Raw genomic sequence first — 57,671 nt, forward strand, 5'->3', positions numbered from 1 at the left:
ATGTAAGTTCTCATCATTGCTAAGCAAAGACTAAGAATAATGGTACCCGAGGCCAGACTTGAACTGGCACGCCTATTAAGCGAGGGATTTTAAATCCCTTGTGTCTACCGATTCCACCACTCGGGCAAAAGTGTCATTTAATTGTTAATTTAACAACTAAACAAAATTGTGGAGGCGCGACCCGGAGTCGAACCGAGGTCGACGGATTTGCAATCCGCAGCATAGCCATTCTGCCATCGCGCCGCAATTCATTTAATGAATTGGAGCGACATATCGGGTTCGAACCGATGACCTATACCTTGGCAAGGTATCGCTCTACCAACTGAGCTAATGTCGCTTTACAGAATCAATAACAAGGTGTTGTCGTTGACTTCGGAATGCATTTTTACTGTTTTAAGCAATTCTGTCAATGAAGTTTTATAGTTTTTTCGTTGTTTTTAGTGCGTTTGTCGCATAAATAAACGCATCGAATAAATATTAACTGAACTTGGTTAAAAGCTATTCAGTATGAAAAATCTTAATTTGAAAAGACTGGGCTATTTCAGCTGAGAATATTCAAAAACTGCAATGTGATAATGGTTTGCTAATAAAAAAGCACTTCAAAGAAGTGCTTTTAATAGGTGAATTGCGCTTAGGCATTAATTAGGTTCTGTTTATGCGCTCGGTAAAGACAAAGTCGTAATACCCAGCATTTTTTGCATAACGCCCACTACCTGACAGCTATAACCAAATTCATTGTCATACCAAACATACAAAATTGCACGTTTACCTTCTGCAATTGTTGCTTGAGAGTCAACAACGCCTGCATAACGCGAGCCCACTAAATCACTAGAAACAATCTCAGTAGATTCAGTAAAATCAATTTGATTACGCAGCTCTGAAGTTAATGCCACATCTTTGAGGTATTCATTTAATTCGTCACGGTTTGTTTCACCGTTTAAATTAACACTAATGATAGCCATTGACACATTAGGTGTAGGTACACGTATCGCATTGCCCGTTAGCTTACCTTCTAGCACAGGTAACGCTTTAGATACGGCTTTAGCAGCACCAGTTTCAGTAATAACCATGTTTAATGGCGCACTACGGCCACGGCGATCAGCACTGTGATAGTTATCAATCAAGTTTTGATCGTTCGTATAAGAGTGAATAGTTTCTACATGGCCATTTTCAATACCGTACTTATCATTAACCGCTTTTAGAACCGGTGTAATAGCATTAGTAGTACAACTAGCAGCAGAAACAATGATGTCTTCTGGTAAAATGTCATTTTCATTGACACCATAAACAACATTTTTAATGGCGCCTTTAGCTGGTGCCGTTAACAGAACCTTACTGGCACCTTTACTCTTAAGGTGCAAACCAAGGCCAGCTTCATCTTTCCAAATACCGGTATTATCAACAACCAATGCATCATTTATACCGTATTGGGTATAATCGACTTCATCAGGTGAATTAGCATAGATTATTTGAATGTAAGTACCATTGGCGATTAATGCGTTGTTCTCTTCATCAACTTCAACTGAGCCATTGAAAGAACCATGCACCGAATCACGACGTAATAAGCTGGCGCGTTTTTCCAAATCGCCTTTCTTGCCACCACGAAGTACAATAGCACGAAGACATAATTTGTTGCTTTGACCGGTTTTTTCGATCATCAGGCGTGCTAATAACCGCCCTATTCGACCAAAACCGTATAGCACGACATCTTTAGCGGCAACATCATCTCCAAAATTTATGCCCGCTTCTAAAGCGTGAGTCATATAAGATTGAATTTGTGATGCATCAGAGTGTTCACGCCAGTAATTAATGGCAAGCTTGCCAATATCGACTTTACAATGCTTAACTGACAACTTACTTAACGCTTCTACAAATGGGAAACTTTCGCGTAAACGTAACTTATCGCCAATGTGACGACGAACTAAGCGATGCGCTTTAATAATTTCTATTGTTGATGCGTTTAAAAGTGGTTTACCAAAAATTAAGACTTCAACGCCTTGATTACGGTATAATTTCCCAAGTAAAGGCTGCATAGCCTCAGCCATTTCGAAACGTTCTTGCCAACTTTGTAGGTGTTTATCAGCGCTCATTAAAAAGATCCTTTATCTCATATTTCGGCTTTGTCGCAGAAAGAATTGAGTAACAGAAAGAAAAGACCAATAATCAGATTATTGTAGGGTTATCCCTTATTAGTCGCCGTCATTGTAATGAAATTTGACGCATTTCACCAGTAAGAAATTTTTACTAAACCTGTAATTTTATTAGAAAAAATCACCATGCGGAGCCAGTTTTGAACAAAAGTTTAGTAATAATTACATCATTTTCTTTATTCGCTGCATTATTCGGCCTTTTCGGTTGTGATGTTGGTCGAAATAGTGCCGCCATATGTAAAAAAAATCCTGAACTTTGTGCCGATTTACACCAAGATAGTTGGTGTTTAGTAGAAAAAGGCGACTTAATTCGCAGTCGTTACCAATTAAAGCAGATAGAAACCCCTTCAGGAAAGTTACTCTATGAGCAACTCATCAAGCTTGAGTCTTATAGTAAATGCATCGAACTTGCTGCCGGGGTTAAACATGTTATTAATACTCACCGTACTGAAGATCGAGAACGTGCTTATGCTATTAGTACCCAAAACTTAGCCCAATTAAGAGAATCTACTCAAGATAACCCAGATCTTTATTTGGCTTACTACCGCTGGACCACTTTTAATGATGGTGATTCACGAGATGCTGTCATCGCCGCAGAACAATCTGGTGAAGTTAATGAAGTTTTCATGTTGTCCCACATTGCCAGTTATTATTTAAAAATAAATACCAGCCAATCAAAAGCACTGTATTTATCACTTTTAGCTAACTCAAACGCAGAAACTTTGGATCCAGACTGGCTTTTAGGTTTAGCGAGCATTTATCGACGTGAACAAAATTCACAAAATGAATACTTGTTTACCAAAGTCAATTTGTTGATGAGTGATTATGTGGCTTCTGAGCAGAGGCTTTTAGCCTTAATTGGCAATAATAAAACCTTGGCAGCCCAATTAGACCTCGATGCGCAAATGTTAGTTAATCAACTTTCCTTAGGTCAATTCGATATCAGCCAATTTAAAACGCGAATTGATTAAAAAACTAGCGCGTTATTAACTACAATGAACACATTATATTTTTCACTTATTTGTTGACGACTTACAAAAAAACACAAAAAGTGTGTGATATATTGAATTCTGTAAATAAAATACAGACATTTGACGCTTAAATTGCCATTTTTCGGCTTTTTTACTTGACGAAAATCGTTAATTTGGTAATTTTACTACCACATGATTTACGAAACAGATTTTATAATCACTTGAGGGATATGCAATGACTATCCGTGTAGCAATTAACGGCTATGGCCGTATCGGTAGAAATGTTTTACGTGCGCTTTATGAAAGCGAAAAGGATTACCCAATTGAAATCGTTGCACTCAACGATTTAGGTGATGCTTCAATTAATGCTCACCTTACCAAGTATGATTCAGTTCATGGTCGTTTTAATGCTAAAGTTGATCATGATGATGAAGCTATCTACGTTAATGGCGATAAAATCCTAACTTTCCAAGAACGTGACCCTTCTAAATTGCCTTGGGCAGAGTTGAATGTTGATGTTGTGTATGAATGTACTGGTATTTTCACTTCTAAAGAAGCGGTACAGCCACATTTAACAGCGGGCGCGAAGAAAGTTATTATTTCAGCACCAGGTAAAAATGTTGACGCTACAGTTGTTTATGGCGTAAACAATGACGTACTAACTGCTGACATGACTGTGATTTCAAATGCTTCATGTACAACCAACTGTTTAGCGCCTTTTGCGAAACCGTTGAATGACTCTGTTGGTATTGAATCAGGTTTAATGACTACTATTCATGCTTACACCAATGATCAACGCTTATCAGATGTTTACCACACTGATTTACGTCGTGCTCGTGCAGCAGCAATGTCTATGATCCCAACTCAAACTGGGGCAGCTGCTGCTGTAGGTTTAGTGGTTCCTGAGCTTCAAGGTAAGTTTGACGGTTTAGCTGTACGTGTACCGACAGTCAACGTATCTCTTGTAGATCTCACTTTCCAAGCGTCTCGTGACACCACAGTTGAAGAAATTAACCAGATAGTGGCAGATGCAGCAAAAACTTCACCATTGAATGAAGCGCTTGCTATTAATGTTGAACCTTTAGTCTCTATCGACTTCAACCATAATGCATTTTCTTCTAACTTTGACGCGACTCAAACACGTGTTAATGGTCGACTTGTCAAAGTAATGGCTTGGTATGATAACGAATGGGGTTTCAGTAACCGCATGTTAGATAATACTGTTGCATTAATGACAGCTAAATAATTCATAGCAGTCATTTGACTAATATGAAAAAGCCCTGCAATTGCAGGGCTTTTTATTGTCTGTCATTTAGCTTAGTAATACTAAGCTAAATCTTACAAACTTAATTAGGCGTTGCCTTTTACTTTCATATTAAGGGTTTGAGCAAAATTTAGCATTCTATTAAGTGGCACTAACGCATCATCACGTAAAGCGTCATCAACAAACACTTCATGGGTTGTTTTATCGACACTACTGAGCGATGCTTCAATCGCTTGAAGACCATTCATAGCCATCCAAGGACAATGGGCACAGCTTTTACAAGTGGCGCCATTACCGCCTGTTGGCGCTTCAATAAGTGTCTTACCCGGTGCAGCTTGTTGCATTTTATAAAAAATGCCGCGATCGGTTGCTACAATGAATTGCTGATTGTCCATAGTTTGTGCAGCTTTAATTAACTGACTAGTTGAACCTACAGCATCAGCTAACGCTACCACATTTGCTGGTGATTCTGGGTGAACTAGCACAGCAGCATCTGGATATTGTATTTTTAATTCACGTAAGGCTTTTGCTTTAAATTCGTCATGAACAATACAATCACCTTGCCACATCAGCATATCGGCGCCAGTTTCTTTAGCGATATAACTGCCTAAATGTCTATCTGGGCCCCAGATGATTTTCTTACCTTCACTATCTAAGTGTTCAACGATTTCAAGGGCGATACTTGATGTAACAACCCAATCTGCACGCGCTTTAACAGCGGCAGAGGTGTTAGCGTAGACCACAACGGTATGATCTGGATGAGCATCGCAAAATGCCGAAAATTGCTCAATAGGACAACCAATATCAAGTGAACAGGTGGCATCTAAAGTAGGCATTAGAATGGTTTTTTCAGGGCTAAGAATTTTAGCCGTTTCGCCCATAAATTTAACGCCAGCAACAATTAACGTTTTAGCAGGATGATCACGACCAAAGCGTGCCATTTCTAAAGAATCAGATACGCATCCACCTGTCTCTTCTGCTAAGGCTTGAATTTCAGGATCAGTATAGTAATGTGCAACAAGAACCGCATTTTGTTCTTTTAAAAGCTGTTTAATTTTTTGTTTATAATCAGCCTTTTCGGCTTCATTTAATACAGCGGGTTTTGCGGGAAAAGGATATTCGATTGAAGCGATATTCGGTGCCGAAGTGATCATTTTGATTCCGAGAAGTTACAACGTTTGAGTATTATACAAAATCGGCCCATAAAATTAAAGGACGCTTTCGCGTCCTTTCGTGTAACTGGGTAACCTATTTTTAAGGTGAAGGAATTAGCGCATGGCTAATAACATCTCTTGAGGTTGTTCCAGATAGAGCTTCCATAAATTACAAAAACGGGCAATGGTGCCACCATCAATTACGCGATGATCGCCAGACCAACTAACTTGCATTATTTTACGCGCTTCAACTTCACCGTTTTCATTAAAGCGCGGTAGAGTTTGCAGTTTACCTAACGCTACAATGGCTACTTCAGGTTTATTGATGATTGGCGTTGCCACTGTGCCACCGAGTGCACCAATATTAGAAATAGAAATCGTGCCACCTTTAAGATCTGCAGGTGAAACGCGGCCACTACGAGCAGCAGTGGTTAAACGAGTAATTTCAGCAGCAACTTCTAGAATAGATTTGTTTTGCACGTCTTTTACATTAGGTACTAACAAACCAACTTTTGAATCAACAGCCATACCTATGTTATGAGAAGCTTTATACGTCAGCTCAGTACACTCGGAATTGACCTGGCTATTCAGCACAGGGAATTCATTGATGGCTAACGACATTGCTTTCATGAAAAATGGCATCATTGTTAGCTTAACTTCATCAGTAGAGTAGCGTTGCTTCATTTCGGCGCGCAAGGCAACTAGATCTGTTAAGTCAAACTCTTCACAATAGGTAAAATGCGGAATGGTCGAAACAGACTCCACCATCATTTTCGCCATAACCGCTTTAACACCTTTGATAGGTTCGACTTTATCAGTAGCGCTTGACACGGTTGTCGCTGGCGTAACTGCTGGGGCTTGGTTATTGACCACAGGAGTAGAAACTGTCGTAGACTTAGGCGTCGCTGCAGTTAAGTGGCTTTCAATATCTTCTTTATAGACACGGCCACTTTTGCCTGATCCTTTCACATCAGCAATATTGATATCTAAGCTGCGGGCTAAACGTCGCACTGCAGGACTGGCTAATGCTTTGCCTTGTATAACAGGCTCAGGTGAAACATCTAAAGCCACTTGGGTTGCTGGAGCATCATCTACAAGGGTATTTGCTACTAAGGTAGATTCAACTTCGATGGCAAATAGAGGTTCATGTACTTTTGCAAGCTGGCCTTTTCGATAATGAAGTTTAACAATAGTGCCATTTTTTATTGCTGGAATTTGAACCAAAGCTTTGTCTGTCATCACATCAGCAATAGGTTGATCTTCAACCACGCTATCGCCTTCTTCGACTAACCACTCAACCAGTTCACACTCTACAATACCTTCACCAATATCTGGCAATAAAAACTCTTCAATCGCTTTACCTGTAACAGGGGCTTGTGGCGTATTTTGAATCGAGGCATTGCTAGGTGTATGGCTTGAATCATTTTTTACTTCCGCCGCTGTCGAAATGACAAAAGGTTCGGCAGCAGTTGCATCCATATCCACGGCATAAAGTGGTGCATGTACTTTAGCAATATCGCCTTTGGCATAATACAGCTTAGTAATTACGCCACCATGTGGTGCAGGAATTTGCACTAAAGCTTTATCGGTCATGACATCAGCGATGGGTTGATCTTCAACGACTAAGTCGCCTTCTTTAACCATCCAATCGACAAGCTCACATTCAACAACACCTTCACCAATATCCGGCAAAATAAAATCTTTAATCATATCTTGCTCCTAGAAATTAACTGATGCTTTAATGGCTTCGAATGATTTAAGCTCATCTGGCATGTATTCTTTTTCAAGAATAAGCGGGTATGGAGTATCTAAACCACATACTCGGCTAATGGGTGATTCAAGGCTTAAGAAACATTCCTGCTGAATTGTTGCTGCAATTTCACCAGCAAAGCCACCTGTTAACGGCGCTTCATGGTTTATTAATAACCGACCCGTTTTCTTAACTGAAGCAGCAACGGTTTCTATGTCCCAAGGTGCCAGAGTGCGCAAATCGATAATTTCAGATGAAATACCCTCTTTTTCAGCCATAAGCGCTGCTTTTTCAAGGATCTCCATTTGCGCGCCCCAACCTAGTAAAGTGATATCAGTTCCTGATTTAACCACTTCTGCTTTACCTAGCTCGATTTCATAATCGCCAGCGGGCACTTCGCCAACTGAAGCACGATAAAGACGCTTAGGCTCAAAGAAAATAATTGGATTAGGGTCACGTATAGAAGCAAGTAACAGCCCTTTTGCTTGCTCTGGGTTACGTGGAATGACAACTTTTAAACCAGGCGTTTGGGTAAAGTACGCTTCTGGAGATTGCGAGTGATAATGGCCGCCTGCAATACCGCCACCATAAGGGGTTCTAAAAGTCAGTCCGCCAACATCAAATTGATTACCACTGCGATATCTGAATTTTGCTGATTCATTAACGATTTGGTCAAATGCAGGGAAGATATAATCAGCGAATTGGATCTCTGCCACAGCAGTCATGCCATTTGAGGCTAAGCCATTAGCAAAGCCAGCAATACCCTGCTCGGTTAACGGTGTATTGAAACAACGATCACGGCCGAATTTTTCTTGTAGTCCAGATGTCGCTCGAAAAACACCACCAAAGTGTCCAACATCTTCACCAAATACCACCATTCTTTCATCCGCGGTCATCGCAATTGATAACGCATCATTAATGGCGTGTAACATGTTCATTTCAGCCACGATTAAATTCTCCCTGCACTTTTAGGATACGACTTAGGATATTTTTTAATATGTTGTTTTAAATCAGCTAATTGTTTCTCTAAAGCAGGTGTTGGTTTATCTAATACATCTGTGATTAACAAGTCGATATGCGGTAAAGCCACTTTTTCTGCCACTTTAACGGCATTAAGTACTTCTTCTCGGTATTGTTCATAAGCTGCAGCATCATCTTTTTCGTTTAACCAATCTTTATTGATCATCCAAAGTTTAAAGCGCTTAACAGGATCATGTTGCTCCCACTTAGCTTCTTCTTCTTTTGAACGATAACCCGATGGGTCATCTGAAGATGAATGTGCACCTAAACGGTACGTCATCGCTTCGATGAGTACTGGCGCATTATGTTCTAACGCATGAGCTCGAGCTTGTTGAGTTGCTGCGAGTACCGCAAGCATATCGTTACCATCAACACGAATAGTGTGCATACCATAACCAACACCACGACTGGCAATGCCATTACCTGCAAATTGCTCTTCAGTTGGCGTTGAAATCGCGTAACCATTGTTACGACAGAAAAAGATCGTTGGTGACTTTAAAACTGCAGCCATATTTAGGCCTGCGTGAAAGTCACCTTCTGATGCTGCACCTTCGCCAAAATAACAAATAGCAACGTTACGTTTGCCTTGTAATTTAAAAGCATGTGCAACACCGGTAGCTTGTGGTATTTGAGTCGCTAGTGGTGATGAAATTGTCTGGTAATTTAATTCTTTACTACCGTAATGAATTGGCATCTGTCTGCCTTTACCTAAATCTTTTTCATTACTGAACATTTGATTCATAAATTGTTCAGTGGTAAAACCACGATATCTAAGTGATGCATGCTCTCGGTATTGCGCCAATATGACATCACCGTCATCAAGTGCAGCAGTACTGCCAATGATAGAGGCTTCTTCGCCAGTACAAGTCATATAAAAACTAATACGACCTTGCCTTTGAGCACTTAACATACGTTCATCTAATACTCGGGTAAAAACACAAGTATCATGTATACGTTCAGCCAAGGCTTTATCAATAACGGGCATGACGGCATTTTCGTAAGTTGTGCCATCAGATTGTAGAATTTTTAAAATAGGAATGTGCAATGAAGCTTTGTCTAAGAAGCTGACACGATGCACTGTTTCATTAGTCAGTGTTGCGTTGCTCATATTGTGCTCTTGTTATTTGTAGCCTTAAAAATAAAGCGTAATTTATTATATGCGAACGAACATTACGTTAACGTAAACTTACTATCAACTAATGTTCATTCCACTTAGTGAATATCCTGTCATATATAATGTATATTTAGCTTTACAACTTATTGAATGTCTTCATTAGGTGCTGGCACTAAACATAATACTGTACGTTGGCCCACAGGTACATTTTCATTAGGAAAAACGATAGCTTCGTATGGATAAATGACCTTAATCTCAGTGTCACCTTCCGTTGCTAATACATGATTTTGCTTGAACCCAGAAAAATTTACCGTTGTCTTATCAAAGGTGAATTTGAAATCATCAAACTGCTTGTTAATGGAACGAGACACTTTATATAAGTGAAGTTTGTCTTTATCAAAAGGAGCTAGTTCAACTTGTTGTTGAGTTATCAACTGCAAAAGCATCTTTTTAGTATTGGCAAATTTTAACATATCATTCTCGCCAAAAGGCATCACTTTACCCAGTTCGACTGTAAATGCATCGGCTTTGAATTGTTCTGATGAATAATAGCTAAAAGTAGTGGTAGGTTCATGATGGAATAAAATGGTGTCAACATCACAACCCGCTAAAAACATAATTTGATCAGCACTAAAGCTACGTCCAGGCCTGTAAGGATAAATCGCAAATTTCTCATGTTTAGACGGCTTTATCGCGGTGTGTAAGTCGTAATGTATTCGTTGTGAGCTATTATTTTGAAGATAAAAATTAGCTACATATTCCTCTAATTTTTTTGTTCTAACTCTTTCTTTATTTGATAAACCTAAACCGGAAGAATGTGCCCCACTGAACAAACGATTCATATTCTCTTCTACAAAGCGTGTTTGGCTGAGTATGGAATCTGGATTGCCAATTATAAACAGGACTCTTTGTTTTGTAACGATTGTTTCTTTTAATAAATTATTTATGAGTTCGTTACAGATTTCAATAGGTGCTGTTTCGTTACCATGTATGGCACAAGATAAAACAATGTCTTTAGTCGACCCTTGAGCTGGATTAAAACAAATAATCCCGTTATCTAAAATCGTAACTGTTGTTTTATTTGACAATTCAAAGCGCTGTTCTGGCACCTTGTTATTAATGTTAGTTAACGTAAATGCTAAAAAATCTTTGTCATCCATTAATTGTTGAAACACGCTGACTCCTTGATGCGGCTTTAAATATTGAATGGTTTCAAACGGTAGTCGGATTCTATCACATTTAGGGGAAGCTAACGTTAAGTAACATTTAACAGAGTGTAAATCTTTGCTTGCATTATTTATTAGAATAAATATACTTTTAGCCATCTAGACTTCTTTACGGGTATCGTATGACTATAGCAACTTTTGGTGCAGGCTGTTTTTGGGGCGTTGAATATTTTTTTAAACAAATAAATGGTGTAGTTGCAGCACAATGCGGTTATATGGGGGGAAATGACAAATTTCAGACCTACGAGCAAGTGAAAGCGGGCGTAACGGGCCATGCAGAAGTGGTACAGGTTGAGTTTGACGAACATATCGTTAGCTATGAAGAGTTGTTGACCGTTTTTTGGCAAAACCACAATCCAACCACTCTAAATATGCAAGGTGGTGATATTGGCAGCCAATATCGAAGCACTATTTTTTTCCACAGCCAAGAACAAAAATTATTAGCAGAGCAATCTAAATTGTTGCTAATTCAAAGTGGTAAATGGGGATTACGACAAATTGTAACTGAAATTGTACCGGTTCAAACCTTTCATCCGGCGGAAGAATACCACCAAAACTATCTAGAAAAGAATGGCTTACCAAGTTGTCATATTAGTTATTAGCATGTAAAAGTCTAATGCGATAAGTCCTTGGTGTCTTTTGTGTACGGTATCGATTGCCTCAATCTATATCTTGGAGCAATCGCTACTTTACCCCACCCTGTAAATTCCCTACAATCCATGCAAATTGCTTAAAGCATGTAATGGAGAAATAAAAAAATGAGTCAAGCTCGTCATATTAACCTGTTAATTTTAGGTTCTGGCCCTGCTGGTTATACTGCTGCAGTTTACGCAGCACGTGCAAATTTGAAACCTGTCATGATCACTGGGATGCAACAAGGTGGTCAACTGACTACGACTACTGAAGTTGAAAACTGGCCAGGCGATGCTAATGGCTTAACCGGTCCAGCATTAATGGCAAGAATGCAAGAACATGCTGAAAAGTTTGATACTGAAATTATCTTTGATCATATTAATGAAGTTGATTTTAGCCAGCGCCCTTACCGATTAAAAGGAGACAATGGTGAGTTTACTTGTGACGCATTAATCATTGCAACTGGTGCATCTGCCAAATATTTAGGCCTTCCATCTGAAGAAGCATTTATGGGCCGTGGTGTATCAGCCTGTGCTACCTGTGATGGTTTCTTTTATCGTAACCAAAAAGTGGCTGTAGTTGGTGGTGGTAACACTGCTGTTGAAGAAGCGCTTTATTTAAGTAATATTGCTTCTGAGGTGCATTTAATCCACCGTCGTGATTCTTTCCGATCAGAAAAGATCCTGATCAACCGTCTGATGGATAAAGTTGCTAATGGCAATATCATCCTACACTTAGATCAAACTCTTGATGAAGTCGTCGGTGACAACATGGGTGTTACCGGTCTTAAAATGAAAAGCACTAAAGATGAGTCAATTTCAGATTTAGAGGTTGCTGGCGTTTTCATTGCGATTGGTCATAGCCCAAACACCGGTATTTTTGACGGTCAACTTGATATGAACTACGGTTACATTACCGTCAACAGTGGCCTTCAAGGTAACGCAACTCAGACAAGTGTTGAAGGCATTTATGCTTGTGGTGACGTAATGGATCAACATTATCGTCAAGCTATTACTTCAGCAGGATCAGGTTGTATGGCTGCGTTAGATGCCGAGCGTTACTTAGACGCACAAAAGTAGAATCGTCACTTTGTAATCTACTAGTTTACACATAGTGAGCTAGTAGCGACAAGCCATCCATTATTGTGATGGCTTTTTTATTGTTTGTATTTTATCGATGTGAATAACACAGGTGAAGGCTGTTGTTTATACAGTTGACCAGTTTTTGTTTAACACTATTACTGCACATTACTCATTTTTTTAATGGTTAACTTTCAAACTGTATATTACAACTTCAGTTTTGCCATTAACATCTGAATGAAACTGCTGACAGATAAATTCCATTCCTATTTTCTTCATAATTTTAATTGAACCTAAATTATCCTTATCCGCTATTGCTGTAAAACGTTCAATAATTGGTTGTTCCTCTACCAATAATTTAATCACTGCTTTGGCGCTTTCTGTCGCATAACCTTTCCCCCAAGCTGATTGTTTGAATCGCCAACCAATTTCAAGATTATTAAATTCAGGGGTCTCACTGAAAAAGCCCATGGGCCTAATCAATATCCAACCAACAAAGTTATCACGACGATCAACAGTATCTAGTTCTCGCTTTTCAAACACCTTCCAAAAGCCCCACCCTTTGGATGGCGTTAAGTAACTTGCCAAACGTGGTATAGAAATATGTTCTATATCAGATTTTGAGGTAGGTTTTCCGCCGTTTATATATTTCATCACATCGGGATTTTGGTCTAGAGCGTAAAGTAAATCGGCATCATCAAGCGTCATAATAGCAATTGATAATCTGTCTGTTGCTAACTGGGTTTTCATAACACCTACTTCCAATAAGTCAAACACAATGGCAAGATTCTAAATTTTAGATATAAAAAAAGGAACCCTAAGGTTCCTTTTTTAAAGAATAATAACTAATTACTTAGCTAAAGCTTCTTTTGCTTTTTCAACTAAAATTGTGAAAACAACTTTGTCGAATACAGCGATGTCAGCCAAAATTTTACGATCGATTTCGATCGAAGCTTTTTTAAGACCGTTAATGAAACGGCTATAAGAAAGACCATTTTGACGAGATGCCGCATTGATACGTGCAATCCAAAGTTGACGGAATTGACGTTTCTTTTGACGACGGTCACGGTAAGCATATTGACCAGCTTTAGTTACTGCTTGAACAGCAACACGGAAAGTACGAGAGCGAGCTCCGTAATAACCTTTGGCTAATTTAAGTACTTTCTTGTGACGAGCACGAGCGGTTACACCACGCTTAACTCTAGGCATTGTTCATATCTCCTTTAATTAAGCGTATGGTAGTTGACGTGCAATTGCTGGCACATCAGACTTAGCTACTAAACATTTAGCACGTAAGTGACGTTTACGCTTAGTGCTCTTCTTTGTCAAAATATGACGTAAGTGTGCCTGTTTGCGCTTGAAACCATTAGCGGTTTTTCTGAAGCGTTTTTGGACACCCTTATCTGTTTTCATTTTAGGCATTGCTAAAACTCCGCATTGGGACATTAATAAAACGTAAGGCGAGCAAAACCCTCAAAAAGGATTTTGCTACTTTTTAATTGGTTGCCCTACTATTTCTTTTTAGGTGCTAGGACCATAACTGCTTGTCGACCTTCCATTTTCGGGAAAGATTCAACAACAGCATATGTTTCCAAATCTGCTTTGATACGGTTCAAAAGATCCATACCTAAGCTTTGGTGTGCCATTTCGCGACCACGGAAACGCAGCGTAATTTTCGCTTTGTCCCCATCTTCTAGAAAACGAATCAGGTTGCGTAGTTTTACCTGATAGTCGTTTTCATCAGTGCCAGGACGGAATTTAATTTCCTTCAGCTGGACCTGTTTCTGCTTCTTCTTTTGTTCTTTTTGAGCTTTCGCTTTATCAAAAAGGAACTTACCGTAGTCCATAATGCGACAGACCGGAGGCTCAGCGTTAGGACTAATTTCAACCAGGTCTACACCTGCTTCATCAGCTAATTCTTGAGCCTGTGAAATACTTACGATTCCAACAGATTCGCCTTCGATATCCGATAGACGAACTTCTGGTACGCCAGTGATTTCTTCGTTAATACGATTAGGGGCTGGCTGTCGCCCTGCTGCTCTCTTGATCTTTATGACCTATTCCTCCAACAAAATTAGACTACGGCTCGAAATTTGTTTTTGTATCTTGGCAATAAAATCATTGATTTTAATCTTGCCTAAATCGATACCGTCACGTGTTCGTACCGCAACTTCCTTATTTTCTATCTCTTGATCACCAACGACCAATAAATAAGGTACACGCTTTAACGTATGTTCACGTATTTTAAAGCCTATTTTCTCATTCCTCAAGTCTTTAGATGCTCGAATGCCACTTTCTTTGAAAGTTTTAACAATTTCATCTACATAATCAGACTGTTTATCAGTAATGTTCATAACAATTACTTGCACTGGTGCAAGCCATGTCGGGAATTTACCTGCATACTCTTCAATTAGAATACCGAGGAAGCGCTCAAGTGAGCCTAAAATAGCTCTGTGAATCATAACCGGTGTTTGACGAGTGTTATCTTCAGCAACATAGGTAGCACCTAAACGTGAAGGTAACGCATAATCAAGTTGCACTGTACCACATTGCCACGCACGATCTAAGCAATCATGCAAAGTAAATTCGATTTTTGGGCCATAGAACGCACCTTCACCAGGTAAAATATCAAATTCGATATCATTAGCCTTAAGTGCTTTCTTTAATGCTTCTTCAGCACGATCCCACATATCGTCATCACCAATACGTTTTTCTGGACGAGTTGATAATTTAACGACGATATTTTCAAATCCAAACGTACCGTATGTGTCATACACCATTTGAATACATTCACTGACTTGTTCTTGAACTTGGTCATCGGTACAGAATACGTGTGCGTCATCTTGAGTAAAGCCACGAACGCGCATTAGGCCATGTAAAGAACCTGATGGTTCGTTACGATGACAACAACCAAACTCAGCCATTTTTAATGGCAAATCACGGTAAGACTTCAACCCTTGGTTAAAGATCTGTACGTGTCCCGGACAGTTCATAGGCTTAATCGCATATTCACGGTTTTCACTGTTCGTTGTGAACATCGCATCAGCGTATTTGTCCCAATGGCCAGAGCGTTCCCACAAGTTACGATCCATCATTAATGGACCTTTAACTTCTTGGTAAGTGTATTGCCCTAGTTTTTGACGAATAAACTTCTCAAGCTCTAAATATAAGCTCCAACCATCATTGTGCCAAAACACCATTCCTGGCGCTTCTTCTTGCATATGATAAAGGTCTAACTGTTTACCAATTTTACGGTGGTCACGTTTAGCCGCTTCTTCAAGACGGTTTAAATGTACTTTAAGAGCTTTTTTGTCTGCCCAAGCAGTACCGTAAACACGTTGTAGCATTTTATTGTCAGAGTTACCGCGCCAGTATGCACCAGCAACACTCATTAACTTAAAGTTTTGACAGAACTTCATGTTAGGTACATGAGGTCCACGACACATATCAATATATTCTTCGTGATGGTAAAGCGCTGGGGTTGCATCTTTGCTGATATTTTCATCTAAGATTGCAATTTTGTATTCTTCACCACGAGCTTCGAACGTATCACGGGCTTCTTGCCAAGAAACCACTTTCTTAATAACGCTATAATTTGTTTTAGCTAATGCTTGCATACGTTTTTCTAACGCATCGATATCTTCTTGAGTAAGCTTGTGATCTAAATCGATATCGTAGTAAAAGCCATTATCAATAACTGGACCGATTGCCATTTTAGTTTCAGGCCACATTTGCTTAATAGCATGACCTAATAAGTGCGCACAAGAATGGCGAAGGATTTCAACACCCTCTTCATTTTTAGCCGTAATGATTGAAAGTTCTGAATCTGTAGTAATTAAATCACAAGCATCAACGAGTTCACCGTTCACACGACCAGCAATACACGCTTTAGCTAAACCAGGACCGATGTCGGCAGCGACATCTAAAGTAGAAACAGAATCGGCAAACTCACGTTTGCTGCCATCAGGCAAAGTAATAATAGGCATTTCATTTCCTTATCCAGTGGTGACCCACACGTAGGGCCACTTGGTAATTAATATATAAAAGAAATGCCACCGAACATCAGACATTACAGGAGTCTGAGTCATAAGTGGCATGAATACGCATTGTATGTGAAAAGGCCTTTTGCAAGCAAGCTAACTCAGTCGCAAAATTGAATAAAACACCATCACAACAGCTTTTTACACTTCTTGGATGACTCGATTAACTTTTAATAGCCAATGCAGCTGCTACCTCAACTGACAACTTTGGCATTACGCGAGTTTTACTAATGTTTACTATACTTAATTCCAAGCTCAATCCTGCTTGCTGCTTGCTGCTTGCTGCTAAACGGTTAAAGGTTTTTTAGTTTTGCAAATGCTTTAATGTTAAATACTGGGGGAAGTTATGAATTTAGTCAGCCGAGTAATAAGTTGTCCACATTGCGGCCATAATCAACATGTTCATATTGATACTAGTTGTGGAGATCAAGAGTATTATGATGATTGTCGAGTGTGCTGCAATCCAATCCATATGCGATTGCAAGTAAACGATTCAAATAGAACCATTCAATTATTTATAGATTCTGATGATGAACAGTTCTATTAACAGTTGAACATGTAAAAACCTGCTTTAATAGGCTTAGAATGTGTCATCAATCTAAGCCTTTGTAGGCTATTTTAGCAATGATTTTTTAGCTAAAATTCTTTCTACTGTATCGACTATAACTTGAGTTTGACTATCGATTTCGATATTGATTTTGTCACCCAGTTTGCAGTCACTCAAATTAGTTAATTTGAGCGTTTCTGGGATCAAATGTAACTTGAACTGGTCTTGATCAATCTCTCCTACCGTTAAACTGCATCCATTGACGCCTATAAAACCTTTATAGAAGATATAATCCATCCATTTAGCCGGTACTGTTAATGTTAAATTGTAATGCTCATCGGTATGACTTATGTGGGTAATTGTTGCCATGGTATGAACATGACCTGACAAAATGTGGCCACCTATCTCTTTTCCGAAGGTCAAAGAACGTTCAATATTGATTTTGTCACCCGGTTCAATAAAATTTAAGTTTGTTAGCTGTAAGGTCTCTTCCATTACATCAAAATAAACTCTATTATTCACCAGCTTTGTGACCGTTAAACAAACACCGTTATTTGCCACACTCGCACCAGTTTCTAAACCATGCTGTAGCTCTCCTGGAATATTAACTTCAAATGTTTTTAAACCACTCTGTGCTTTAATTGTAATAACATCACACGTCGCTTGTACGATACCAGTAAACATATTTGTGCTCTTTAGTTGAAGGTTTTTAAATGAATAACACAGGCTTTCAGGCCAAAAAATTAATCCAACTGGCAATGCCAGTATTAATTGCTCAAGTTACCCAAACAATGATGGGATTTATCGATACTGTTATGGCCGGTAGAGTCAGCGCTGTCGATATGGCTGCAGTCGCGATTGGTACCAGCTTATGGTTACCTGCTTTATTGTTTGTGCAAGGGCTACTGTTGGCATTTACACCAGTGTTTGCCCATCATCACGGCGCTAATAATCCAAAAGCAATCCAACCCTTGATGTCGCAAGCATTCTATATTGCCATAATTGGCAGTGTTGGTGTGTTGTTGTTCCTCTCATTTGCTAAAACTATTTTTACCATGATGGCTTTAGAACCTGAATTAGCCGAGTTAAGTGCAGGCTATTTACATGGTTTTATGTGGGGTGTACCTGCATTTATTTTGTACCAAATACTACGGGGCTGCTCTGAAGGCATCTCTTATACATTACCGACGATGGTTATTGGCTTTGTCGGTCTTGCGGTTAATATCCCTGCCAACTATATCTTTATCTATGGTCATTTCGGGGTCCCTGCGATGGGCGGTGCTGGTTGTGGTATTGCAACTGCATTAGTGTTCTGGGCTATGTTATTTGCCATGATGGTATACATGCAACTTCACAAGAAATTTGCTGAGATAGCGCCATTTTCGACATTAAATAAGCCAAATTGGAAAACCATTTGGGAAATGATGAAGCATGGCACCCCTATTGCTATGGCTTTATTTTTTGAAGTCAGTCTATTTGCAGTTATAGCTTTATTGCTCGCCCCCCTTGGTGCTAACGTTGTTGCAGGCCATCAAATTGCCCTAAACTTCTCATCTATTGTATTTATGTTGCCATTATCAATCGGTATTGCCGTTTCGATTAGAGTGGGTTATTACCTAGGGCAAGATAAATCAGAAATATCAAAACTGGTGACAAAAATCGGGCTAATCATTGCATTCTCATTAGCAGTGGTAACGGCAATCATTACTGTATCGTTCAAAACTGAAATAGCCCTCCTTTACAATAATAACCCTGAAGTCGTTGCGCTAGCGGGTAGCTTAATGTTCCTTGCAGCTTTATACCAATTATCTGATTCTATCCAAGTTGTGGCTGCTGGCGCTCTTCGCGGTTATAAAGACACTAAGAGTGCCTTTTATATTACTTTAGTGTCTTACTGGGCCATTGGCATGACACTTGGCTATATACTTGCGCGTACAGATATCATTGTACCTGCGATGGGCGCACATGGCTTTTGGATAGGCTTAATCGCGGGCTTAACCAGTGCTGCAGTGTTATTTGCATTACGACTTATTTATATTCAAAAGAATGCTAATTTCAAAGCAGTATTGGAAGATAGAAGTTAATTTTAACTAGTCGTTATAAAATTTGAACGAGATGAGCATGCTGATAATGTTTAAAAAAAACACGCCTACGCTGCTATATGACTCAATTTGCACAGCAAATCGCCACTCGTTCATATTTTTGATTTTTTTGCTTGCATCAAAACGCGTATCCCGTAATATATCGCTCGTCCCAACGATGAAGTCTTTTATCAACGTTGAACGATACAACTGTAGCTCAGCTGGTTAGAGCACCACCTTGACATGGTGGGGGTCGGTGGTTCGAATCCACTCAGTTGTACCATTTTTTTTGAGATTGCTAAACACAATACAACCGTAGCTCAGTTGGTTAGAGCACTACCTTGACATGGTAGGGGTCGGTGGTTCGAATCCACTCGGTTGTACCAATTTCTATTCTAAATTCTTGTTTTATATCCCCAAGTTAAATGCCATAACATACCTAGTTTGTGCCTTGTTTAAATATTGTTGTGTCACCACTTTCTAATTTTATCTTCTAAATTCAAATAATGAAATCAAGTTAATATCTATATTGGCTAGTTTGTTTGATACAAAACCTCTAACTAAAACACTATAAATAAACTTGTGCCCACTTTGTGCCAGGATAATTCTTCACAGCTTTTATTTCTGAACAGAGAAGTGACCACCACCGAATCCTGTGCTAAAGAAAAACTAACAAGTAAGTTTCATGATAATTTAAAATAATCTTTTAATTCTTCAAGACGTACTGAACATGCACCCATCTAGATGCAGGGATTATTGAAAAATATCCTTTAAAAAGATCCTACAAATCAACTTTTCCTTTGCCACTACACAGAAATAAAAATGTCACTCTAATTGTAATATAGAGTGACATAATGGTGAGTCTTTTTAAGGGTGACACATTTGTTTGAAACGCTCTTTAGAACAGACTTAACGCCTACCCTGTTGAATATGTAAACTACCTAAATAGAGCTAATAAATTCTATTTCAAAAACAAATGCAAAGGTTACTCTTTATCATAACCATTAGGATTAGCTGATTGCCAGCGCCAGGTATCAACCATCATTTGATCTAAACTGCGCTTTGCTTGCCAATTCAATTGTTGATTAGCTTTTTGGGCATTGGCCCAAAATGCAGCTAAATCCCCTGCGCGTCTTGGACTAACTTCATAAGGGATAGGTTTTTCAACCGCCTTTTCAAACGCTGAAACAATATCAAATACCGATACGCCATTACCTGTACCTAAGTTAAATGCCTCAACCCCCGTAAAGCTGGTATTATTGTCTAACCAGTTCATCGCTGCAACATGCCCTTCAGCCAAATCCATTACATGCAGATAGTCACGTTCACAGGTACCATCTTTTGTTGGATAATCAGCGCCAAAAATACTCAGCTTGTCACGTTTGCCCACCATAACTTGAGCAACATAAGGCAGTAGATTGTTAGGAATACCTTTAGGCGACTCACCAATTTGGCCGCTTTCATGGGCTCCAATTGGATTAAAGTAACGCAATGAAACTCCTCTAAAATTGCTGTTAGATGCCGCAAAATCTGCCATCACCCGTTCGACCATTACTTTAGTTGCCCCATAAGGGCTTGAAGGTGTACCTAACTTCATGGTCTCAACATAAGGCACATCATTTTCTTCGCCATAAACGGTCGCAGATGAGCTAAAGATAAAGTTATGAACATTATGTTCGGCCATGGCTTCCAATAAACACACAGAGCCGTGAACATTATTTTGATAGTACTCAAGTGGAATTTGCGCTGATTCACCGACCGCTTTAAGGGCTGCAAAATGGATCACGGTTTGAATATCAAATTGCTCAAAAACTGCGGTTAAAGCCTGTTTGTCACGAATGTCACCTTCTATAAAAATTACCGATTTCCCAGTTAATGCCTCTACTCGCTTAATTGACTCAATATTTGAATTAAACAGGTTATCAAAAACAACGACATTACAATTGTTTTCTAGCAGTGATAACACTGTATGTGAGCCGATATAGCCAGCACCACCGGTAACTAATACGTTCATTACTGTTCCTTGTGTGAAAGATAAAAATGAGCATTTATAATCAGTGATTTTGAACCTTAGCACTCAAAATTACTATTAAAAATTAGCTTCATGAGCGTAAATCAGCACAATATGTTAATGAATGTGGTTTTATTACCTATTTTTTTCCTTACCAGCCTCACATTTAAACCCGGTGTATACATTTACAACCTTGCCAATACTTATGTGACAAGCTCGTTTAACGTTATGAATCACTATCAAAAAATGGGACTTTATATGCACAATTGTCGCTATAGGTAATAAGTAAACTGTCAGTCTCGAAACATTTGAAACATTAAATTACACATTGTTACCACTTACAGTTAACAGTTTTATTAACATCTCCATATAATGTCGATAACTCATTTGCACACAAGCGCGAAAGGTTTGTGTTATCTCTTCAAAAAGGATGTCCCGTGGCGACCACAATGCAAAAAGTATTTCCTTTCTTAATTATAGGTTCTGGCATTGCCATAACAGCGGCGTTAGTTGCCATGAAGCAACCACCCGAAGAAAAACCACCAGTAGACACGACCCCGCTTGTATCAGTACAAAGCATTGAATATAAGCCAATGACATTTACGGTTAGCTCTTATGGGGTTGTTAACCCTAAGTATCAAACTGAATTAGTGGCACAAGTGAATGGTGAAATCACCTACCTTGCAGAAGCCTTTGTAAAAGGAGGCTTCGTCAAAAAAGGCCAGATACTCGCCAAAATAGATCCAAGTGATTACGAATCAGCATTACTTGATGCACAAGCTGAACTGGCATCAGCTAAATCAAACCTAGTGCTAGAAAAAGCCACTGCAGCAGTAGCCGAACGTGAATGGGCTGAGATTACCGATAGTAAACCTAGCGATTTAAGTTTACGTAAACCTCAATTAGCCAAAGAAATCGCTAAGTTGAAAAGTGCTGAAGCCGGCTTACATCGTGCCCAACGTAATTTAGAACGTTCAGTGATTAAAGCACCTTATGATTCGTTAATCGCCAGTCGTAATATTGGCTTAGGCACTTATGTTGGCAATGGCGCATCAATTGGCACCTTGTATAACACTGAAATTGCTGAAGTACGTTTGCCACTTGCAGATAAAGAAATGCAATATCTAGACAGAAAAGGCGCTAATGCTGAAGTAAGTTTGGTGGGTAACTTCGCCGGTGAAAAACAGCAATGGCAAGGCACGATTGTCCGTAGCGAAGGTGTGATTGATAGTAAGAGTCGTATGACTTATTTAGTCGCTGAAATAAATGACCCTTATGCACTTAAAGGTAACCATAAAGAATTACGCTTTGGCACCTATGTCACAGCACATATTGGTGGCACACAAGCTGGCAGCGTTGCAATTATTCCCCGCCACCTGATTGTAAACGGTTTAGTTGCGGTCATGGATGCAGAAATGAAACTGCGTTATTTACCCGTTAATATTATTCGCCAAGACGGCAGTAACGTGATTATTTCAAGTGGTTTAGAAGATGGGATGAATATTATTACCTCGGCACTTGATTACCCTATTGAAGGCATGTCAGTAAAGTTACCTGAAGATAAGATTCTCCAGCAAGATGCTATTGAAGGTGACGACATTATTAAATCAGCAATCGCCATCAAAGATAAGGAATAATCATGGAAGACACCCATAAAGGTTTGATTGCTTGGTTTGCCCGCAACAGTGTGGCGGCAAACTTATTAATGATCATCATATTACTTGGTGGCTTACTGACAGCAAACACCATACGTAAGCAATTCTTCCCTGCAGTTGAAATTAACTGGATTGAGTTCAGCGCCGTTTATCCGGGCGCTGCGCCCCAAGAAGTTGAAGAAGGCATTACGGTCAAAATAGAGCAAGCCTTAGAAACGGTTCAGGGCTTGCAGCGGGTTATTACCTATTCTAATCGTAACCAAGCCTCTGGTTATTTCAGAATTGAAGACTCCTACGACCCACAAATTGTATTGGATGAAGTTAAATCAGAAATTGACTCAGTATCAACATTCCCAGCAGGCATGGAGTTTCCGAAAGTTGAGCGCATAAAAATACGCCAAGAAGTGATGTATTTAAGTTTATATGGCGACTTATCTCAACGACAACTCAAAGACTTAGGCGAAAAAATTCATCAAGAAATCATGCAACTGCCTAATGTAAATATTTCAGAATTCTATGGCGGACTTAATTACGAAATCAGTGTCGAAGTCAGTAAAGACAGACTCAGAGAATTTGGTCTTAGTTTTAACGATGTTGCAGAAGCTGTACGTGGTTATTCCCGTAATATGTCAGCGGGACAAATTAAAGCTGAAAATGGCTACATTAACTTACGAGTAGAAAACCAAGCGTATGTCGGATATGAGTTTGAAGATTTACCCTTATTAACCTTGGATGACGGTACTAACTTATTACTGGGAGACGTTGCGACGGTCAACGATGGCTTTGAAGAAGGCATTCAATATTCTAAATTCAATGGCCAAAATGCTGTCACCTTTTTTGTTGGCGCCGCTAAAAACCAAAGTATCACCGATGTTGCCGATACTTTAAAAAAATACGTTACTGACAAACAGGCTATTTTACCAGACGGTGTGACCTTAGAGCCTTGGGTTGATATGACCTACTACCTTGAAGGTCGTTTAGATTTAATGCTCGATAGCATGAAAACAGGCGCATTATTAGTCTTTATCATGCTGGCGTTATTTCTGCGAGTGCGGTTAGCGTTTTGGGTAATGATGGGCTTACCCGTGTGTTTCTTAGGTACGCTATTATTTATGCCAATGGGCTTTATTGATGTCACCATCAATGTCATCAGTTTATTCGCCTTCATACTGGTATTGGGTATTGTGGTCGATGATGCCATTGTGATGGGAGAAAGCGCCCATACTGAATGTGAAGAAAACGGTCAAAATATCGATAGTGTTATTCGCGGGGTTAAACGGGTCGCCATGCCGGCAACCTTTGGGGTATTAACCACCATTGCAGCGTTTTTACCGATCACCTTAGATGACGGCCCTTCATCAGCCTTTGGTCAAGCCATTGGGTTTGTGGTTATTTTGTGCTTAATCTTTTCATTAGTGGAATCAAAGTTAATTTTACCGTCACATTTAGCGCATATGAAAAAACCTAAAGTTGTGCAACCGGGTTCTAAAAATCCGTTAGATTGGTTAAGAAATATCGTTAACTTTATTCAAGGTAAAATTGAATCAAACCTAGCGAATTTTATTGCTAATGTTTACCGCCCTAGTCTAACTGCTGCAGTAAAATACCGTTATTCAGTTATTGCGACCTTTGTGATGTTAATTGTTATTTGCGCAGCCCTTTATATAAGCGGCTTAGTACGCTTTATTGGGCAACCTAAAATCCCCCATGATTTTCCTCGTATCACCTTGGAAATGAATGTCGATGCCGCAGAAACCGCAACCCTTAATGCCGCCCATGCCATTGAATCTGCTCTGCGTACTGTTGAGAAAGAGCTTGAATCTCAATATGGTCAAGGCATGATTGCAGAGTTACAAGTTGAGCTTCAAGGTCGTACAAAAGCAGAAGTGAGGACAAAACTGGTCGACCCGGAATTAAGACCCATTAATACCTTTGAAGTGGCTGAATTATGGCGCCAAGCGATGCCAAATATCCCAGGAGTTAAATCTTTCACCATCCAAGATAGTTTATTTGGTGGCGGCATGGATGATGGTGATATTAGTTTCCGACTAGAGGGTAACGATGAAGCGCAATTAATTGCTGCATCGAAGGAGTTAAAAGAAAAGTTAGGTACTTTAAAAGGGGTGAGTGACATTAATGACAGTCGTCAATCCTCTGCCAAAGAAGTGCAATTTGACTTAAAACCTTTAGCCCACAGTTTAGGCCTAACCCTGGCCAATATTGCTTCACAAGTCGGTAATAGCTTTTACGGACTTGAAGCACAGCGGATTATCCGTAACGGCGAAGAAATCAAGGTGATGCTACGCTACCCAGAAGAGCAACGTAACTCTATCGCCCTCGTTCAGGAGGTGTTGATTAAAACGCCTCAAGGTGCTGAATTACCCCTGTCTGAAGTCGCTAATATAAACGTAGTTCAAGGCGTGAGTAGTATTCGCCGTGAAAATGGTAACCGAACCATTAATGTATGGGCCTCGGTTGATGCTGAACAAGCTGAGCCATTTAAACTCGCCAAAGATATTCGTGATAATTTCATTCCGCAATTATTAGCGAAATACCCACGAGTAAAAAGTGAGGTTTCGGGCAGTATTCAGGAACAGCTTGACAGTGCCGATACCCAAATGCGTGACTTCATAATCTCGATGTTGGTGATTTACAGTTTATTAGCGATACCGCTTAAGTCATACGTACAACCCTTCATGATAATGTCGGTGATCCCATTCGGTGTGATTGGCTCAATGCTTGGCCATATCATTTTAGGGATTGATTTAAGCGCCCTTTCTGTTTTCGGTATCATTGCCGCCGCAGGTGTGGTGGTCAATGACTCACTAGTGATGGTGGATTATGTCAATAATTCCCGCAAGCAAGGCATTAAACTCAATGATGCGGTGATTAACGCTGGTTGCAGACGCTTTAGAGCAATTATGTTGACCTCTCTAACCACCTTTATTGGTCTAGTGCCAATCATGACTGAAACCAGTATGCAGGCACAAATGGTGATACCAATGGCCGTATCACTGGCGTTTGGGGTGTTGTTCGCAACAGTGGTAACACTGTGTTTAATCCCTTGTCTTTATATAGCAATTGAAGATACGCGGATTTTCTTGAGAGGTTCTTGGAGACATTATTTTCCATTAACAGCTGAAGAGCATAAAGCAGAGTTAGCCAGTCAAGCAGTAAAATAATCGGTTAAAAATGTGACCAACTTAAAAGCGAAACAGGATGTTTCGCTTTTTTATTGTTTTAATTTCAGTTAATTGCATTGATAATTAACTAAAATACTTGTTAACTAATCAGCCTGCAAAATATGACACATCATATGATTGTCATCAACACTAACTATGATGGCTAAATTAGATAATAAAAAGAGTTCAAAGTAATTTTTGTCTTCGACTAAATACAATAATAAAGGAAGCAATAATGCGTCAATGGTTAGCATCCAACAGCCTTGCAAGGTTAAAACAACTTAGTAGCAGTATTACTATCGCATTGGTTTTTTTAAGCCATAATATCATGGCAGATGAAACATCATCATTAGGGTCAAATCAGCCCCATAATGTCAATGATAAGCCCTATGTGTTACTGATCTCTATTGATGGTTATAGACATGATTACAATGAAGTTCATCAGCCTAAGTTTCTTAATAACTTTGCCAGCAATGCCGCAACAATAACGCAATTAACTCCGTCATTTCCAACAGTCACCTTCCCTAACCATTTGACACTGGTTACCGGTCTCTATCCCAGTAATCATGGCATTGTTGCTAATCGTTTCTACAACCCCACATTAGGGCGCCATTACGCTTTAAGCGACCATGATGCCGTCACCGATGGCCGTTTTTACACTGGCGTTCCACTTTGGTCTTTAGCTGCCCAGCAAGGAATGAAATCAGCTACGTATTTCTGGCCCGGCTCAGAAGCTGAAATAGCAGGTTTTAGACCCACTTATTGGAAACGATATGACGGTAGAGTCGCAAATGAAACCCGTGTCGAGCAAGTTATTGAATGGCTTAAATTACCTGAAACGCAGCGGCCGCAATTTGTGACATTATACTTTTCAGAAGTCGATAGCGCAGGTCATCATCACGGGCCGTTATCGCAGCAAACCCATGATGCTGTCAATTACATTGATAAGGTCATTGCTAGCTTAATTGAGCAAGTAAATGCGCTACCTTATGCGGTTAATATTATCATCACATCAGATCACGGTATGGCACAGGTTGCTGATTTTGAGCGTATCTACACAGACAAACTGTTTGCCGATGATGAGGCATTAAAATCTCGATTTAGTTTTATTAATGACGCCGCTTTTTCATTAGTGCGCGCCCATGGCAATAATAAAGACCAAGATTTAATTGCCCTTGAGAAACTAGTTGCTGCGACCGATGGCTTAGCATTTTATAGAAAGGAGTCGATACCTAAGCACCTTGAGTATGACTTTAATCCCGCCATTGGTGATGCGATTTTGGTCACCCATGATCATTACATTACCAGCAGTGATGCAAAACCTGGCGTTAAGGGTAAACATGGCTACTACGCTGAAGTGATGCCGGATATGAATGCCATTTTTTATGCCAACGGCCCGGCTTTTAACCATCAAGCAGAAATTGAGTTAGCTAAAAATATTCATGTTTACCCTTTAATTGCACACATACTTAATTTATCTATTAGTGAACCCATTGATGGCAAACTTGACGTGCTGTCTCCTTTATTAAAGCAATAAAAAAACGGGCAATATCTAATCGATATTGCCCGCTTCTTAAATACATTCTTTTAGCCCTGTTCTGCCAAAGTAATTTGATGATAAAGGGCGTCTTTCATTACTACACGCTGCTGCTTTAACTCATGGATGGATTCGTCTGCGATGGGCGAGTCTCGCATCTCAAGATCTCTAATTTGTTTATCTAACGCATCGTATTTTTTCATTATTTCAGCAAAATCGACATTGCTGCTAATAAGCGAAGTAATCGTATCTATGTGATCTGGAAATTCGTTTCTGAGGGAATGATTTTCACCTAGCATAAAAGCCTCTTATATCCTGTCTTCAATGAGTTAAACGTATCTATGTGTACTTACGCGGTAACGCTAGTCGTTCTCTTATTAAAATGTAGAGCAATTGATATAAAAAACAAGTTACGCCATTTAAATTAACGCTACATTTATCACAAAATAATACTTTGCCATAGAGTTGTAAGATCAAACCTCAATTCGATTATCAAGCCTTTAAGCTGCGTGCAACGTCCAGTCAAAAGTGAAAATGATTAACGAATCATAAATTGTCACACGCTAAGTGTTGGCTAATTGTTAATTTAACTTTACTATGACAATTAATTAGCCTTATCCGTAAATTTAATATGAAATTCAAGCCACTATTTAGTATTAGCTTACTAAGCTTAAGCACCTTTTTTAGTTTTAGCATTTTATTTACGAGTGCTATTGCTTATACCGCTGAGTTTAGTGGCAGCCAAACCTGTGTTGAATGCCACCAGCAACAATACAGCGATTGGCAAGGATCTCATCATGATATGTCTATGGGTCAGGCTACTGCAGATATCGTTCTAGCAAACTTTACCGATCAACAATTTGACTACCAAGGTGAAGTCTCACGCTTTTTTATGAAAGGAAGTGAGTACTGGGTCAATATTAAAGGGCCAGATGGCAAATTTAACGACTATAAAATTAGCTATACCTTTGGTTATGAACCGTTACAACAATACATGGTTGAATTTGAAAGTGGTGCTATTCAATTAATCCCCTTTGCGTGGGATAGCCGTAGTAAAGACAAAGGCGGACAACGCTGGTTCTATTTGTATCCTGAAATGGATCCTTACGACGAGTTCTTTTGGACTAATAAAGGCCAAAACTGGAACTACATGTGCGCTGATTGTCACTCAACCAATGTCAAAAAAAACTATAACGTAACAGACAATAGCTTTGACAGTAGTTGGTCAGAAATCAACGTAGCTTGCGAAGCCTGTCATGGTCCCGCCAGTAATCACCTTAAATGGACAAGCGATCAAACTCAGCCATTGGCCCAATTTGGCTTTGATCGTGATTTAACCCCAAAAGTAGGCGCATGGGAATTCACCCAAGGTAAAAAAATCCTCCAGCCAAACAAGATTAAAAGTTCTGCGCAGTTAGCAACTTGTGGTCAATGTCATAGTCGCCGTTCACAGTTTACAGATAGTAACGATAAAGCACATGACCATATCGATAATTTTTACGACAAATACATCCTCAGCGAAATTGCGCCTAACTTATATTATCCCGATGGCCAAATTTATGATGAAGTGTTTGTATTAGGCTCTTTTAAGCAATCTAAAATGCATATGGCGGGTGTTGTATGCAGTGATTGTCATAATCCCCATAGCAATAAATTAACAGCCCCAGTTGAATCAATTTGTTTTCAATGTCATTTACCCAGTGAATATAGTGCAGCCAAGCACAGCCAGCATCAACAAGGTAGCGAAGCCGATCAATGTGTTACCTGTCATATGCCAAAAACCACTTATATGCAAGTTGACCCCCGTGCTGATCATAGCTTCAAAGTCCCAAGGCCTGATTTATCGATAACATTGGGGACGCCTAATGTCTGTAGCCAGTGCCATAATGATAAATCAGCTACTTGGGCAGCTGAAGCTGTTATTAAACAATTTCCACATTCAACTATCCGTCAACAGCCTGGTTATGCAGAAGCTTTCTATCAAGCAGCGACTAACGATCCAGATAGTAGTGAGCTTTTAACGAAAATTGCTTTAAACCCATTACAACCAGCAATCATTCGCGCCTCTGCGTTCTCAAGATTGGCTAACTTCCCTAGTCAGCAAAGTTATCGTGCTATGGAGCAAGCTGTCACTGATCCTTCTGCGCAAATACGCTCAACGGCTATCTCTGCTTCTGCCGCATTTGAATTTGCCGATCGTTGGCGGTTAATTGCGCCACTGTTAACAGATACGGCTTATGCCATTAGAACTGAAGCGGCAGGCGCCCTAGCCACTAACTGGGAGAATATGACATCAGCGCAGCAGCAATTGCTGCAACCTGCATTAACAGAATACCTCGAAATACAAGCTTATAATGCCGATAGAGGTTTTTCGTGGTTAAACCGCGGTAATGTTTACCTCGCTAAAAGACAGTTCGATAAAGCAGAACAAGCGTATAAACAAGCTATTGTTATTGAGCCAATACTGGCCAGCAGTTATGCCAACCTTGCTGATTTGTATCGAAAATTAGGTAAAGAACAAGCGTCCATGGCGATATTAAAACAAGGGATTACAAATCAGCCGAAAGCGGGCTCATTACGCTATAGCGCAGGGTTGGCTTATTATCGTCAGCAACAATTACCCCAAGCCATAGCGTTATTTAAACAAGCGACTGAGGTTGAACCAAGTAACCCTCAAAATTGGACGGTATTGGGGCTGGCACAAGAAAAAGTCAATCCAGTTGACATGATGAAGTCATTATCTACAGCCTATGAAGTCAGTAATGATCCACAGCGTTTATACACATTATGCCAATTTAAAATTAAATATCGCGATCCAAGTACTAATGCTTGTTTAGCGAAATTATCAACCTTAGTACCGCCACAGGTATTGAAACAATTGACTGGCAGTTAACTTAAATAATTATGATGAAATGCGCGTTGAATTTGAGATAAGTCAGCGAGATTTTACTGGTTTTAAACAGCCATAAAGTTAGAAATTGAAATTCACTTTTGCTGTAAATAAAATCAACATCAGACAAGTACGTCCAATAGCTTCTAGTTTCCTAGTGACTTCTATTTAGCTGCTATCAATCCTCGCAAAAAACTCCAAGAATCAACAGCTCACTATTTGTTCAAATAGCGAAACACTCTATTTTTATGCATGTTCAATAAGCGAACAATGTTTGATCTGTATCAATATACCTATCCCTAACAGATCTATATTTAATAAAGCAGTTTGATCCTCCAACATGGATAAGGTTATCAGATGGATACACATGCAGCTTTATATCAACGATGTAAAACACGAATTGCGCAATTGCAGCAGTTACAACCACGTCACAGCGTTAGCCTAAAAGATAAATTAATAAAAAATGGCATTAGCCGACGTGAGTTTATGACTTGGAGTGCATCTGTTACCGCACTACTCGCATTGCCCCTGCCTTTCACCAATCTAGTTGCCGAAGCCGCTGAGCTTGCTGATCGAGTACCACTGATTTGGCTGCATATGGCCGAATGTACCGGTTGTTCAGAATCCCTTATCAGAACCGACAGCCCTAATTTAGACAGCCTCATCTTTGATCATATTTCTTTGGAATATCATGAAACATTGATGGCTGCAGCCGGTTGGCAAGCGGAAGAAAACCTTGAGCATGCTATGGAGGCATATAAAGGTAATTACTTATTAGCGGTAGAGGGTGCTGTACCAACGGCTAATAATGGCACTTATTTAACGGTCGGCTGTAAAGGCCATACCGGAATGCAGATAGTAAAAGAAGCAGCTGCTGGGGCGGCTGCAATTATTTCTGTTGGAACTTGCGCCGCATTTGGCGGCGTACAAGCTGCAGCCCCAAACCCTACTGGTGCTAAAGGTGTGCAAGAGGTTATTGATAAACCGGTGATTAATTTAGGCGGTTGTCCTCCTAGTGAAAAGAACATTGTCGGTACCTTGATGTATTTCATCATGTTCGGAAAACTGCCCGCGTTAGATATGTTTAATCGCCCTAAATGGGCATACGGCGCTAGAGTGCATGATAACTGTGAACGTCGTGGTCGTTTTGACGCTGGCGAATTTGTAGAAACCTTTGGCGATCAAGGTGCTAAAGATGGCTACTGCCTATACAAAATGGGCTGTAAAGGCCCTTATACCTACAACAACTGCCCCACTGAACGCTTTAATCATCATACCAGTTGGCCAGTACTTGCAGGTCATGGCTGTATTGGCTGCGCTGAACCTAATTTTTGGGATGATATGGCGGATTTCGAAAAGCCATTAGGCAGACAGTTGCTCCACGGTATTGATGCCACTGCCGATACCATTGGTACCGTCATTCTTGGTGCGACCGTTGTGGGCATAGGTGCTCACGCAGTAACTAGTCTTTTTGCTAAGCCGCTAGAGGAATAAACCATGAGTAAACGAGTCGTTATCGATCCTATCACCCGTATCGAAGGCCATTTACGTGTTGAAGTTGAAGTTGATGAAAATAATGTTATTCAAAAGGCCTGGTCATCTTCTACCCTTTGGCGTGGTATTGAAGTCATTTTAAAAGGCCGTACTCCTATGGATGTCGGCCTAATTGTGCAACGTATTTGTGGGGTATGTACCTATTCTCATTATCGCTGCGGTACTGAAGCGGTTGAAAATGCCTTAGGGGTTAAAATCCCGCTCAACGCAAAGTACTTACGCTCGTTAATGCAAACCTCTTTGTATATGCATGATCACATTGTGCACTTCTATCATTTACATGGTTTAGATTGGGTTGATGTGGTGTCAGCCTTAAGTGCCGATCCGGCATTAGCCGCCCAAGAAGCCAATAAATACACCGAAAACCCTATCGCCACTGGCGAAGGTGAATTACGCGCCGTACAGCAAAGAGTCAAAGGCTTGGTTGATACCGGAAAGCTTGGGCCTTTTGCTAATGCCTATTGGGGCAATAAAACCTACAAGTTCACGCCAGAGCAAAACCTCATTGCCCTATCCCATTACCTTAAAGCGTTAGAAGTTCAGCGTGTAGCAGCTGAAATGCTAGCAATATTTGGCGGCAAGTCGCCGCATCCGCAATCCCTTGTAGTTGGCGGTGTTACCTCTGTTAGAGACATGCTAAGTCCTGCACGTTTACAAGAGTGGAAACAAAAACACGCTATCGTCCATGACTTTATTATCCGCGCTTATAAAGCCGACATCGTTATGGCAGCTGCCGCCTTTGGTGGCGAGCCAAGTGTGTTAGGCGGCGTCAATGTTAAAAACTTTTTAGCCACCGATGACTTTATCTTAGCTGATGGTCAATATCTGTTTGAGCAAGGCGTGATAATGAATGGAGATTTAGCCGGGGTGAGCGATTTAGATCCCGATGCCATAAAAGAAGATGTCACCCACTCATGGTATGACGCAAAAACCGCCCAGCACCCCTATGACGGCACAACGATTCCAAATTACACCGGATTTGTTGAGCGCGATACCGTGTATGGCAAATTACCGACTGTCGATGGTGATGGAAAATACTCTTGGGTTAAATCCCCACGATATCAGGGCGAACCCGTAGAAGTTGGGCCGTTAGCCTGTTTACTGGTGAACTATGCCCGTGGCAACAAGATTGTTGTTGATAGTGTTAATGGGTTGCTCGCCGCAACAGGCCTGCCTATAGAAGCATTATTCACCACCTTAGGCCGCACCGCGGCGCGCATGCTGCAAACCGTGATTGTGGCAGAAGAAGGCTTAAAAACCTTTGATGCCATGTTAACCAATATGCAATCGGATGAATCTACCTATGTGACACCAGAAATAGACTCAGATCGCGATTACATCGGCCATGCGATGATTGAAGCGCCGCGTGGAATGCTCAGTCACTGGATCAGAATTAAGGGCGGTAAGATAGAAAATTACCAAGCTATTGTTCCTACCACGTGGAATTCTGGCCCTGTCGATGCTGACGGTAAAGTTGGCCCTTATGAAGCATCACTGATTGGGCTTGAACTTGAAGATCCAACCAAACCATTGGAAGTCATTCGAATTATTCACTCGTTTGATCCATGTATGGCCTGCGCGGTACACGTAATGGATTATAAAGGTAATGATTTAGGTGAATTCCGCATCGATCCTAACGGGTTTTAGCAAGTTTGCGGATCTAAGAGGAAAGGATTATGACTCAAATTGCAACCCATCGCAGAGAACTCATCTTCTCACCTGCCATACGGATATTCCATTGGCTTAGAGCACTGTCCATTTTGATGTTAGTGGTAACTGGTTTTTACATTTCATGGCCATTTTTGGTGGCGCCCGCATCTTCTGATGTCTTGGTTCAAGGTGGGATCCGCTTTGTACATCTCGTGTTTGGCTTTGTACTTACCAGTATCACCATAGTACGTTTTTACTTGTTCTTTTTTGCTAAAAGCGCCATTGAACGACGTTCAATCAGAGATGTTTTAAGCCTGAAGAGCTGGATAGCACAAATTAAATCCTATATCTGGATGGGACACTTAGATAAAGCTGGCGTATACGGACCTTTGCAGTTTGTGACATACGTTGCCATATCATTTGCGGCTTTATTCATGTGTATCACTGGCTTGGTGCTTTATGCCAATGTTTATCATCAAGGGTTAGGTGGCGCTATATGGGAAGTTTCAGCTTGGTTTACGGCCTTAATGGGCGGGTTAGCACAAGTACGAATTTGGCATCACATAGTCACCTGGGCTTTCATTATATTTGTGGTTATTCATATCTATATGGCGGTTTGGTCAGGCATACGCTTTAAGCATAACTCTGTTGACTCTATCGTCTCCGGTTATGACTACCATAAGGAGCACTAGCCTTTGTCTACTAGCTTACTAATAGGTATAGGAAACGTTTTGTACGCTGATGAAGGCATCGGCGTACATTTTGTTAATTATATCGATGAAAAATACGCTTTCTATCAGCCAAACCATCAACTCGATATTTTAGATGGTGGCACCCTTGCTCAAGGACTTATCCCTATTCTTTGTCAATATGACAACTTAATTGTGGTGGATACCGTAAACAGTCCAGGGGTAAAGCCCGGAGAGGTGTATTCATTTAATTTTGATCAAGCGCCACCCGAAATTGATTGGCAAGGCAGTGCCCATGAGGTTGAGATGCTGCAAACCCTGATCATGATGGACATGGTCGGTGATAGACCCAATACTCACGTGATTGGAGTTACGCCGACAGTCATCGAGCCGATGACATTAGGCTTAACTGAGTCAATACAAGCTGCGGTGCCGACGATGGAAAAAGCCTTACTGGCACACCTTGAAAAAGCAGGTTTTAGCTATACAAAAAAACACAGTGTTAATATTAACGACTTAATCCCTGATTCCTATAAACGTGGATGTCAGCCCTATGCATAAAGTCAGTTTTAATTTTACCTGCCAGCGCCCAGTGGCCTTTTATGCGCAGCTTTGTAATCAATATATAGCCGATACCCGCTTTGACTTTAGCGCGGGTTTTAACAACAATCGCTATTTTTTAGAAGTTGAGGCCACAGAGCCACAACTCGCCGCCCTTGCCGATGAGATTGCCGCCAAATTTTTATATTCAATCTGGTTATGCTCTGCTGATGTCGGTGTCATCAAAACCCGTAAAGGCAGCCAAAAGCCGCTAGCCCATGCTGAGCTCAACATCAGTTACTGTAGTGAATGCCAGCCGCAGATGGTTAATGCCGCAGATGCTAACTTTTTAAAGCTTGATCTAGTTTGTCCCCATTGTCACGGCCATGAGCGTATAAGCACCTTAGAGCAATCTATGGCGCCGCAAGATCATATTGCAATTGCAGCGCGGTTAAAAAATGACACCAAGATTAGTTTAAGCAGCAGTGGCAGCACTTATTTAAGTTCTGAATTAAGTTCTGTATCAAGTTCGGATCCAAGTTCAAATTTCAGTTTGAGCTTACAACCTTTTGCCAAAAACGCTGGCCAACAACATATTTTAATCTGTAACCCCCAGCATTTAAGTAAGTATTTTGCAGTGCAGCAGTACCATACCCTCGCCTTATCCAGTTTAGAAAAACCGCGACTCAAACTGATGTCAGCTGATGCAGCAGTCTTTTCAGGTGTTACTACTGCTAAACATCAAGCTAAGTGTAAAGTCCAGCCAACACTTACTGATCCATACTATCAAGTGAGCTTTGCTGACAGTCGTTTACTTATGGCACTGGCTGATCAGCTAAACACTATTGGTATTGATTGGGTCTATATTGATACAAACGATTCAGTTAGCGCTGATACTCATAACGACTTACACAAGCCTTTAACTAAGTCCATAGCTAAGCCAAGCGTAACTCGCATCAATAATGCTTGGGTAGAAATCGCCAGCAATCACCAATTCTCCATTAATGGCGCCAGCCCATTACATGATGTTGCTCAATACAAACACTATGAAGCCAGCTGGAATAACAAACAGATCCATTGCCGTATGTCAGCAGCTGATAACACCGCTGTGACTGAATTAACAGTGACTGGAATAGACGCGGCTAGCTGCGCCATGCACGCAGGTTTGCTGAATTTGTCTGAAGCTGTGATCAGTCAAATTGCCAATCGAATGCTGTCGAATCAAACGCTAGCAGCAACAGACAAACAATCCATCACCAGTGCCACACTCTATTTTAGCCATGACAACCCCAGTGTAGTTATTACCCAAAATAAACAACAAAAAATTGCCCAGTTTTTACGATTACCGACTTTTGAGCAACATGGCGCTGATATTATTGCGCAATTACAGCACGAAGAATCAAAAGTACTCGCTAAGTTTACCCTAGCATTTCCACAACAAATCCATCAATTAGCACTAACCACACTGGATAAAACTAGTGATAATATTCAACATTTTATTGGCCTAGCTGCCATGTTGATTTTAGATGATGAGGCCTTAAATCAATTAACCAGTATTGACGCGAAAGCAGATGCGTTTCATGCACTGGCGCAGCAGTATCATGGTAATAATGCCCCTAGAATTGATTTTCCACTTTGTTCAGAAAACGGCTATAGGAGCATTAATTGGCGCCGTACCTTTGCCAGCTTAATGAGTTTTAAATTAGCTGGCGCCAATCCCGCCATTTTAGCTTTTGGCTTTTTTGATTCACTGGCTGATTATCTTAGTAACTGGCTTGATCATCTGGAGCAGCAACAAGGAATTGATGCCGTGGTGTTAGCAGGCAACGATTTAGTCTATAGCGTACTTGCTGAGCGCCTATGTATGCGGCTACAAAAGAATTACCCTCTAGTGGTAAACCATCAATTAGATCTCGATGGCGCCAACATTGCCATTGGTGGTTTGTATCTCGCCAAAAGACGCGGGTTAAGGTAAGCCTATGGGACTGCACCAAGCCTATCTTCAACAGGTAAAACTCAATATAAACGGCATAGTCCAAGGGGTTGGTTTTCGCCCTTACGTTTATCAATTAGCCACTCAGTCTAATTTGCTCGGCAGTGTGCTTAATAATGAGCAAGGTGTATGCATTCATCTACAAGGATTAAATACTGATATCAATCATGTGATCCATCAGTTAAGAGTTAATCCACCGCCATTAGCCAGAATCGATAAACTGAATGTGGTAGAAGAACGAATCGATACAAGACTAGCCGATTTTTCAATCAGCCAAAGTCAGTCTAATCAACAAGCCATAGTGTCAATTTCAGCCGATAAAAGTAGCTGCACAGATTGCTTAGCTGACATCGCAGATCCAAATAATCGTCATTACCAATACCCTTTTACAAATTGCACCAATTGCGGGCCAAGATACAGCATTGTTAAGCAACTTCCCTATGATCGCCATCTTACCTCAATGGCTAATTTTGCTATGTGTGATGACTGCCGAAAAGCCTATGAAGATCCCTTAAATCGACGCTACCATGCTCAGCCAGTGAGCTGCCCTAAATGCGGCCCCAAGTTACGTTTTGACATGCTTACCCATGGGCAGATAACTGAGGTTATTACTGATCAACAGCAAGTGTTTTCAGCCATCATCAGCGCGTTAAATAATGGCAAAATTTTAGCAGTTAAAGGTCTAGGGGGCTTTCATATTATTTGTGATGCCACTAATGATGAGGCCATTAAAAAGCTAAGATCACGTAAAAAGCGCCCAGCAAAGCCCTTTGCCGTTATGGCCGCGAATATCGAGCAAGCCAAACAACTCGTTACTGGCACAAAAACAGAGTGGCAACTCTTAAGTAGCGCTGAAAAACCTATCACCTTAATGGCTAAACACGCCAATATTGATAATTTTATCAGCAAGTTAATTGCACCCGACATAGATAAATTAGGACTGTTTCTGCCCTACACTCCCATGCATCATCTGCTGCTTAATGCCTTTAACAAACCTATTGTTGCCACCAGCGCAAATCTTTCAGGCTTACCCATTATTACCGACGCCAACGAGATTATGTCGCAACTAGGCCATGTGATTGATGGCCTCGTTGACCACAACAGAGCCATTGTAAACCCTTGTGATGATAGCGTTGTTCAAGTAATTAACGAGCAAATTCAGGTTATTCGATTAGCAAGAGGCTATGCGCCATTAAGTATTGCCTTACCCAGCGCCATTAAATATCCAATTCTTGGGGTCGGGGCGCAGCAAAAAAATACTCAATGCTTTGCTTTTAAACAACATGCCTTTATTAGCCCGCATATTGGTGACTTGTATAACCTCGAAACTAACCAGTTATTTGAACACACCTTAAACACATTTAAGCGACTGTATCGTTTTAACCCTAAGAAAATAATAAGTGATAAGCACCCTGATTATGCATCTAGCCAATGGGCTAATAATCAACACAATGTCCCGATTTCACAGGTTCAACATCACCATGCGCATATCCTTAGTGTGCTGGCGATCAATAACTACCAAAAACCAGTATTAGGATTTAGTTTTGATGGCACAGGCTTAGGTGATGATGACAGCCTTTGGGGCAGTGAGTGCATGTTGCTTGATGGCATTAATTATCGCAGTGTCGCACACTTGAAGTCATTTAAGTTAATTGGTGGCGAGCAAGCGATTAAACATCCCGTAAGGATTTTATTAGCCTTGTTATTCGAGCACTTCAGCCTTGCTCAAATAAAAAACCTGCCCATCGAGGCAATTCAAACAATGCCTGCTCATACCTTAGATAATTTACATCGTATGTGGCTTAACAATAGTGCTTGCATTGAATCACGCTCAATAGGACGGCTGTTTGATGCCATTGCTGTTGCGCTTAATCTTATTGAAACGAATCAGTTTGAAGCCCAAGCAGGCATGTTAATTGAAACTTGTGCTAATAACTGGCTCAAGCAATCAATAGCATCTAATACAACAAATACTGCCAACACTGAGCAGCAATTACTGGCATTGTCTCCAGAGCTAACAGCAGCTGCTTCAGCAGTTAAAGTTTGGGATAGCAGCGGATTAATCAAACAAGTTATCGGGCTTATCACGGCTAAACAGCCGCCATCGACCGAACAATTATGTTTTGCATTCACAGCGAGTTTAAGCCGAGCTGTCGCTGATGTTGCTAATCAGTACCCTGAATATGCTTTAGTGTTTAGCGGCGGTGTGTTTCAAAATAAATTACTACTAACACAATGTCAGCAAGCGTTAAAGCAGCGGCAAATACTACCCAGTAAACTTATCCCTATAAACGATGCCGGCATCTCTTTAGGGCAATTATGGTTTGCCTATTTACAACAACAAACAACACAAATAGCCAATTAATATTTAAATAACGATTAATTGCTGATGTTAATCAAAGAATGATTTTTAACCGCCATTGATACTGAGATATAGCAAGAGGCGTTTCGAATAAGGAATATTGATATGTGCCAAGATTGCGGATGTTCAATTACAGATCATCAACATAGCCTACACTCTAACCCGCAGCTTAATGATACTAAGACCTTATCTGTTATTCATAAAATATTAGATAAGAATGATCATGAAGCCCAGCATAACCGTGCGCATTTTGAAGCCAATAACGTCATGGCTTTTAACTTAATGAGTAGCCCAGGTAGCGGTAAAACCACTTTACTGGAATATTTACCCACTCATTTAATGGCTAAATTCGCGGTCATTGAAGGCGACTTAGAAACCTCTCGTGATGCTGACCGCTTAATCGCTAAAGGCATTAGTGCTTATCAAATTCAAACCGGCTCAGCCTGTCACTTAGATGCCTTTATGGTGCATCAAGCGCTGCACCATATTGACCTTAAACCTATTGATGTCTGCTTCGTAGAAAACGTTGGCAATCTTGTTTGCCCCGCTAGTTACGATGTCGGCACCCACAAAAATATCGTGCTGTTATCTGTGCCTGAAGGTGACGATAAAATTGAAAAGTACCCGGTGATGTTTCGCCGTGCAGATTTGGTACTCATAACCAAAATGGATTTAGCCGAGCATTTTGACTTTTCCTTAACCGAATGCGAGCAGCAACTAAAAAAACTCAATCCTGATGTGACCTTATTACCCATTTCAGTCAAAGACCCACAATCTCTTAACCAAGTGGCTGATTGGATAAACAGCGCAATTGGAGCGCAATAATATGTGCTTATCAGTGCCTTCTCAAATTACCGCTGTTCACGATGATACTAGTGTCACCGTCGATACCTTAGGGGTTAAACGCCGGGTCAGTAGTCACCTAATGACAGAGCCATTAAAGGTGGGCGAATTTGTGCTGATCCATATCGGATTTGTGATGAATAAAATCGATACAGAAGATGCCAAATTAAGTTTGGAACTCTATAAAGAGATTGTTGATAAACTTAATGATGAAGGAAATGATTTATGATCCTCACTGATCTATATCAACAGTTTCGCAATCCTAACACCATCAAAGCGTTAGCAGAAGAGATAAACTCACATGCTAGTCAGATAGATACTGATATTAACATAATGGAAGTATGCGGCGGTCATACCCACACCATAATGAAATATGGTTTAAAGCAATTGCTGCCTGTTAACATCAATTTTATTCATGGACCCGGCTGTCCTGTGTGTGTTATGCCAAAAGAGCGCATCGACCACGCTGCTGCATTAGCACAGCTTGATGACGTTATATTATTGACCCTAGGCGATATGATCCGAGTGCCTGGTTCAAAAGGTAGCCTTGCTCAATTTCGTGCTAAAGGTTGTGATATTCGGCCTTTATACGACCCTATGGATGCGCTTAGTATCGCAAAAGACAATCCCGATAAAACCATTATCTTTTTTGCCATCGGCTTTGAAACATCAACCCCAATGACTGCCGTGTTAATTGACCAAGCTGAAAAACAGCAAATAAATAATCTGTTATTTCATATCAACCACGTACTAGTGCCACCAGCGATTGATGCCGTGATGGCCAACCCACAAGCTAAAGTAAATGCCTTTATAGGACCTGCCCATGTGAGCGTGATTAGCGGCGCTAAAATTTACCAAGCGGCTGTAGATAACTACAACACGCCATTGGTAGTAGCGGGTTTTGAACCTGTGGATGTGATGGAATCGATTCTTAGAATTGTAAAACAAAAACAGCAAAATATTGCCCAGCTTGATAATCAATACAGCCGCGCGGTCAGTTACGAGGGTAATCAAGCAGCGCAGGCATTAATCGACCAATACTTAACCCTTAGAGCATCATTTAGGTGGCGTGGTTTAGGGCCGATTGCAAAATCAGCATTGACCTTAAAACCCCAGTACGCCCATCGCGACGCCGAAATTATATTCAAACAACAGCTACCCACTGTAGAAATTGATGACCACAAAGCCTGTCAATGCGGTGATATTTTGCGCGGTCTCGCCAATCCACAAGATTGCAAAGTCTTTGGCAGAGGCTGCTCTCCAGACAATCCATTGGGCAGTTGTATGGTCAGCTCAGAAGGTGCCTGCAATGCATATTATCGTTATACAGGAGTAACGAATGCCAGCGAATAAATATCAACACGTGCAGTTAAGCCATGGCGGCGGTGGTAAAGAAATGAACAGTTTAATTACTGATATGTTCTTAAAAGCTTTTTCAAATCCAATTTTGGAGTCTCAAGAAGATGCTGCGGATTTAAATTTAACTGGCCATTGTGCATTTACTACCGACTCTTTTACCGTTGAGCCTTTATTTTTTGCTGGTGGTGATATCGGCAAACTGGCCGTTGCTGGCACAGTCAACGATCTAGCCATGATGGCAGCGCAGCCAGAATATTTAAGCTGCAGTTTTATTATTGAAGAAGGCTTTGCCATTAAAGATCTGAATACCATAGTGCAAAGCATGGCCGCTGAATTACATAAATCTGGTGCACGTATTGTCTGTGGTGATACTAAAGTAGTGCCTAAAGGTTGCGCTGACGGCATATTTATCAATACCTCAGGTGTGGGCCGAATTTTAAAACCCGGTATTTCAGTTAAAAACCTGCAACAAGGTGACGCTATTATCGTATCCCGCGACATTGGAAGGCACGGAGCAGCCATTTTAATGGCACGTGATAGCTTATGTTTAGAGTCTGAACTCACCAGTGATTGCGCCACACTCTGGCCCATAGTCGAGCAACTCATTGCAGCGAATATCGAAATCCATGCCATGAGAGATGCCACTCGCGGCGGCCTGTCTGCGGTATTAAATGAATGGGCCAATGCATCTGCTGTTGGCATTGAAGTCGATGAAAAATTAATTCCAATATCGCCACAAGTCCAAGGCCTGTGTGAACTTTATGGTTTTGAAGCCTTTGATTTAGCAAATGAAGGCACCTTTATTATGGCCCTGCCACAGGAGAGAGCTGAGCAGGCTTTAACTATCATGAAACAATATTGCCACTGCGATCAAGCCTGCATTATCGGCAATGTGACTAATCAACACCTTGGCAAAGTAGTATTAACCACACCATGGGGAAGTAGCCGCTATTTAGATGTTCCCCAAGGTGAGCTATTACCAAGGATTTGCTAATGCACGAGTATTCAATTGTAATGTCATTATTGGAGCAAATTGAGCAATTAGCGGCCCAAAATCAAGCTAATGAAATCATCAGAGTACAGATTAAAGTTGGGGTGTTAAGTGGCGTCGAGCCACGTTTATTGGCCACGGCGTTTGAAACTTTCAAACTTGAAGGGATTTGCCACAACGCCATGCTGGATATGAATATACAGGCGCTAATCATTCACTGCCGCCAATGTGACACGCAATCAGAATTAACCGAACGTAATATTGTTTGCCCAAGATGTTTAAGTACCAATACTCAGGTAATAGATGGCGAGCAGATGATGTTAATGCAACTTGAAATGAATACCGATTAAAGCTCAATTTGTAATAACTTTTATTAACCAATTAAAAAGAATTATTGAGGAACTAACAATGAAAACGAAACTAACCGCAATGCTAATGGCTGCATCCCCTACTCTTGCGTTTGCCCACGAAGGTCATGGCGCAGTCAGTCTATTTCATCATCTGTATGAACTCGCACCTGCTATTGCATTAGTAGCCATTGTCGCCTTAGTTATTTACAACAAAACGCGATAACTTGCTTAGACAGCACTTATTTAAAACAGCACTTATTTTAACAAAAGTCGCTTAGTCAATATTAGTTAGCCAGATACAGCCGGCTTACTTTTAATGCTATCCCTTTGAGCCAGAGCTCCCCACTGCGCTCAATGGGTAGTTTTTTTGTATTTATCAGCCAGCCCCGCAAACATAACTAATTTGTCTGGCAATAATGCTAAGCTGCCTCACCTTCTATCTTGAAACAGTCGTGGTTAAAATAAATCCTCAGCAGTGCAAGCGTCTATCAAGCCAAAAATGATATTACCCGCTATTTTGTGTAGTTTATGTCATTCTTAAGGCTAATTTGTTCATAAAACCATCTAAAAAATCTAGTTCACGCTTATAAATCGGCTTTGTTTAGCTTAAGGTAATATTTCACCAAGACCACAAGTTAACTGATCCAAGGATGTACTATGTCAGCAGCTGCGATAATTGCCACTAACCGATTTGGACTTGGCGCGAGGCCAAACGAACTATCCCTAGCGACTAACGATCCAAAAGCCTACTTAGTTAAACAATTGATGATCCCAGAGTTTGAAGCAACTGAATTCAACTCTGACGAAATAATCCGTCAAGTAAGCGAATTTTTAAGACAAGAGCAGCTAGCAAAAAAAAACCGTCAAACTGAAAATATGATGTCCATGCAAGGTAAATCTAATGCAAATAAAGCCAACAATAAAAAGAAATTTAACGGGCCAAAGCCACTGCCGCCACACAAACAAGCCTATTACCAGCTAACAGCCAGTGCATTTAATAGCGCAATCAATTCTCCAAACTCATTAAGCTGGCGTTTATTACATTTTTTTTCAAATCATTTTAGTGTCACAGTCAGTGGACGAGTGATGACAGCACTTGCCGCCACATTAGAGCGTGAAGCCATAGCGCCAAATTTATTAGGATCATTTGCAGACATGCTACTGGCAGTGACCAGTCATCCTGCCATGATACGTTATCTCAATAATGAAAAGTCGTTCGGTGCAAATTCTCCTCTTGGCAAGCGAGGCAAAGGGTTAAATGAAAATCTAGCTCGAGAAATCCTCGAACTGCACACCCTTGGGGTTAATGGTGGTTACACTCAAGCTGATGTCATTGAGCTAGCAAACGGAATTAGCGGGTGGAGCATTGCCAACCCCAGAAAAGATAATGCCACAGGTTTTATCTATCGAGTCAATGGCCATGAGCCAGGACCTAGAACCCTACTTGGTAAACAATATCCTGCCGCACAAGACAATGCCTCTGGCGTTAAACAGGGTCAAGCTATGCTGGCTGATATTGCCAAACAGCCACAAACTGCAACCCACCTGTGCTATAAAATAGTTAAATATTTTATAAGTGATAATCCTTCTGAAACACTGCAAACCAAGCTTGTTGAAACATGGAACAGCACCAATGGCAACATCAAACAAGTTATGCTGACCTTAATTAATGCAGACGAGTCATGGCAGCCTGAACAGCTGAAGTTTAAAACCCCCGTTGAACATGTCATCTCTAGTTACCGCGCAGTTAATAAGCCTGTCACTAACATGCAAAAATTACTTAAGCAGTTAGGTGAAATGGGTCAACAGCCTTTTAAAGCGGGCTCCCCTGAGGGATTTGGCGATCTAGAACCAGACTGGAACAGTGCTAATGCATTAATGACCAAAATCAACTGGACCACACAATTTGCCACATCACAACGAGACACGATAACAACCGATGTGATAAATACCGTTTATGGCAAGTCTTTGTCTGAATTATCATTTAATACCATTACCCGTGCAGAAAGTCGTGAACAAGCTTTAGCGTTATTATTACTTAGCCCTGAGTTCTTAAGGAGATAACATGCAACGTCGTGAATTTATTAAAGGGATCAGTGCCAGTTTAGTGATGTTAAGCAGCGGCCTAGCGCCTAGCTCTGTGGCGAATGCAACATCCGCGTCCTCAGCTAAAACTAAAAAGAATATCGTCTGGGTTATACTTCGCGGCGCACTTGACCCATTGCATACCATAGTGCCACTAAAGGAGCCTAACTTTTCTCAATTAAGACCCACGCTAGCCGGTAATGTCGCCAATTCAAAACTCGTGTTAAACCCACAATTTAGTTTAAATCCAGTATTAACCAATATGCATCAGTGGTATCTCGACAAGCAACTGTTACCTATTGTAGCAGTATCGTCTGGTTACCCTGAGCGGTCACATTTTGCTGGACAAGACTTTTTAGAAAGCGGTGGAGAACTTAAAGAGCTTGAGTCTGGCTGGTTAGGACGAGCTATAAGTGCTTCACTAGATCATAAAAACAATAGCGCTATCGCCATTTCAAACGCTATCCCTATCAGTTTACGCGGGAGTGATAGTGTCAATACTTGGTATCCCACTAAAGGAGAGCCCGCTGATGAAGATATTTATCAGCAGTTAGCCGTGCTTTATCAACAAGACAAAAAATTATCTCAAAACCTAATGGATGGGATCTCATTGAAAGAAATGGCCATGCGAGGTGGTGGCAATAAGAGTCGTAAATTTGTCGCCTTAGCCGAGGCCTGCGGTAATTTCTTAAACCAAAGTGATGAAATAGATTGCGCCATGTTAGAAATGGGCGGCTGGGATACCCATAGCAACCAACATAGTCGCCTTAACCGTCAATTGAGCCAATTAGATAAAGGCCTAGAAGCACTTAAAAGCGCTTTAGTTAATCAATGGCAAAATACTGTGATAATTGTTGCTACCGAGTTTGGCCGCACTGTAAAAGAAAATGGCACCTATGGTACGGATCATGGCACTGGTAGTGCTATGTTTATCGCAGGTGGCGCAGTAAAAGGCGGTAAAGTCTTAGGGCAATGGCCGGGACTTAAACCTGAGCAGTTATTTCAAAATCGAGACTTACAACCTACCAGTAATAGTTTTAGCTGGATATCGACTGTGATGCAGCAACATTGGCAATTAACAACTGAAGAGATAAATCACATACTGCCAAACAACACACCCTATGATGTACCTATCATCAGCTAAACCCGTAGCAATACAATCCCTAAAAAAATGCCTGACTTATTGCTAAGTCAGGCATTTATCATCTAAGGCTATTAACCCTTTGGTTTAAACTTTAGGCTTTTAACGCACTATCAATCATGACTTGTGCCTGACTGATAATTTCAGCTAAATGCGCCTCACTGACAAAGCTTTCAGCGTAAATTTTAAATAATGCTTCAGTGCCAGATGGACGCGCGGCAAACCAGCCATTTTCGGTGGTGACTTTAATGCCGCCAATTGCCGCATTGTTACCTGGCGCATGAGATAAAATAGCCGTAATGGTTTCACCTGCAAGGACTGTATCGGTAAAGCTATCTGACGATAAGGTCTCAAACTTGGCTTTTTTCTTCAGGCTTATAGGACTATCGATACGGGTATAGTAACTCTTACCAAACTGTTTAGTTAGCTCGACATAACGCTGGGCAGGCGTTTTACCTGTTACCGCTAAAATTTCAGCGGCTAACAAAGCCAGAATAAAACCATCTTTATCGGTACACCAAGTAGAACCATCTTTATTTAAAAAGGCAGCGCCGGCACTTTCTTCACCGCCAAACGCAATACTGCTGTTAGCAAGACCGTCAACAAACCATTTAAAGCCCACTGGTACTTCTAAACAATGTCGTTGATGTGATTGACAAATTCTGTCGATAATTGCACTTGATACTAAGGTTTTACCAATGGCTAAGTCTGCCGCCCAATCTTTGCGGTAAGTCAGCAAGTAATCTATAGCGACAGCAAGGTAATGATTTGGGTTCATTAATCCAAAACCTGGGCAAACAATACCGTGACGATCGTAATCTGGATCATTACCTACACACACATCAAAGTTTTCGCTATGTGCCAGTAATCCCGCCATGGCATAAGGTGATGAACAATCCATGCGGATTTTTCCATCTTTATCTAACGGCATAAAACCAAAACTTGGGTCGACTTTGTCGTTAACTAAGGTAATGTCTAAACCATATTGCTCAGCAATATGAGACCAATAGTAAATACCAGAGCCCCCCAATGGATCGACACCAATTTTAATTTTAGCTTTTGCTATCGCTTCGAGATCAATAACCTTGCTTAATGCATTAACATAAGGTGCGATAAAATCAACTTCATTAATCCAGCCTGACTCTACAGCAGTGCCGTAGTTGACTTTTTTAACGCCATTTAATTGATTAGCTAAATATTCATTGGCAGCGGTTTCAATTTGTTTAGTGATCTCGCCTTCAGCAGGTCCACCATGGGGCGGATTATATTTAATACCACCATCTTGAGGCGGATTATGCGATGGTGTAATAATAAGACCGTCAGTGAGATCGCCGCCATTAACATTGGCACTCACAATAGTTTGTGAGACGACCGGTGTTGGGGTAAAACCCTCATCTTTTTGCACTCTTACAGCGACTTGATTCGCTGTGAGTACTTCAAGCACCGACATATAAGCTGCATACGATAGGGCGTGGGTGTCAAAACCTACAATCATAGGCCCGCTGATACCCGCTTGTTGACGATAATCAACCACAGCCTGAGTAATAGCCCAAATATGATTTTGGTTAAAACTGGCCTTAAGTGAACTGCCGCGATGACCTGATGTACCAAAGGTCACTTTTTGCTGCACATCTTCAACATTAGGGACGATCCGGTAATAGTGGCTCATCAATTTGGGTAAATTAATCAAATCCTTTTGTATTGCTACAGTGCCTGCTCTGTCATGAATTGCCACGGTATACTCCCTATTTTAGAAATTTAAAATTGCCTTAGATTCTGTCTGAAATTGATTTTGCCAGCTCTTCATTACAGCCGAGTTGCAATAACACTTCTGATAAAATAGTGCGCTTTTTGGCGGTGTTGTTATTAGTGGTAACCCAATAACCGCTAGTACCAATTTCCTTCGGATTAGCAGACTGACTGGCTTTTAATAATTCCGCTTTTGAACGAGCAAAATATAAACGGCCCCGGCCTTGGATTTTTAATATTTGATCAAAAGTGGCTGGCGTCATTGCAGAAAGTGACTCTAACAAAAACATAAAGCGCCCTACTGCGCCTTTTTGCTGAGATAACATATGTTCATGTACAACAGTGTTGAAATCGACCTCAGTGTTTACTTCTTCAATTACGGCAGGTTCAACGACTTCTGGTGTGATAACCTCAGCCTTTACTTTAGCAACGCTTGTAGCATGGGCGGTTTCTAAGCTAGGTTGGCTTATCGCTAAAGGCTCTACAGGTTCAACTGATTCAATAGAAAGATCCAACAAACGGCGTAAAATATCAGATGCACTTTCACCAATGCGTTCTGTTTTACTTGCAATATAACGATAGAGTTCTTCGTCTATCTCAATATATTTACTCATTAATGCTTCCTTTGGTCTTAATCTATAGTCAAAAACGTCAAGCCACTTACGACATTAAATAATGACCAGTGGCATTACCGATCGATTTAGATCGATCTTTATATAATGACAGTCTACCCATCTCACGCCGATGGTAAAGAGTAAAAACAGCTAAACATCTCAAAATTAGTCAATTTCACATCATCAATGGCACTGATGGATGCTTTAATGAACATATAACAACTGACTAATTCATTTCAGTTCTTGATCATCATCCCCTTTTACAGGCAAAATCACGCCTTCGTTGACAATCAAAATGGACATTTCAATGCATTACGTTTCATCAGGTACTGGCCCTGCAGTGGTTTTAATTCATGGCTTATTTGGTAATTTGGACAACCTGAAAAACCTCGCAAATGCACTGGAAGCAAACCATCAGGTTATTCGTGTCGACTTACCTAACCATGGTTTAAGTGAACATTGGCAATATTTGGACTACCCACTCCTTGCCGAAGCTTGCGTAGAGTTGCTAAACAGCTTGAATTTAACCGAAGCACATTTTGTTGGCCATTCGATGGGCGGTAAAGTCGCCATGGCTTTAGCGTTATTACATCCCGAAAAAGTCACTAGTTTAGTCGTAGCAGATATCGCCCCTGTGGCTTATGAACCACGTCATCAAACCGTATTTGCAGGGTTAACATCCTTAACTCTAGATCAATCCACCAACAGAAAATCAGCATTAGAGCATTTAATCAGCGCTGATATTGATTTAGGTACCGCGCAGTTTTTGCTTAAAAACCTGCAGCGAACCGACAATGGCTTTGAGTGGAAAATGAATCTTGACGGTTTAATCGAGAATTATCCGCAAATCATTGCTTGGGATATCACCGACAAACAATACGATAAGGCCTGTTTCTTTATCCGTGGTGGTGACTCTCAATACGTGCTTGCAGAGCACACCAATGCCATCATGACGCAGTTCCCTCGTGTCAGTGCCAAAACCATCAATGGTACAGGTCATTGGTTACATGCCCAAAAACCTGAAATATTTAATCGATTAGTTGCTGAGTTTATCGATAGCAATAGCCAATAATTAACTTGTAAATTTTCATTAATAGAAGCTAACAAATATGGCTCATAGTATATCTATGTGATATATTCCCGCCCTCTTTTAGCCTTAAAGCATTACTAAAGGAAAAAACATGTTGAATCAGTATATGGATCAAATTGAGACATTAGGTCTAAACTTGTTTTTTGCTTTAATATTTTTCTTTATTGGTATGGCTATTCACGATGTCCTTAAGCAAGGCCAAGTGCCCAAATTTGGACGTTACATCGTATGGTTAGTATTATTCCTTGGCTGTGCCGGGTTTGTAGCAAAAGGTATTATTCAGATCACCTGGGAAGGTTCAGGGATCGGTTAAACAGAACGATGGCAAAAGAAACAACAGATAGAACCACCATTGACCTGTTTGCTTCAGAGAAGCGTCGTGGACGTCCTAGAAGCAACCCCTTAAGTCGGGAACAACAGTTAAAGGTCAATAAGCGCAATCAAATACAACGTGATCGCGCTAACGGATTAAAACGAATAGAGTTAAAGGTGTCACAAGTTTTATATGACGCCTTGAACGAACAAGCATTGGCCAGTAACATCAGCCGTAGCCAGTTAATCGAATTAATCTTGCAACAACAAATCGACAACTGAACCGTTTTTTTAAATTCGCAAAGCGAACATGATATTTAAAGGATAGACAATGGCAACTGTAGGTCTTTTTTTCGGTAGTGACACTGGTAATACCGAGGCTGTAGCCAAAATGATCCAGAAGAAGTTGGGTAAAAAAATGGTCGATGTCAAAGACATCGCCAAAAGCACCAAAGAGCAAATCGCTGAGTTCGATTTGATCTTATTTGGTATTCCAACATGGTATTACGGTGAAGCTCAATGCGATTGGGATGACTTTTTCCCAGAGCTAGAACAAGTTGACTTCACTGATAAGTTAGTCGCAATTTTTGGCTGTGGCGATCAAGAAGATTACGCTGAGTACTTCCTTGACGCTATGGGCATGGTTGGTGATATCGTATCTGAGCGTGGCGGGATCATTATTGGTCATTGGCCAACAGAAGGTTACGACTTTGAAGCATCAAAAGGTTTAGTTGACGACAAACACTTTATTGGTTTAGGTATTGATGAAGATCGTCAACCTGAACTGACTGAAGAGCGTGTTGACGCTTGGGTTAAGCAAATTTATGAAGAAATGTGCTTAGCTGAATTAGAAGACTAATATTGAGTCTCTAACTTTGTTTTTACTGTTAAGTAAAAACAGTTTAAAAAGCGGCCATAGCCGCTTTTTTTAGCGCTGACATTTAGCGCCAAATAGCTAGCTGCTGTGTTGAGAGAAAAAAGTGAACAAATCAAGCAATCAACATTGGGATATATTCTGCGCTGTTGTTGATAACTACGGCGACATCGGTGTCACCTGGCGTTTAGCCAAACAATTGCACGCAGAATACGGTATTGAAATCAATTTATGGGTCGATGACTTACACAGTTTTTCGCATATTTTGCCGCAGTTAAACCCAGCTATAGCCCAGCAATGCTTTTGCGGTGTTAATATTTTTCAATGGAACAACCCATTAGATATAGAGTACAAAGCTGGAAGCGTATTGATTGAAGCTTTTGCTTGTGAATTACCTTCACAAGTTAAAAGCAGTATTGAAGAACTCCACAACCATAATAAACACCACACTTCAACCTCATCACATACTCCACCGCTATGGATAAACCTTGAATACCTTTGCGCTGAAGATTGGGTCGACGGCTGTCACGGTTTACCTTCAATGCAACAAAGTGGCCTTAAAAAGTATTTTTATTTTCCTGGGTTTACTGCAAAAAGTGGCGGATTGATTTGCGAGCAAGACTTATTTAGTCAACGTAATGCTTGGCAAGCTGATAGCAGTAATAAACTGTCATTGTTTCGCCAATTAGGTTTATCAGGCATTAACGCTGAAGATGTCGTCGTATCAGTATTTAGTTATGAGTCACAATCCCTAGCAAGTTTGGTCAAGCTTTGGCGTCAATCAAGCCAAACCATGCATGCGTTAATTCCCGTGGGCAAAAGCTTAACCAGCATCATTGATTTATTGCCAGTGACCATAGAAAACATTAAACCAGGTCAGCAATATCAGCTGGAAAATCTGGTTATTCACATTCTGCCTATGACAGATCAAAGCGGCTTTGACCGACTGCTTTGGAGCTGTGATATCAACATTGTTCGCGGAGAAGACTCTTTTTTGCGCGCTCAGTGGGCAGCTAGGCCGTTTATTTGGCATATTTACCCACAAGATGAAGATTATCACCTAGTAAAACTGCAGGCTTTTGTTAATATCTATACCCACAAACTTGATGATAGATTTGCAAATATCTTCTCGGAAGTAAATTTTGCATTCAATCAGCAACGTGCCGATATCTCAGATTATTGGCAACAACTTATTTCAGTGCAATTGCCTATGCAGCGTCATGCTACAGATTGGGCAGTTGATGCTAAAAATGATGCAGATCTTGCTACACGTCTGGTTCAATTTATTAAAACCAGCTAAGATACTGCGCAATTAAAATTAATACCTAAAATATAGGAATAAAGTAATGAAAACTGCTCATGAACTCCGTCCTGGTAACGTGATCATGTTAGATGGCAGCCCATGGGTTGTTCAGAAAACTGAAACAACTCGCTCTGGTCGTAACGCTGCAATCGTTAAAATCAAATTAAAGAACGTTCTACAAGACTCTACCACTGAAACCACCTTTAAAGGTGATGACAAAATGGAAGATATCATCCTAGAACGTTTAGCATGTACTTATTCTTACTACGCAGATCCTATGTATGTATTTATGGATGCTGAGTACAACCAATATGACGTTGAAGCTGACAACTTAGGTGATGCTTCTGCTTATATCGTTGACGGTATGGAAGAAGAATGTTCAGTCACTTTCTACGAAGGTAAAGCGATTTCTGTTGAATTACCGACTAGCATCGTTCGTGAAGTAACTTACACTGAACCTGCTGCTCGTGGTGATACTTCAGGTAAAGTAATGAAGCCAGCAACCATTACTGGTGGTGGTACTGTTACGGTAGCTGAATTCGTTAAAATCGGTGATAAAATCGAAATTGATACTCGTACTAACGAGTTCAAAAAACGCGTTTAATTATCGCTATCATTAGGGAGGCCCTTAACGGAACCACCCTAAAAGTCTAAAAGCCAGCAATTGCTGGCTTTTTTGTTTTTTGTATTTATTTTATGCACTTAGTTAGCTTATCTTTAATAAGAGAGTTGCACTCAAAAACACCAGCAATTCAGTGTTTCATCTTACTCATGCTCACCAATTTAGTCATTTAACCTAACCGAGTGTCGATAATATAAGCCGCGCAGTACAATCCGCTAATAAACTCAATAAAATATTTAATTAATCCTTTTCTCACTGCCATTAATTCGTTATTGTTCGGATACTTATGTCGTATTAGTAACTTGAGGCAAGTATGCGCCCTATTATCAAATCCAATAAACTCGATAGTGTTTGCTATGATATTCGAGGACCTGTTCATAAAGAGGCACGCCGCCTAGAAGATGAAGGTCATAGAATATTAAAACTTAATATCGGCAACCCTGCCCCTTTTGGATTTGAAGCCCCTGAAGAAATTGTCCGTGACGTCATTTTAAACTTACCAAGCGCTCAAGGTTATTGTGAATCAAAAGGGCTATTTTCAGCCCGTAAAGCCATTGTGCAGCATTATCAAGCTCAAGGGATCTTTGGTATTGATATCGAAGATGTCTATATCGGTAACGGTGCATCTGAGCTTATCTGTATGGCATTACAAGGTCTACTTAATACCGATGATGAAGTACTGATCCCCTCACCTGATTATCCGCTATGGACCGCTGCTGCCAACCTTGCTGGCGGTAAAGCGGTGCATTATCGCTGCGATGAAGAGTCAGACTGGTTTCCGGATATTGACGATATTAAAAGTAAAATCACCCCGCGTACCCGCGGCATTGTGATCATCAACCCCAATAACCCTACAGGTGCGGTATACAGTCGTGAGTTATTGTTAGAGGTGGTTGAACTGTGCCGTCAACATGACATCATTTTATTCGCCGACGAAATCTACGATAAAATTCTTTATGATGAAGCTGTGCATGTACATGCAGCTTCGCTTTCAGATGATATTTTGACAGTGACGTTTAATGGCTTATCTAAAGCTTACCGCGCTGCAGGTTTTCGCGTTGGCTGGATGGTTCTCAGTGGCAATTTAAAAGCCGCCAAAAATTATATTGAAGGTTTAGACATGTTGGCTTCAATGCGCTTGTGTTCAAACGTACCTAATCAACATGCGATACAAACTGCTTTAGGTGGCTATCAAAGTATTAACGAGCTAATACTGCCAAATGGCCGTTTAACCGCCCAAAGAGACGTCTGTTATGACGTGCTTAATTCAATACCCGGTGTTAGCGTTAAAAAACCTAAGGGAGCTTTATATGCCTTCCCTAAGCTGGACTTAAAGAAATTTAATCTTAGAGACGATGAAAGACTGGTACTGGATTTATTAAAATCTGAAAAAATGCTTTTAGTCCAAGGTACCGCCTTTAACTGGCCAGAGCCAGATCATCTGCGAGTGGTATTTTTACCCCACAAAGAAGACTTAACTAAGGCGCTCACAGATTTTGGCAACTTTTTAGAGAACTACTCACAGTAATCAAATTACTGCCGTATTTATCAGTAATAGTCATAACAAACACAGCCACTATAGTTTTTATCGTGGCTGTTTTTATATGCTCATGACAAGGTGCTAACGATTACGCGAAACTCTATAGCAACCAGCTAAAGTGAACGGCTAAAGTGAAAAGCTATAGTAAAGGGCTAAACAAATAAAAAACTTGTTCAATCACCCTTTTGTACCAAGGGCGTTTATTCCACTGTGCTAAAGTAAGTTGCTCAGAATCATCAATATAGCTTTGCTGTAACTGCTGTAATTTATAAGCAAACTTAACATCGTCAACCGCTAAAGTGAGTTCAAAATTTAGCCACAAGCTACGCATATCCATATTTACCGTACCAATCAAACAATGTTCATCATCAATCAACACCGACTTAGTGTGCAGCAAACCACCGTTAAACTGATGAACTTTTATGCCAGCATTTAACAGTTCAGTGAAAAACGAACTACTGGCCCATTTGACCATAGTGGAATCGTTGCGCCTTGGGATAATAATATTAACATCAACTCCCCTTAACGCTGCGGTGACTAAGGCCACTAACAAGTATTCACTGGGTACAAAGTAAGGTGTGGTAATAACAATGCGTGTACGGGCTTGATATAAACTTTGTAATAATACTTGATGAATAACATCTTCCGGCATCCCTGGGCCCGATGGAATAACTTGAACTAATGACGATGTATGAGTCGACTCTGCCGCTGGCGGCTGCTCAGGTAAAAAGCGCTCATTGGTTTCAACTTCCCAGTCCCAGCTGCTTACGGTATTAATCACTGGTACAACAGGTCCGGTGATCCGCACCATCATATCAATCCACTCTCCCACCTCGCTGGACTGCTTAAAATATTTAGGATCAACTAAGTTCATTGAGCCGGTATAGCCCACGGTATTGTCTATGACAACAATTTTACGATGCAAACGCAGATCCATGCGCCTAAACAGCATACGCAGTGGACTAACAATCAATGCCGGCACCACTTTAATTCCTGCATCTGTCATTAACTTTGGCCATGATGATTTGAAAAACTGGCGACTGCCTGCTGCATCCAATAGTAATTTAATAGCGACATTACGCTGGCTAGCGGCAATCAATGCATTAGCCACTTCATCTGCAAGACCACCGGGATGCCAAATATAAAACTCCATATGAATACAATTTTTAGCCTTATTTATATCGCTAATTATTGAGTTTAAAATGTCATCGGTAGTATGTTTTAACACCATTTCATTGGCAGTAAGAGATGGGATCCTTAATTGGGTGTCACACAAATGACTAATAGGAATAGCATAATGACTTTGGCTTTCGGGTTTATGGGCATTATGCTCATATAACGCTTTAAACCACTCGGCATAGGGTTTATACATGGCTTTTGAACGATTTGAGCGGGTTTTACCCAAATGCAATTCACCAAATAATAAGTAGGCAAACACCCCAACAAAAGGCAAAAAGTAAATAATCAACAACCAAGAAAATGACACGCCGATACTTCGACGTTTGATAACGATTCGAATTGCCACCACACCTAAAATAAGCCAATAAAGCACCACACCAACAATGGCAATAATTTGGGTCAATTGATCCATAGTTTTTACAGTATTCCTAGGTGTATTGAAAAGTTAATAGTAAGGTTGATTGTACTCTTTAAACAAGCAAGCATATAGCAAAGCTAATCATTCAGCTGTCATACATCTATCTCGAGGTAACATTGAACCTTAACAAATTAAAATATTGGATCATGATCGGGCTATTGTTAAGTGGCGGTTTGTATTTATTGGTAGTGACGAAATTCAATGGCGAAGCCGAGGTTATGATGAGTGAACTACAACCCATGTTTGTGTCTCAATGTTTATCCCAAACAGTCAGCAAGCCCCTTGATCAACAAGGACGCTTACGTATTGCCGTTTGGAACATTTATAAACAACAAAAGAGAAACTGGCAAACTGAATTACAGCAAATCACTCAAGGCTCAGATTTGTTACTTCTGCAAGAAGCCAAACTTAATCGTCGTTTCTCAAAGTACTTAGCCGATACCCAGCACCATGTGGTAATGGCCAAAGGGTTTAACCTGCTTAACGTACCAATGGGGGTTATGAATATTTCATCTCAACCAGCTAATGAAGCCTGTGCCTATCAAACTGCAGAACCGTTAATCCGATTCGCCAAATCGACTCTTGTGGCCACCTACCCATTATCTAATGGCCAGCAATTACTGGTGGTCAATTTACATGGCGTTAATTTTGACTGGCGACTAAATAGTTACGAATCACAACTGAAAAAAGTGCTAAAAAAAGTCGCCATACATCAGGGGCCGGTTATTTTAGCAGGAGACTTAAATACCTGGCGAGAAGGTAGAATGAGTATCGTAAGGCAACTCACTCATGGCCTGAGCCTAACAGAAGCTAAATACAAAGCAGATTTTCGTAAACGGGTGTTTGGCTTACCACTTGATCATTTATTTTATCGCGGTTTAACCTTAATAAATGCAGACTCTAACGAAACCTCAGCCTCAGATCATAATCCGATCCAAACAGAGTTTATCCTGCAATAACACCCTGAGCAAAATTAAACCACTTTAAAACTAATCAATTTGGCTTCTTCAGCAAAAAAGCGATAAAAATCCTCTTGCTGATCTTGCTTGCCAACAAATGCTACCAAGGCTTTTTTGTCGGTGCCTTTTACCAGTTCTCGTATTTGAGTTAAGCGTTTTACAAAATTTGTCTTTACCGCTTCAGGCCATGCACTGGTTTGAATTTTGACAACATAGGGTCTGAGGTTTTTATTCTTATTATCCACTTTTTTCCACCAGCCAGCGGATAACTTAATCATAATATAGTCAGCTTCAACTTGTGGTTTATCCCATGCTAAGGTGCTGTAAAACACCTTGGTATCATTATTGTCAGTTTGAAAACGAAACTTTTGCTTGCCTACTGGGTTAATGATTTTTGTGAAAATCTGCCCATATTGGTTTCCCTCAACCCCTTCAAATGAAAGCGCCCTGTCACGATCGTAAGGAAAGTCAAAATACTGATCGACTATGCTTTGAAAAGAGCTGGTCAGATAATTCGCTTTACGCTTACTGCTTACAGTTTTCGCGGCCTTCGACCTTGTTAATTGATTAACATCATCAGCGGCAATCTCGGTAGTACTCACCGCTTTAACGGACTTTGCGGCGGTTAAAGTAAACCGATTTGGATAGGCTAACGGAAAGCCTTCATCACTGCTCAGCCGTGATGTTTTGCCTTGCTGCTTAATTTTACTGCTGGCTTTAGCGTAACAATGCTGCTCATGTTCAACGTTTTTTGAGGTTTTAAAATAAGGTCTACGTAAGTTAACCGCTTTTTTGTAAGAGCAAGGTATAAGCGCCACAGCGCATTCATCGCAAACAAAATTAAGTGATTTTACATTGTCGAGTATATATAGCTCTTCGTTGGTGACTAATCTATCTAATTGCAAACAGCGAGCATCATCCATATTCAATCTCATTTAACTTAGCATTTTCTTTCATAATCAAGCTTATCCGTTGTTATGCTAACGTAAATTTTGGTTAATTGTTAATATAAAATACAGTTGTATGGCGCAGTGTAGTTGATTACAGTAGACAGATAGCTTTTTAGCCGTAATCCGTATTCATTAGCGACACGGATCTGCTATTCGCCTTAATCCTATTACCGAGGCAGATTATGAAACCAAGCACTTTT

At 40.6% G+C, this 57,671-nt stretch carries 51 protein-coding genes and 5 tRNA genes (1 of these 56 running past the window's edge); 35 read left to right on the forward strand and 21 right to left on the reverse strand.

Annotation, left to right across the window (positions count from 1 at the left end; all coding sequences use genetic code 11):
* Positions 1-40 precede the first annotated feature (40 nt).
* The 4 genes from Q4591_RS13560 to Q4591_RS13575 form a co-directional block, all read right to left on the reverse strand.
* Positions 41-126 (reverse strand) — tRNA-Leu (locus Q4591_RS13560).
* Positions 127-169: 43 nt separating this feature from the next.
* Positions 170-243, reverse strand: a tRNA-Cys gene (locus Q4591_RS13565).
* A gap of 18 nt (positions 244-261) precedes the next feature.
* Positions 262-337, reverse strand: a tRNA-Gly gene (locus tag Q4591_RS13570).
* 316 nt (positions 338-653) lie between these two features.
* Positions 654-2,090 (reverse strand): glyceraldehyde-3-phosphate dehydrogenase, encoded by a 1,437-nt coding sequence (locus tag Q4591_RS13575; RefSeq protein ID WP_076540871.1) that lies wholly within the window; start codon positions 2,088-2,090, stop codon positions 654-656.
* 200 nt (positions 2,091-2,290) lie between these two features.
* On the opposite strand from Q4591_RS13575, the gene Q4591_RS13580 reads away from it, so the two are divergent.
* A complete protein-coding gene (locus tag Q4591_RS13580; RefSeq protein ID WP_102476781.1) occupies positions 2,291-3,121 on the forward strand; it encodes a DUF2989 domain-containing protein in 831 nt (276 codons plus the stop codon).
* 235 nt (positions 3,122-3,356) lie between these two features.
* A complete protein-coding gene (gene gap / locus Q4591_RS13585; RefSeq protein WP_102435407.1) occupies positions 3,357-4,367 on the forward strand; it encodes a type I glyceraldehyde-3-phosphate dehydrogenase in 1,011 nt (336 codons plus the stop codon).
* Between the two features lie 104 nt (positions 4,368-4,471).
* On the opposite strand, the gene nadA is transcribed toward gap, so the two are convergent.
* The 5 genes from nadA to astE all read right to left on the reverse strand — a co-directional run bounded on the left by nadA (position 4,472) and on the right by astE (position 10,598).
* The gene (gene nadA, locus Q4591_RS13590; protein WP_102435409.1) at positions 4,472-5,539 is read right to left on the reverse strand and encodes a quinolinate synthase NadA; all 1,068 of its coding nucleotides are present in this window, start codon (positions 5,537-5,539) and stop codon (positions 4,472-4,474) included.
* 114 nt (positions 5,540-5,653) lie between these two features.
* A complete protein-coding gene (locus Q4591_RS13595; RefSeq protein ID WP_303461470.1) occupies positions 5,654-7,249 on the reverse strand; it encodes a dihydrolipoyllysine-residue acetyltransferase in 1,596 nt (531 codons plus the stop codon).
* A gap of 9 nt (positions 7,250-7,258) precedes the next feature.
* Positions 7,259-8,236, reverse strand: coding sequence for an alpha-ketoacid dehydrogenase subunit beta (locus Q4591_RS13600; RefSeq protein WP_303461471.1), 978 nt, complete (start codon positions 8,234-8,236; stop codon positions 7,259-7,261).
* A gap of 2 nt (positions 8,237-8,238) precedes the next feature.
* Positions 8,239-9,417 carry a thiamine pyrophosphate-dependent dehydrogenase E1 component subunit alpha gene (locus Q4591_RS13605; RefSeq protein WP_303461473.1) on the reverse strand — a complete coding sequence of 393 codons (1,179 nt, stop codon included), beginning with the start codon at positions 9,415-9,417 and terminating at the stop codon, positions 8,239-8,241.
* A gap of 149 nt (positions 9,418-9,566) precedes the next feature.
* Complete coding sequence (gene astE / locus Q4591_RS13610; protein ID WP_303461529.1) at positions 9,567-10,598, reverse strand: succinylglutamate desuccinylase; 1,032 nt, start codon at positions 10,596-10,598, stop codon at positions 9,567-9,569.
* Positions 10,599-10,771: 173 nt separating this feature from the next.
* Between astE and msrA the strand changes: the two genes are divergently transcribed.
* A complete protein-coding gene (gene msrA, locus Q4591_RS13615; RefSeq protein ID WP_102435417.1) occupies positions 10,772-11,251 on the forward strand; it encodes a peptide-methionine (S)-S-oxide reductase MsrA in 480 nt (159 codons plus the stop codon).
* Positions 11,252-11,407: 156 nt separating this feature from the next.
* Positions 11,408-12,361, forward strand: coding sequence for a thioredoxin-disulfide reductase (gene trxB, locus Q4591_RS13620; RefSeq protein WP_102435419.1), 954 nt, complete (start codon positions 11,408-11,410; stop codon positions 12,359-12,361).
* A 180-nt stretch (positions 12,362-12,541) separates the two neighbouring features.
* Here trxB and Q4591_RS13625 read toward each other — a convergent pair whose 3' ends face one another.
* The 5 genes from Q4591_RS13625 to thrS all read right to left on the reverse strand — a co-directional run bounded on the left by Q4591_RS13625 (position 12,542) and on the right by thrS (position 16,347).
* On the reverse strand, positions 12,542-13,111 hold the full coding sequence (locus tag Q4591_RS13625) for a GNAT family N-acetyltransferase (protein WP_102435421.1): 570 nt from the start codon (positions 13,109-13,111) through the stop codon (positions 12,542-12,544).
* 99 nt (positions 13,112-13,210) lie between these two features.
* A complete protein-coding gene (gene rplT, locus Q4591_RS13630; protein ID WP_076540889.1) occupies positions 13,211-13,570 on the reverse strand; it encodes a 50S ribosomal protein L20 in 360 nt (119 codons plus the stop codon).
* 18 nt (positions 13,571-13,588) lie between these two features.
* Complete coding sequence (rpmI, locus tag Q4591_RS13635) at positions 13,589-13,783, reverse strand: 50S ribosomal protein L35 (RefSeq protein WP_055023949.1); 195 nt, start codon at positions 13,781-13,783, stop codon at positions 13,589-13,591.
* Positions 13,784-13,872: 89 nt separating this feature from the next.
* The gene (gene infC / locus Q4591_RS13640; protein WP_076540890.1) at positions 13,873-14,415 is read right to left on the reverse strand and encodes a translation initiation factor IF-3; all 543 of its coding nucleotides are present in this window, start codon (positions 14,413-14,415) and stop codon (positions 13,873-13,875) included.
* Between the two features lie 3 nt (positions 14,416-14,418).
* Positions 14,419-16,347 carry a threonine--tRNA ligase gene (gene thrS / locus Q4591_RS13645; protein ID WP_303461475.1) on the reverse strand — a complete coding sequence of 643 codons (1,929 nt, stop codon included), beginning with the start codon at positions 16,345-16,347 and terminating at the stop codon, positions 14,419-14,421.
* 400 nt (positions 16,348-16,747) lie between these two features.
* On the opposite strand from thrS, the gene Q4591_RS13650 reads away from it, so the two are divergent.
* On the forward strand, positions 16,748-16,948 hold the full coding sequence (locus tag Q4591_RS13650; RefSeq protein ID WP_102435425.1) for a CPXCG motif-containing cysteine-rich protein: 201 nt from the start codon (positions 16,748-16,750) through the stop codon (positions 16,946-16,948).
* Between the two features lie 66 nt (positions 16,949-17,014).
* Here the strand turns inward: Q4591_RS13650 and Q4591_RS13655 are convergent, their stop codons facing one another.
* Positions 17,015-17,632: a riboflavin synthase subunit alpha gene (locus Q4591_RS13655; RefSeq protein ID WP_102519543.1), complete on the reverse strand. Its 618-nt coding sequence runs from the start codon at positions 17,630-17,632 to the stop codon at positions 17,015-17,017.
* 29 nt (positions 17,633-17,661) lie between these two features.
* On the opposite strand from Q4591_RS13655, the gene Q4591_RS13660 reads away from it, so the two are divergent.
* The 3 genes from Q4591_RS13660 to Q4591_RS13670 all read left to right on the forward strand — a co-directional run bounded on the left by Q4591_RS13660 (position 17,662) and on the right by Q4591_RS13670 (position 19,415).
* Complete coding sequence (locus Q4591_RS13660) at positions 17,662-19,032, forward strand: MATE family efflux transporter (protein WP_303461478.1); 1,371 nt, start codon at positions 17,662-17,664, stop codon at positions 19,030-19,032.
* Between the two features lie 203 nt (positions 19,033-19,235).
* Positions 19,236-19,312: transfer RNA gene (locus Q4591_RS13665), tRNA-Val, on the forward strand.
* A gap of 26 nt (positions 19,313-19,338) precedes the next feature.
* A tRNA-Val gene (locus Q4591_RS13670) sits at positions 19,339-19,415 on the forward strand.
* 599 nt (positions 19,416-20,014) lie between these two features.
* On the opposite strand, the gene galE is transcribed toward Q4591_RS13670, so the two are convergent.
* The gene (gene galE, locus Q4591_RS13675) at positions 20,015-21,043 is read right to left on the reverse strand and encodes a UDP-glucose 4-epimerase GalE (RefSeq protein ID WP_303461480.1); all 1,029 of its coding nucleotides are present in this window, start codon (positions 21,041-21,043) and stop codon (positions 20,015-20,017) included.
* Between the two features lie 434 nt (positions 21,044-21,477).
* Here galE and Q4591_RS13680 point away from each other — a divergent pair, with 434 nt between their 5' ends.
* The 3 genes from Q4591_RS13680 (at position 21,478) to Q4591_RS13690 (ending at position 27,414) form a co-directional block, all read left to right on the forward strand.
* Positions 21,478-22,677, forward strand: coding sequence for an efflux RND transporter periplasmic adaptor subunit (locus tag Q4591_RS13680; RefSeq protein WP_102435464.1), 1,200 nt, complete (start codon positions 21,478-21,480; stop codon positions 22,675-22,677).
* 2 nt (positions 22,678-22,679) lie between these two features.
* The gene (locus tag Q4591_RS13685) at positions 22,680-25,877 is read left to right on the forward strand and encodes an efflux RND transporter permease subunit (RefSeq protein ID WP_303461482.1); all 3,198 of its coding nucleotides are present in this window, start codon (positions 22,680-22,682) and stop codon (positions 25,875-25,877) included.
* A gap of 235 nt (positions 25,878-26,112) precedes the next feature.
* Positions 26,113-27,414: an ectonucleotide pyrophosphatase/phosphodiesterase gene (locus Q4591_RS13690; protein WP_303461484.1), complete on the forward strand. Its 1,302-nt coding sequence runs from the start codon at positions 26,113-26,115 to the stop codon at positions 27,412-27,414.
* A gap of 50 nt (positions 27,415-27,464) precedes the next feature.
* Here Q4591_RS13690 and Q4591_RS13695 read toward each other — a convergent pair whose 3' ends face one another.
* Entirely contained in the window at positions 27,465-27,713 is a 249-nt protein-coding gene (locus Q4591_RS13695) for a YdcH family protein (protein ID WP_102476762.1), read from the reverse strand.
* 332 nt (positions 27,714-28,045) lie between these two features.
* Between Q4591_RS13695 and Q4591_RS13700 the strand changes: the two genes are divergently transcribed.
* The 15 genes from Q4591_RS13700 to Q4591_RS13770 all read left to right on the forward strand — a co-directional run bounded on the left by Q4591_RS13700 (position 28,046) and on the right by Q4591_RS13770 (position 45,864).
* Positions 28,046-30,307 carry a tetratricopeptide repeat protein gene (locus Q4591_RS13700; protein ID WP_303461486.1) on the forward strand — a complete coding sequence of 754 codons (2,262 nt, stop codon included), beginning with the start codon at positions 28,046-28,048 and terminating at the stop codon, positions 30,305-30,307.
* Positions 30,308-30,661: 354 nt separating this feature from the next.
* Positions 30,662-31,798, forward strand: a complete 1,137-nt coding sequence (gene hyaA, locus Q4591_RS13705) for a nickel-dependent hydrogenase small subunit (protein ID WP_102435474.1) — start codon at positions 30,662-30,664, stop codon at positions 31,796-31,798.
* Positions 31,799-31,801: 3 nt separating this feature from the next.
* Entirely contained in the window at positions 31,802-33,505 is a 1,704-nt protein-coding gene (gene hyaB, locus Q4591_RS13710; protein ID WP_102435476.1) for a nickel-dependent hydrogenase large subunit, read from the forward strand.
* A 29-nt stretch (positions 33,506-33,534) separates the two neighbouring features.
* Entirely contained in the window at positions 33,535-34,200 is a 666-nt protein-coding gene (gene cybH, locus Q4591_RS13715; protein WP_303461488.1) for a Ni/Fe-hydrogenase, b-type cytochrome subunit, read from the forward strand.
* 3 nt (positions 34,201-34,203) lie between these two features.
* Complete coding sequence (locus Q4591_RS13720; RefSeq protein ID WP_102476759.1) at positions 34,204-34,758, forward strand: HyaD/HybD family hydrogenase maturation endopeptidase; 555 nt, start codon at positions 34,204-34,206, stop codon at positions 34,756-34,758.
* The gene (locus Q4591_RS13725) at positions 34,751-36,712 is read left to right on the forward strand and encodes a hypothetical protein (RefSeq protein WP_303461490.1); all 1,962 of its coding nucleotides are present in this window, start codon (positions 34,751-34,753) and stop codon (positions 36,710-36,712) included. The genes Q4591_RS13720 and Q4591_RS13725 overlap by 8 nt, the downstream gene beginning before the upstream one ends.
* Before the next feature lie 4 nt (positions 36,713-36,716).
* Positions 36,717-39,095, forward strand: coding sequence for a carbamoyltransferase HypF (hypF, locus tag Q4591_RS13730; protein ID WP_303461492.1), 2,379 nt, complete (start codon positions 36,717-36,719; stop codon positions 39,093-39,095).
* Between the two features lie 102 nt (positions 39,096-39,197).
* Entirely contained in the window at positions 39,198-39,917 is a 720-nt protein-coding gene (gene hypB / locus Q4591_RS13735) for a hydrogenase nickel incorporation protein HypB (protein WP_303446323.1), read from the forward strand.
* A 1-nt stretch (position 39,918) separates the two neighbouring features.
* Positions 39,919-40,164 (forward strand): HypC/HybG/HupF family hydrogenase formation chaperone, encoded by a 246-nt coding sequence (locus Q4591_RS13740; RefSeq protein WP_102435486.1) that lies wholly within the window; start codon positions 39,919-39,921, stop codon positions 40,162-40,164.
* The gene (gene hypD, locus Q4591_RS13745; RefSeq protein WP_303461494.1) at positions 40,161-41,288 is read left to right on the forward strand and encodes a hydrogenase formation protein HypD; all 1,128 of its coding nucleotides are present in this window, start codon (positions 40,161-40,163) and stop codon (positions 41,286-41,288) included. Before Q4591_RS13740 ends, hypD begins: the two co-directional genes overlap by 4 nt.
* Positions 41,275-42,288 (forward strand): hydrogenase expression/formation protein HypE, encoded by a 1,014-nt coding sequence (gene hypE / locus Q4591_RS13750; RefSeq protein WP_303461496.1) that lies wholly within the window; start codon positions 41,275-41,277, stop codon positions 42,286-42,288. Before hypD ends, hypE begins: the two co-directional genes overlap by 14 nt.
* Complete coding sequence (locus Q4591_RS13755) at positions 42,288-42,635, forward strand: hydrogenase maturation nickel metallochaperone HypA (protein WP_102435491.1); 348 nt, start codon at positions 42,288-42,290, stop codon at positions 42,633-42,635. Before hypE ends, Q4591_RS13755 begins: the two co-directional genes overlap by 1 nt.
* A gap of 58 nt (positions 42,636-42,693) precedes the next feature.
* Positions 42,694-42,858 carry a hypothetical protein gene (locus tag Q4591_RS13760; protein WP_198589276.1) on the forward strand — a complete coding sequence of 55 codons (165 nt, stop codon included), beginning with the start codon at positions 42,694-42,696 and terminating at the stop codon, positions 42,856-42,858.
* Positions 42,859-43,292: 434 nt separating this feature from the next.
* Complete coding sequence (locus Q4591_RS13765) at positions 43,293-44,699, forward strand: DUF1800 family protein (RefSeq protein ID WP_303461499.1); 1,407 nt, start codon at positions 43,293-43,295, stop codon at positions 44,697-44,699.
* Position 44,700: 1 nt separating this feature from the next.
* The gene (locus Q4591_RS13770) at positions 44,701-45,864 is read left to right on the forward strand and encodes a DUF1501 domain-containing protein (protein ID WP_303461501.1); all 1,164 of its coding nucleotides are present in this window, start codon (positions 44,701-44,703) and stop codon (positions 45,862-45,864) included.
* Positions 45,865-45,955: 91 nt separating this feature from the next.
* On the opposite strand, the gene pgm is transcribed toward Q4591_RS13770, so the two are convergent.
* Positions 45,956-47,596, reverse strand: coding sequence for a phosphoglucomutase (alpha-D-glucose-1,6-bisphosphate-dependent) (gene pgm / locus Q4591_RS13775; RefSeq protein WP_303461503.1), 1,641 nt, complete (start codon positions 47,594-47,596; stop codon positions 45,956-45,958).
* A gap of 34 nt (positions 47,597-47,630) precedes the next feature.
* Complete coding sequence (gene seqA, locus Q4591_RS13780) at positions 47,631-48,224, reverse strand: replication initiation negative regulator SeqA (RefSeq protein WP_102435498.1); 594 nt, start codon at positions 48,222-48,224, stop codon at positions 47,631-47,633.
* A gap of 307 nt (positions 48,225-48,531) precedes the next feature.
* Here seqA and Q4591_RS13785 point away from each other — a divergent pair, with 307 nt between their 5' ends.
* The 7 genes from Q4591_RS13785 (at position 48,532) to Q4591_RS13815 (ending at position 53,953) form a co-directional block, all read left to right on the forward strand.
* The gene (locus Q4591_RS13785; protein ID WP_102435500.1) at positions 48,532-49,296 is read left to right on the forward strand and encodes an alpha/beta fold hydrolase; all 765 of its coding nucleotides are present in this window, start codon (positions 48,532-48,534) and stop codon (positions 49,294-49,296) included.
* A 109-nt stretch (positions 49,297-49,405) separates the two neighbouring features.
* Positions 49,406-49,627, forward strand: coding sequence for a DUF2788 domain-containing protein (locus Q4591_RS13790; RefSeq protein ID WP_076540959.1), 222 nt, complete (start codon positions 49,406-49,408; stop codon positions 49,625-49,627).
* Between the two features lie 8 nt (positions 49,628-49,635).
* A complete protein-coding gene (gene ybfE / locus Q4591_RS13795) occupies positions 49,636-49,908 on the forward strand; it encodes a LexA regulated protein (protein ID WP_076540961.1) in 273 nt (90 codons plus the stop codon).
* Positions 49,909-49,957: 49 nt separating this feature from the next.
* On the forward strand, positions 49,958-50,485 hold the full coding sequence (gene fldA, locus Q4591_RS13800) for a flavodoxin FldA (RefSeq protein WP_076540963.1): 528 nt from the start codon (positions 49,958-49,960) through the stop codon (positions 50,483-50,485).
* 121 nt (positions 50,486-50,606) lie between these two features.
* On the forward strand, positions 50,607-51,800 hold the full coding sequence (earP, locus tag Q4591_RS13805) for an elongation factor P maturation arginine rhamnosyltransferase EarP (RefSeq protein WP_303461506.1): 1,194 nt from the start codon (positions 50,607-50,609) through the stop codon (positions 51,798-51,800).
* A gap of 46 nt (positions 51,801-51,846) precedes the next feature.
* A complete protein-coding gene (efp, locus tag Q4591_RS13810; RefSeq protein ID WP_076540967.1) occupies positions 51,847-52,407 on the forward strand; it encodes an elongation factor P in 561 nt (186 codons plus the stop codon).
* Between the two features lie 331 nt (positions 52,408-52,738).
* On the forward strand, positions 52,739-53,953 hold the full coding sequence (locus Q4591_RS13815) for a pyridoxal phosphate-dependent aminotransferase (RefSeq protein ID WP_102476748.1): 1,215 nt from the start codon (positions 52,739-52,741) through the stop codon (positions 53,951-53,953).
* A gap of 151 nt (positions 53,954-54,104) precedes the next feature.
* Here Q4591_RS13815 and cls read toward each other — a convergent pair whose 3' ends face one another.
* Complete coding sequence (cls, locus tag Q4591_RS13820) at positions 54,105-55,556, reverse strand: cardiolipin synthase (RefSeq protein ID WP_102476747.1); 1,452 nt, start codon at positions 55,554-55,556, stop codon at positions 54,105-54,107.
* A gap of 152 nt (positions 55,557-55,708) precedes the next feature.
* Here cls and Q4591_RS13825 point away from each other — a divergent pair, with 152 nt between their 5' ends.
* Positions 55,709-56,521, forward strand: coding sequence for an endonuclease/exonuclease/phosphatase family protein (locus Q4591_RS13825; RefSeq protein ID WP_303461508.1), 813 nt, complete (start codon positions 55,709-55,711; stop codon positions 56,519-56,521).
* Between the two features lie 14 nt (positions 56,522-56,535).
* Here the strand turns inward: Q4591_RS13825 and Q4591_RS13830 are convergent, their stop codons facing one another.
* A complete protein-coding gene (locus Q4591_RS13830) occupies positions 56,536-57,444 on the reverse strand; it encodes a hypothetical protein (protein ID WP_303461510.1) in 909 nt (302 codons plus the stop codon).
* A 209-nt stretch (positions 57,445-57,653) separates the two neighbouring features.
* Here Q4591_RS13830 and yfbR point away from each other — a divergent pair, with 209 nt between their 5' ends.
* Positions 57,654-57,671 carry the 5' end (the start) of a 5'-deoxynucleotidase gene (gene yfbR / locus Q4591_RS13835; protein ID WP_102435511.1) on the forward strand. It continues 591 nt past the right edge of the window, so only the first 18 of its 609 coding nucleotides appear in the window; its start codon is at positions 57,654-57,656; its stop codon lies beyond the right edge, outside the window.

This window comes from Shewanella sp. 3_MG-2023 (genome assembly GCF_030548765.1).
GTDB lineage: Bacteria > Pseudomonadota > Gammaproteobacteria > Enterobacterales > Shewanellaceae > Shewanella.

What these genes read in the sequence shown, in the direction of transcription:
- Q4591_RS13575 (WP_076540871.1), bottom strand. Translation starts at nt 2,090, where the DNA reads ATGAGCGCTGATAAACACCTACAAAGTTGGCAAGAACGTTTCGAAATG.
- gap (WP_102435407.1), top strand. Translation starts at nt 3,357, where the DNA reads ATGACTATCCGTGTAGCAATTAACGGCTATGGCCGTATCGGTAGAAAT.
- nadA (WP_102435409.1), bottom strand. Translation starts at nt 5,539, where the DNA reads ATGATCACTTCGGCACCGAATATCGCTTCAATCGAATATCCTTTTCCC.
- Q4591_RS13595 (WP_303461470.1), bottom strand. Translation starts at nt 7,249, where the DNA reads ATGATTAAAGATTTTATTTTGCCGGATATTGGTGAAGGTGTTGTTGAA.
- Q4591_RS13605 (WP_303461473.1), bottom strand. Translation starts at nt 9,417, where the DNA reads ATGAGCAACGCAACACTGACTAATGAAACAGTGCATCGTGTCAGCTTC.
- msrA (WP_102435417.1), top strand. Translation starts at nt 10,772, where the DNA reads ATGACTATAGCAACTTTTGGTGCAGGCTGTTTTTGGGGCGTTGAATAT.
- trxB (WP_102435419.1), top strand. Translation starts at nt 11,408, where the DNA reads ATGAGTCAAGCTCGTCATATTAACCTGTTAATTTTAGGTTCTGGCCCT.
- Q4591_RS13625 (WP_102435421.1), bottom strand. Translation starts at nt 13,111, where the DNA reads ATGAAAACCCAGTTAGCAACAGACAGATTATCAATTGCTATTATGACG.
- rplT (WP_076540889.1), bottom strand. Translation starts at nt 13,570, where the DNA reads ATGCCTAGAGTTAAGCGTGGTGTAACCGCTCGTGCTCGTCACAAGAAA.
- rpmI (WP_055023949.1), bottom strand. Translation starts at nt 13,783, where the DNA reads ATGCCTAAAATGAAAACAGATAAGGGTGTCCAAAAACGCTTCAGAAAA.
- thrS (WP_303461475.1), bottom strand. Translation starts at nt 16,347, where the DNA reads ATGCCTATTATTACTTTGCCTGATGGCAGCAAACGTGAGTTTGCCGAT.
- Q4591_RS13650 (WP_102435425.1), top strand. Translation starts at nt 16,748, where the DNA reads ATGAATTTAGTCAGCCGAGTAATAAGTTGTCCACATTGCGGCCATAAT.
- Q4591_RS13655 (WP_102519543.1), bottom strand. Translation starts at nt 17,632, where the DNA reads ATGTTTACTGGTATCGTACAAGCGACGTGTGATGTTATTACAATTAAA.
- Q4591_RS13660 (WP_303461478.1), top strand. Translation starts at nt 17,662, where the DNA reads ATGAATAACACAGGCTTTCAGGCCAAAAAATTAATCCAACTGGCAATG.
- galE (WP_303461480.1), bottom strand. Translation starts at nt 21,043, where the DNA reads ATGAACGTATTAGTTACCGGTGGTGCTGGCTATATCGGCTCACATACA.
- Q4591_RS13685 (WP_303461482.1), top strand. Translation starts at nt 22,680, where the DNA reads ATGGAAGACACCCATAAAGGTTTGATTGCTTGGTTTGCCCGCAACAGT.
- Q4591_RS13690 (WP_303461484.1), top strand. Translation starts at nt 26,113, where the DNA reads ATGCGTCAATGGTTAGCATCCAACAGCCTTGCAAGGTTAAAACAACTT.
- Q4591_RS13695 (WP_102476762.1), bottom strand. Translation starts at nt 27,713, where the DNA reads ATGCTAGGTGAAAATCATTCCCTCAGAAACGAATTTCCAGATCACATA.
- Q4591_RS13700 (WP_303461486.1), top strand. Translation starts at nt 28,046, where the DNA reads ATGAAATTCAAGCCACTATTTAGTATTAGCTTACTAAGCTTAAGCACC.
- hyaA (WP_102435474.1), top strand. Translation starts at nt 30,662, where the DNA reads ATGGATACACATGCAGCTTTATATCAACGATGTAAAACACGAATTGCG.
- hyaB (WP_102435476.1), top strand. Translation starts at nt 31,802, where the DNA reads ATGAGTAAACGAGTCGTTATCGATCCTATCACCCGTATCGAAGGCCAT.
- cybH (WP_303461488.1), top strand. Translation starts at nt 33,535, where the DNA reads ATGACTCAAATTGCAACCCATCGCAGAGAACTCATCTTCTCACCTGCC.
- Q4591_RS13725 (WP_303461490.1), top strand. Translation starts at nt 34,751, where the DNA reads ATGCATAAAGTCAGTTTTAATTTTACCTGCCAGCGCCCAGTGGCCTTT.
- hypF (WP_303461492.1), top strand. Translation starts at nt 36,717, where the DNA reads ATGGGACTGCACCAAGCCTATCTTCAACAGGTAAAACTCAATATAAAC.
- hypB (WP_303446323.1), top strand. Translation starts at nt 39,198, where the DNA reads ATGTGCCAAGATTGCGGATGTTCAATTACAGATCATCAACATAGCCTA.
- Q4591_RS13740 (WP_102435486.1), top strand. Translation starts at nt 39,919, where the DNA reads ATGTGCTTATCAGTGCCTTCTCAAATTACCGCTGTTCACGATGATACT.
- hypD (WP_303461494.1), top strand. Translation starts at nt 40,161, where the DNA reads ATGATCCTCACTGATCTATATCAACAGTTTCGCAATCCTAACACCATC.
- hypE (WP_303461496.1), top strand. Translation starts at nt 41,275, where the DNA reads ATGCCAGCGAATAAATATCAACACGTGCAGTTAAGCCATGGCGGCGGT.
- Q4591_RS13755 (WP_102435491.1), top strand. Translation starts at nt 42,288, where the DNA reads ATGCACGAGTATTCAATTGTAATGTCATTATTGGAGCAAATTGAGCAA.
- Q4591_RS13760 (WP_198589276.1), top strand. Translation starts at nt 42,694, where the DNA reads ATGAAAACGAAACTAACCGCAATGCTAATGGCTGCATCCCCTACTCTT.
- Q4591_RS13765 (WP_303461499.1), top strand. Translation starts at nt 43,293, where the DNA reads ATGTCAGCAGCTGCGATAATTGCCACTAACCGATTTGGACTTGGCGCG.
- Q4591_RS13770 (WP_303461501.1), top strand. Translation starts at nt 44,701, where the DNA reads ATGCAACGTCGTGAATTTATTAAAGGGATCAGTGCCAGTTTAGTGATG.
- seqA (WP_102435498.1), bottom strand. Translation starts at nt 48,224, where the DNA reads ATGAGTAAATATATTGAGATAGACGAAGAACTCTATCGTTATATTGCA.
- Q4591_RS13785 (WP_102435500.1), top strand. Translation starts at nt 48,532, where the DNA reads ATGCATTACGTTTCATCAGGTACTGGCCCTGCAGTGGTTTTAATTCAT.
- Q4591_RS13790 (WP_076540959.1), top strand. Translation starts at nt 49,406, where the DNA reads ATGTTGAATCAGTATATGGATCAAATTGAGACATTAGGTCTAAACTTG.
- ybfE (WP_076540961.1), top strand. Translation starts at nt 49,636, where the DNA reads ATGGCAAAAGAAACAACAGATAGAACCACCATTGACCTGTTTGCTTCA.
- fldA (WP_076540963.1), top strand. Translation starts at nt 49,958, where the DNA reads ATGGCAACTGTAGGTCTTTTTTTCGGTAGTGACACTGGTAATACCGAG.
- efp (WP_076540967.1), top strand. Translation starts at nt 51,847, where the DNA reads ATGAAAACTGCTCATGAACTCCGTCCTGGTAACGTGATCATGTTAGAT.
- Q4591_RS13815 (WP_102476748.1), top strand. Translation starts at nt 52,739, where the DNA reads ATGCGCCCTATTATCAAATCCAATAAACTCGATAGTGTTTGCTATGAT.
- cls (WP_102476747.1), bottom strand. Translation starts at nt 55,556, where the DNA reads ATGGATCAATTGACCCAAATTATTGCCATTGTTGGTGTGGTGCTTTAT.
- Q4591_RS13825 (WP_303461508.1), top strand. Translation starts at nt 55,709, where the DNA reads ATGATCGGGCTATTGTTAAGTGGCGGTTTGTATTTATTGGTAGTGACG.
- Q4591_RS13830 (WP_303461510.1), bottom strand. Translation starts at nt 57,444, where the DNA reads ATGGATGATGCTCGCTGTTTGCAATTAGATAGATTAGTCACCAACGAA.